The 57,671-nt window shown below is 39.6% G+C and carries 45 protein-coding genes, 1 tRNA gene and 1 riboswitch (2 of these 47 only partly in view); of the genes, 5 read left to right on the plus strand and 41 right to left on the minus strand.

The features are described from left to right. From citF to zwf, 20 genes are all read right to left on the minus strand, one after another. Positions 1–1,297 carry the 5' portion of a citrate lyase subunit alpha gene (gene citF, locus EO112_RS03335; protein WP_127162905.1) on the minus strand. The gene continues 254 nt to the left of window position 1, outside the view, so 1,297 of the gene's 1,551 nt are visible here — the first part of the coding sequence; the start codon lies at positions 1,295–1,297; its stop codon lies off the left edge, out of view. Continuing rightward, complete coding sequence (locus EO112_RS03340; protein ID WP_009352816.1) at positions 1,287–2,219, minus strand: CoA ester lyase; 933 nt, start codon at positions 2,217–2,219, stop codon at positions 1,287–1,289. The genes citF and EO112_RS03340 overlap by 11 nt, the downstream gene beginning before the upstream one ends. After that, on the minus strand, positions 2,219–2,488 hold the full coding sequence (locus EO112_RS03345) for a citrate lyase ACP (protein ID WP_009352869.1): 270 nt from the start codon (positions 2,486–2,488) through the stop codon (positions 2,219–2,221). Before EO112_RS03345 ends, EO112_RS03340 begins: the two co-directional genes overlap by 1 nt. A gap of 95 nt (positions 2,489–2,583) precedes the next feature. After that, positions 2,584–4,005: an anion permease gene (locus tag EO112_RS03350; protein WP_009352992.1), complete on the minus strand. Its 1,422-nt coding sequence runs from the start codon at positions 4,003–4,005 to the stop codon at positions 2,584–2,586. Positions 4,006–4,719: 714 nt separating this feature from the next. Beyond that, the gene (locus tag EO112_RS03355; RefSeq protein ID WP_009352904.1) at positions 4,720–5,622 is read right to left on the minus strand and encodes a LysR family transcriptional regulator; all 903 of its coding nucleotides are present in this window, start codon (positions 5,620–5,622) and stop codon (positions 4,720–4,722) included. Positions 5,623–5,746: 124 nt separating this feature from the next. Further along, on the minus strand, positions 5,747–6,445 hold the full coding sequence (locus EO112_RS03360) for a Bax inhibitor-1/YccA family protein (RefSeq protein WP_009353001.1): 699 nt from the start codon (positions 6,443–6,445) through the stop codon (positions 5,747–5,749). Positions 6,446–6,454: 9 nt separating this feature from the next. Next, positions 6,455–8,191 carry a pyruvate kinase gene (pyk, locus tag EO112_RS03365; protein WP_127162907.1) on the minus strand — a complete coding sequence of 579 codons (1,737 nt, stop codon included), beginning with the start codon at positions 8,189–8,191 and terminating at the stop codon, positions 6,455–6,457. Positions 8,192–8,201: 10 nt separating this feature from the next. Continuing rightward, positions 8,202–11,609, minus strand: coding sequence for a DNA polymerase III subunit alpha (locus EO112_RS03370; protein WP_009352982.1), 3,408 nt, complete (start codon positions 11,607–11,609; stop codon positions 8,202–8,204). Between the two features lie 165 nt (positions 11,610–11,774). Then, positions 11,775–12,386, minus strand: coding sequence for a L(+)-tartrate dehydratase subunit beta (gene ttdB, locus EO112_RS03375; protein ID WP_009352944.1), 612 nt, complete (start codon positions 12,384–12,386; stop codon positions 11,775–11,777). Beyond that, a complete protein-coding gene (gene ttdA, locus EO112_RS03380; protein ID WP_009352839.1) occupies positions 12,386–13,285 on the minus strand; it encodes a L(+)-tartrate dehydratase subunit alpha in 900 nt (299 codons plus the stop codon). The genes ttdB and ttdA overlap by 1 nt, the downstream gene beginning before the upstream one ends. A gap of 14 nt (positions 13,286–13,299) precedes the next feature. Continuing rightward, positions 13,300–14,568 (minus strand): SLC13 family permease, encoded by a 1,269-nt coding sequence (locus EO112_RS03385; RefSeq protein WP_009352853.1) that lies wholly within the window; start codon positions 14,566–14,568, stop codon positions 13,300–13,302. A 283-nt stretch (positions 14,569–14,851) separates the two neighbouring features. After that, on the minus strand, positions 14,852–15,898 hold the full coding sequence (locus tag EO112_RS03390; protein WP_127162909.1) for an AraC family transcriptional regulator: 1,047 nt from the start codon (positions 15,896–15,898) through the stop codon (positions 14,852–14,854). 43 nt (positions 15,899–15,941) lie between these two features. After that, positions 15,942–16,805 (minus strand): M48 family metallopeptidase, encoded by an 864-nt coding sequence (locus EO112_RS03395; protein WP_009352884.1) that lies wholly within the window; start codon positions 16,803–16,805, stop codon positions 15,942–15,944. 159 nt (positions 16,806–16,964) lie between these two features. Further along, on the minus strand, positions 16,965–18,776 hold the full coding sequence (typA, locus tag EO112_RS03400) for a translational GTPase TypA (RefSeq protein ID WP_009352910.1): 1,812 nt from the start codon (positions 18,774–18,776) through the stop codon (positions 16,965–16,967). Between the two features lie 209 nt (positions 18,777–18,985). Then, positions 18,986–19,924, minus strand: coding sequence for a bile acid:sodium symporter family protein (locus EO112_RS03405; RefSeq protein ID WP_009352921.1), 939 nt, complete (start codon positions 19,922–19,924; stop codon positions 18,986–18,988). Positions 19,925–20,267: 343 nt separating this feature from the next. Then, complete coding sequence (locus tag EO112_RS03410) at positions 20,268–20,708, minus strand: cupin domain-containing protein (protein ID WP_009352998.1); 441 nt, start codon at positions 20,706–20,708, stop codon at positions 20,268–20,270. 93 nt (positions 20,709–20,801) lie between these two features. After that, positions 20,802–21,107, minus strand: coding sequence for a heavy-metal-associated domain-containing protein (locus EO112_RS03415; protein ID WP_127162911.1), 306 nt, complete (start codon positions 21,105–21,107; stop codon positions 20,802–20,804). An 8-nt stretch (positions 21,108–21,115) separates the two neighbouring features. Beyond that, positions 21,116–21,340: a twin-arginine translocase TatA/TatE family subunit gene (locus tag EO112_RS03420; RefSeq protein WP_127162913.1), complete on the minus strand. Its 225-nt coding sequence runs from the start codon at positions 21,338–21,340 to the stop codon at positions 21,116–21,118. Between the two features lie 26 nt (positions 21,341–21,366). Continuing rightward, positions 21,367–22,116, minus strand: a complete 750-nt coding sequence (gene pgl, locus EO112_RS03425) for a 6-phosphogluconolactonase (protein WP_127162916.1) — start codon at positions 22,114–22,116, stop codon at positions 21,367–21,369. Beyond that, positions 22,101–23,624: a glucose-6-phosphate dehydrogenase gene (zwf, locus tag EO112_RS03430; RefSeq protein WP_062401030.1), complete on the minus strand. Its 1,524-nt coding sequence runs from the start codon at positions 23,622–23,624 to the stop codon at positions 22,101–22,103. The genes pgl and zwf overlap by 16 nt, the downstream gene beginning before the upstream one ends. Before the next feature lie 175 nt (positions 23,625–23,799). Here zwf and rpsD point away from each other — a divergent pair, with 175 nt between their 5' ends. Together rpsD and EO112_RS03440 are read left to right on the plus strand one after the other, a co-directional pair. Further along, entirely contained in the window at positions 23,800–24,387 is a 588-nt protein-coding gene (gene rpsD / locus EO112_RS03435) for a 30S ribosomal protein S4 (RefSeq protein WP_009353000.1), read from the plus strand. Positions 24,388–24,609: 222 nt separating this feature from the next. Next, positions 24,610–24,930, plus strand: coding sequence for a YnfA family protein (locus EO112_RS03440; RefSeq protein ID WP_197413469.1), 321 nt, complete (start codon positions 24,610–24,612; stop codon positions 24,928–24,930). A gap of 41 nt (positions 24,931–24,971) precedes the next feature. Here EO112_RS03440 and EO112_RS03445 read toward each other — a convergent pair whose 3' ends face one another. The 5 genes from EO112_RS03445 to tadA form a co-directional block, all read right to left on the minus strand. Further along, positions 24,972–26,954: an AlwI family type II restriction endonuclease gene (locus EO112_RS03445; RefSeq protein ID WP_127162918.1), complete on the minus strand. Its 1,983-nt coding sequence runs from the start codon at positions 26,952–26,954 to the stop codon at positions 24,972–24,974. Positions 26,955–26,966: 12 nt separating this feature from the next. Further along, positions 26,967–29,120: a Dam family site-specific DNA-(adenine-N6)-methyltransferase gene (locus EO112_RS03450; protein WP_127162920.1), complete on the minus strand. Its 2,154-nt coding sequence runs from the start codon at positions 29,118–29,120 to the stop codon at positions 26,967–26,969. Positions 29,121–29,407: 287 nt separating this feature from the next. Further along, the gene (locus EO112_RS03455) at positions 29,408–30,250 is read right to left on the minus strand and encodes a DUF362 domain-containing protein (RefSeq protein ID WP_009352922.1); all 843 of its coding nucleotides are present in this window, start codon (positions 30,248–30,250) and stop codon (positions 29,408–29,410) included. A gap of 66 nt (positions 30,251–30,316) precedes the next feature. Further along, positions 30,317–30,407: transfer RNA gene (locus EO112_RS03460), tRNA-Ser, on the minus strand. Continuing rightward, entirely contained in the window at positions 30,361–30,858 is a 498-nt protein-coding gene (gene tadA, locus EO112_RS03465) for a tRNA adenosine(34) deaminase TadA (protein WP_071814776.1), read from the minus strand. The genes EO112_RS03460 and tadA overlap by 47 nt, the downstream gene beginning before the upstream one ends. Positions 30,859–30,994: 136 nt before the next feature. Between tadA and ispE the strand changes: the two genes are divergently transcribed. Together ispE and EO112_RS03475 are read left to right on the plus strand one after the other, a co-directional pair. Further along, positions 30,995–31,879: a 4-(cytidine 5'-diphospho)-2-C-methyl-D-erythritol kinase gene (ispE, locus tag EO112_RS03470; protein ID WP_009352886.1), complete on the plus strand. Its 885-nt coding sequence runs from the start codon at positions 30,995–30,997 to the stop codon at positions 31,877–31,879. Beyond that, on the plus strand, positions 31,876–32,565 hold the full coding sequence (locus EO112_RS03475) for a GntR family transcriptional regulator (RefSeq protein ID WP_009352903.1): 690 nt from the start codon (positions 31,876–31,878) through the stop codon (positions 32,563–32,565). The genes ispE and EO112_RS03475 overlap by 4 nt, the downstream gene beginning before the upstream one ends. Positions 32,566–32,745: 180 nt before the next feature. Here the strand turns inward: EO112_RS03475 and gltB are convergent, their stop codons facing one another. From gltB to EO112_RS03520, 9 genes are all read right to left on the minus strand, one after another. Further along, positions 32,746–37,332 carry a glutamate synthase large subunit gene (gltB, locus tag EO112_RS03480; RefSeq protein WP_009352978.1) on the minus strand — a complete coding sequence of 1,529 codons (4,587 nt, stop codon included), beginning with the start codon at positions 37,330–37,332 and terminating at the stop codon, positions 32,746–32,748. A 416-nt stretch (positions 37,333–37,748) separates the two neighbouring features. Next, the gene (locus EO112_RS03485; protein ID WP_009352867.1) at positions 37,749–38,768 is read right to left on the minus strand and encodes a branched-chain amino acid aminotransferase; all 1,020 of its coding nucleotides are present in this window, start codon (positions 38,766–38,768) and stop codon (positions 37,749–37,751) included. 304 nt (positions 38,769–39,072) lie between these two features. Then, positions 39,073–40,515 carry a [FeFe] hydrogenase, group A gene (locus EO112_RS03490; RefSeq protein ID WP_127162922.1) on the minus strand — a complete coding sequence of 481 codons (1,443 nt, stop codon included), beginning with the start codon at positions 40,513–40,515 and terminating at the stop codon, positions 39,073–39,075. Between the two features lie 315 nt (positions 40,516–40,830). Then, positions 40,831–42,015 (minus strand): methylmalonyl Co-A mutase-associated GTPase MeaB, encoded by a 1,185-nt coding sequence (gene meaB / locus EO112_RS03495; RefSeq protein ID WP_127162924.1) that lies wholly within the window; start codon positions 42,013–42,015, stop codon positions 40,831–40,833. Positions 42,016–42,142: 127 nt separating this feature from the next. Then, positions 42,143–44,326: a methylmalonyl-CoA mutase gene (gene scpA / locus EO112_RS03500; RefSeq protein ID WP_062401047.1), complete on the minus strand. Its 2,184-nt coding sequence runs from the start codon at positions 44,324–44,326 to the stop codon at positions 42,143–42,145. Further along, positions 44,327–46,501: a methylmalonyl-CoA mutase family protein gene (locus EO112_RS03505; protein ID WP_127162926.1), complete on the minus strand. Its 2,175-nt coding sequence runs from the start codon at positions 46,499–46,501 to the stop codon at positions 44,327–44,329. A 309-nt stretch (positions 46,502–46,810) separates the two neighbouring features. Then, a riboswitch (cobalamin riboswitch) is annotated at positions 46,811–46,987 on the minus strand. A 451-nt stretch (positions 46,988–47,438) separates the two neighbouring features. After that, a complete protein-coding gene (locus EO112_RS03510) occupies positions 47,439–48,374 on the minus strand; it encodes a LysR family transcriptional regulator (protein ID WP_127162929.1) in 936 nt (311 codons plus the stop codon). A 257-nt stretch (positions 48,375–48,631) separates the two neighbouring features. Next, positions 48,632–49,993: a C4-dicarboxylate transporter DcuC gene (gene dcuC, locus EO112_RS03515; RefSeq protein WP_126941057.1), complete on the minus strand. Its 1,362-nt coding sequence runs from the start codon at positions 49,991–49,993 to the stop codon at positions 48,632–48,634. A gap of 34 nt (positions 49,994–50,027) precedes the next feature. Further along, on the minus strand, positions 50,028–51,188 hold the full coding sequence (locus EO112_RS03520; protein ID WP_126941056.1) for a M20 family metallopeptidase: 1,161 nt from the start codon (positions 51,186–51,188) through the stop codon (positions 50,028–50,030). A gap of 346 nt (positions 51,189–51,534) precedes the next feature. Between EO112_RS03520 and metF the strand changes: the two genes are divergently transcribed. Continuing rightward, positions 51,535–52,416, plus strand: a complete 882-nt coding sequence (gene metF / locus EO112_RS03525) for a methylenetetrahydrofolate reductase [NAD(P)H] (RefSeq protein WP_127061809.1) — start codon at positions 51,535–51,537, stop codon at positions 52,414–52,416. Between the two features lie 211 nt (positions 52,417–52,627). Here the strand turns inward: metF and alr are convergent, their stop codons facing one another. The 7 genes from alr to EO112_RS03555 form a co-directional block, all read right to left on the minus strand. Beyond that, positions 52,628–53,737: an alanine racemase gene (gene alr, locus EO112_RS03530; protein WP_126941054.1), complete on the minus strand. Its 1,110-nt coding sequence runs from the start codon at positions 53,735–53,737 to the stop codon at positions 52,628–52,630. A gap of 261 nt (positions 53,738–53,998) precedes the next feature. Further along, positions 53,999–55,294, minus strand: a complete 1,296-nt coding sequence (locus EO112_RS03535) for an SLC13 family permease (protein ID WP_127162931.1) — start codon at positions 55,292–55,294, stop codon at positions 53,999–54,001. Positions 55,295–55,345: 51 nt separating this feature from the next. Further along, complete coding sequence (locus tag EO112_RS03540; protein ID WP_127068872.1) at positions 55,346–55,609, minus strand: hypothetical protein; 264 nt, start codon at positions 55,607–55,609, stop codon at positions 55,346–55,348. Positions 55,610–55,752: 143 nt separating this feature from the next. Next, on the minus strand, positions 55,753–56,868 hold the full coding sequence (locus EO112_RS03545) for a sodium ion-translocating decarboxylase subunit beta (protein ID WP_127162933.1): 1,116 nt from the start codon (positions 56,866–56,868) through the stop codon (positions 55,753–55,755). Positions 56,869–56,924: 56 nt separating this feature from the next. Then, complete coding sequence (locus EO112_RS03550) at positions 56,925–57,308, minus strand: biotin/lipoyl-containing protein (protein WP_127162935.1); 384 nt, start codon at positions 57,306–57,308, stop codon at positions 56,925–56,927. 59 nt (positions 57,309–57,367) lie between these two features. Then, a complete protein-coding gene (locus EO112_RS08265) occupies positions 57,368–57,532 on the minus strand; it encodes a hypothetical protein (protein WP_009352831.1) in 165 nt (54 codons plus the stop codon). A gap of 16 nt (positions 57,533–57,548) precedes the next feature. Beyond that, positions 57,549–57,671: the end of an OadG family protein gene (locus tag EO112_RS03555; protein WP_062401065.1), read on the minus strand. It continues 204 nt past the right edge of the window; only the last 123 of its 327 coding nucleotides appear in the window; its start codon lies off the right edge, out of view; the stop codon is at positions 57,549–57,551.

Below are 57,671 nucleotides of genomic sequence, written 5' to 3' on the forward strand. Positions count from 1 at the left end.
TGATAACTGTTTCCACGCGTTCACGAATCATAGGCAAGCGACCACGAATCAATGGACATGTAATAACAGTTACTTTTGCGCCTGCTGCTGTATCAGAGTGACCACCGGATGCACCCATCAAGATACCGTTGGAGTCAGTCATACAGTTTACATTGAAATCTGTATCGATTTCTGTAGCGCCCAAGAATACTACATCTAAGTAGTTTGTCATGCAGTCTGTTGTAGGGTCTGCGTACATGGATGCGCTCATTTCGATATGATTTGAATTTGTATCCAAAGATGCCGCTGCTGTAGTATCGAAAGTTTGTGTATCGTAGATGGCTTTAATGTGACCTTTTTCAAGCATGCTGACTAGTACGCCTGTAGCACCGCCAACACCGAATCCACCAACAACGCCTTTTTTCTCTAATTTTTCACCGATGAATTTAGCTACTGCTAATGGAGCTCCGCCAGCGCCCAATTGGAAAGAGAAACCTTCTTGGATAATACCAGCTTCATCAAGGAATTCTGCGGCCATTTCCGCAATTTTAATTTGTACAGGATTTTTTGTGATTCCCACAGCACCAGATGCGATACCTTCTGGATCACCGATAGCCTCTACTTCTACGATGTAATCTACATCTGTTTGAGGGATGGAGATTGGGTATACATTGTCGATTAAGTTATCTGTTAATAATACAGTTTGGTCTGCATAGTGAGAGTCAACCATAGCATAACCCAACGCACCGCAAGCGGATTTACCTTTACGGCCTGTAGCATTACCACGACGATCACAAGCAGGTACGCCCATGAAAGCTACGTCAATATGAGCTTCCCCAGTGCAAACGGCACGAGCACGTCCACCATGGGAACGAATTACTACTGGGCGTTTTAATACGCCTGGGTTCAAGCTTAAGAATTTGCCCAATGCATCACGAAGACCAGATGTTTCGATGGCTGTTACTGTACCATCTTTAATCATATCGATTAAGAATTCATGGCAAGGTGCTAAGGAAGAATTAAGGATTGTAATATCTTTGATTCCTTTTGCTTGTATACGATCCATCACAAGTTGCATTACATAGTCACCATTACGTAAATGATGGTGGAAGGAAATAGACATGCCATCTTTCAGACCTACTTTTTCAATAGCTTCATCGATAGAGCCTAGCAATTTATCTTCACCTGGAGTGTGAAGTTTCACTGGTTTACCTGCACGAACTGCAGTTTCTGTCATTGCAAATTGTCCTTCATAGAGACGACGTCCTTGAAGGCATTCTAATTCCATAGGAATATCGCGACCAATTTTATTTAACATCGATTTCTGCTCCTTCCTCAAGTTCTACTTTGATACCTGCTGCACGGGCTTTATCTACCACGCGTTGTGCACGTACTACGATAGGACCGTCGATCATTTTACCATCTACGGCGATAACGCCTTTATTGTTGCGAAGTGCTTCTGCATAGGAGTTCAACACTTTTACAGAATGAGCAATTTCTTTTTCATCTGGAGTGAACACTTCATGGATAATTTTAATTTGGCTTGGGTGAATACAAGATTTTCCATCATAACCAAGAGCTTTAATGAATTCTACTTCTTCACGGAAGCCTTGTGGATCTTTCACATCGGAGAATACTGTATCAAGCACACGGATACCTGCTTCACGAGCTGCATGAAGGATGGTTTGACGAGCAAATAACAATTCATGAGCTGGTTTATGTTTGCCTGTACGAAGGTCAGCACGGTAATCTTCCGCACCAAGAGCAATCGCTACTACACGAGGACCTTGTGCAATTTCACGCACATTGTATAGACCTTTAACGGATTCAATAGCAACGATAATATTGATAGTACCTTCTTCCCAACCGTTCGCTTTTTCTACTTCTTCAATTTTCTTAGCAACGATTTCTACTTCAGATACATCTTCTGTTTTTGGAAGACGAATCAAGTCAGGTTTTGCTGGTACAATCACATCAAGGTCAGCATAACCATATGGAGTTTGTGTAGGATGGTTGATACGAACCACTGTTTCGCCTTTGAATTTTAAAGTTTTCAAAGCTTCTGCTGTCAATAAACGAGCTGTATCTTTTTCAGTGACTGCTACAGAGTCTTCAATATCAAACATGATGGAGTCTGCACCGTGGATATCAGCACTGTTAATCATTTTAGGCGTGTTACCTGGTACGAACATCATGGAACGAGATAAACGTTTTTTTGCTAATTCAGTTAATTGGCTCATTATGCTTCGCTCCCTCTTTCTAATGCACCCAATACACGGGCTTTAATAGTATAATCCCAAGCTGCTTTATCGATAGCTGTTACTTTCACGCCATCGAAGCCTGCTTCTTTTACAGTGGCTTCAATGAAAGCACGAATATGCTTACCATAAGCACGCTCAACTTTTGATTTTAATTCTACTTCGATACCAGATGCAATTGGTTCAACCGTTACCAATACATCATTTTTTTCATCAAAGCCAGCCATAGCTGCTTTCACTAGATGTTTCATAGCAAATCCTTTCTATTACATCAAAATATAGCATAAAAGTCAGGTTCTACAGAGGTATTTCCCCTGTAGACTCTGACTATACAAATTACCTTGTCCTATAGGATGCCTAGCATACCCCACCATGGATAGCCTACTACGAATGTAAGGGTTAAGCACAATACAGCGATAATACCGCCAGTAATCCACCAATCTTTTACATCATTGTAACCTGCGCCAAATACGATTGGTGCTGCTGCTCCGCCGTAGTGTGTTAATGCACCACCATAAGAGTTAGATGCACAAAGCACTAATGCTAATGCCATAGGATTTACACCTGCTGCTGGGCCTACTGCCAAGAATACAGGTAGCATTGCTACTACATAAGCAGATCCAGATGCAAATAAGTAACGAATTGCTACGGAAATAATACCGATAATAACAAGTGCTACAAATCCATTATCTCCGAAGTGAAGATGTGTTTGCATTACATCTGCTAACCATTCGAAGAATTTTGCTTTAGATAACGCATCAGATAAACCGATGATACCACCGAACCACATCAATGTGTTCCAGCCACCTTTATTGGCAACCATATCATCCCATTTAATCGCGCCTAAGCAGAAGCTAGCAACCATAGCTACAATAGCTACTGCAGTAGCATCAATTTTAAATTTAATACCAAATGCTGCTAAGATAGAAGGCAATGCCCAGCCTACTAATGCAAAGATGAAAATACCAACTAATGTTTTTTCAGCACTAGTCATAGGTCCTAATTCTGCTAAGCCTTCTGCTGCAATTTTCTTATTGTCAACTGTAGTCAACGTTGGTTTGTTTAATAAGTATGTTACATATGGAACTACTAATAACATTACTATGCCTGGTACTGACATAGCCAATGCCCATAAGCCCCAATCTAAATGTACACCTAACATTTTTGCCATGAAGTCACCTGCTAGTGCATTTGGTGCCATCGCTGTTAGGAACATTAAGGATGTAACTTTTGTTACCATGTACGTATTAACCATTAAGAAACGACCAGCTTTGTTCGCTGTTTCACCAGGTTCAGAGCCCAAGGATTTCGCTACGGAGTTCATGATTGGGAATACGATACCACCACAACGAGCAGTGTTAGATGGTGTAGCTGGGGAAATGATTCCGTCTAATAAAGCCGTTACATAGCCTAAACGAAGTACTGTACCACCAAATGCATTGATTAGATGATACGCAATACGACGGCCTAAACCAGTCTTTACAAATGCTACAGATAAAGCAAATGCAGAGAATACCAACCATGCTGTTGTTGTAGCATAACCAGAAAGAACTGCTTTTGTGTTACCTAAAAATAATGCAGAACCTGCGATAGCGGATAATACTACTACAGGAGCTGGAAATGGCTTCAAAATTAAGCCTACGATAGCTGCTAAATAGAAACCAAATAGTTTCCAAGCACCATCTGCTAATCCTTCTGGAGCTGGGCTATACCAGATCACGATTGGGATTAACAACATAATCAAAGCATTGATTACTTTTTTGTTCATCTTGTGTCTCCTTACTACATAAGATATAAATACATTGCCTATGTTGCTTGCACTCATACTTTCTATAAACGTGAAACTTAATATATATATAAATGAATGTATATAAGGGCGGTTCACCACTTACTAGAATACTAGAACGTGCAAATGTCTAGGTCTTTTTACGCTCTCATTATATCCAATCATTTCAGAAGGTAAAAATAAAAATCCTTTATAAGGCTTATAAAAATTTTATTATCATCAAAAAGCCTTCATGTATGCATTTAGAGAATACATTATAAACATAGGTATCATGCGGTTTTTATGTTATTCCTACTAAATTGTTCCTATTTTCATGATATATATCTATAATAATTGCTACTTTCATATACATTAACAGTCTGTTAATAGTATTCTAAACTAATCAAATATTAGCATTAGCAAAATCTATACATTGTAAAAGCTCAAGCATAGTAATATACAAAAGTACCAACTACAATGAAAACCACATACAAAAAGAACGCAACTCAATTAGCTGCGCTCTTTATATGTAATACTTTATACGCTTTATCAACTATGAGGCCTTGTTCGGCCAGACATGTAACCCTATCTATATACGTAGTCAGGGACGTATTTTTTGCTGACCAAATATATACAAATCCCTTTAGGTTGTATACTTATATCTATGGACAAAAATACCTGACAGTTGTAAATCCTTACCACACGCACATCAGCCTCTTAGCTTGTATATCCCGGTAATGTAACGATTTGATGATTTTCGTAATACTCTGTTACATAATCAATGAAAGTTTTCACTGCAATGAGCTTTGTACTTACTTCATCATGGAACAAATAGGTAGAACGTACCAATGGACGATTATCTTTCATCCGCAAAGGTTCTACATAAATACCATGTTCACGGCAACTACCAAGTCCTAAATATGGTAAAATAGCCCAACCTAATCCTTCTCGCACAAAGTGACGACAAGTCACCATAGAATCCAGTTCCATGGCTGGTCTCACATCCCCTACGCTATGTTCTTTCTTCCAATTTTCTACCACTGTCGCAATGGATCCATCCGTGCGATAGTTAAGCATCGGAATATCTCGTAATTCCTTGTAATCTACAGGATGTTTATAGACTAAACAATAGGGTTCATCAAAAAGACGCACACCATTCGGCACATGATTATATTCACCACGGGCAAAGGCAATCATCACCTCTCCAGAATTAAACATTTTATTCACATGGGAGCTATACCCTGTCTTTACCTCAATACGAATCTTAGGATACTGTTTTGTGAAATTATTGAGTAAATGAGGCAACTCATAGTCCGCAAAATTAATGGATGCAGCAATTTTTAAGGTACCTTGTATTTTTCCCGTCACCTTTCCAATATTTTGTCGCAATTCCTCCCGGGATCGAATCATACGTCGGCAATAATCGTAATACAACTCGCCTTCTGCAGTTAACGCAATGCCATCATTAGCACGAATTAATAAGGGCCGCCCTAAAATATCTTCTACTTGCTTTAATCGATAGCTTAATGCAGGTTGTGAAAGAAATAATTTTTCTGCTGCTTTCGTAATATTGCCTTCTTCCACCACTGTGACGAAGGTTTGCCATTCTTTTGCTTCCATATACAACCTCCTTACTTGTGTTAATCTATTATATATTATCTCATATATCGAAAGATTTGCATACTAAAAGGGAGAGCTTATAGCTCCCCCTTTTATAAATGTGCTCTCACAAATTAACGATACGTTACCGACGACCGAAAACGCGAAGTAAGTTGATGAAAATATTGATAAAATCTAGATATAAACCTAAAGCACCAATCAATTCAACTCGTTCCAGAACACTTTCATCTTCATAAGCTACTTCCATTATGGTCCGTTTAATGCGATATACATCATACATGGTAAATAAGGAAAAAATCCCTACGGCTATATAGCTGTATACTAATAATCCAAAGTCACTAGCACCGAAGAACATCATAATCAAACTAGCAATGAGTAGCGCAATCACTGCACCCATTAAAAATGTGCCTAATCCAGACAAATCTTTTTTTACCACTACTCCTAAAAAGGCAAAACTGCCAAATACTGCTACAGCCCCTGTTAAAGCATATACTACCACCTCAAAGGAATAGTGTAACGCGATAGCGGTCAAGGTCAATCCATTCATAATGGAATAGAGGAAAAACATGGCTTTCAAAAATGTGTTAGACGCCGTGTATTGACGGAAGGAAAATAAAAACACTACCCCCACTTCGGCTAACAAAATGATATTAAAGTTGGAATGGGCAAAGCGTAACCAACTGGGGTTCGTCAACGCCATAAATCCGATGATGGCTGTAGTCAATAAGCCCCACACCATCCAAAGCATAGAATTGCGCAATTTACGATTTACAATTTCTTCTACTACCACTGTATCTGCTTGTGTAGGAATATGATACTCCATAGTTACCTCCTATCTTGCGTTTGCAATACCTTCATAGACATTACCACGAATACCATCGACTGTTACTACTTGACCATTTGTCAATTGCGATTGCTCATGAGCACCTAAAATAACAGGAATACCAAATTGAATGCCTGCAATAGCTGCTGTCGATGTGTATCCTTCTTCTGCGGTAATAATAGCGCCAGCTCGTTTTGCTAGTTCCATATATTCTGGTTCTAAATCACGAACTACTAGAATACTTCCATCTGTCATAGGCTCTGTAGAATCAGCGTGATGGATTGGTCCCGTTACAGATAGTTTACCAACTCCACGACCTTTGATCAATACATTACCAGTGACATGAACACGAATCATATTAGTTGTACCAGATAAGCCAGATGGCACACCAGCAGTAACAACTACTAAATCACCAGATTGAATCAATCCTTCTCCTAAGGCGGCACTCATAGCGCAGTGTACCATTTCATCTGAATTGGAGTGGGATGGTCCTTGAATCGGTGTCACCCCCCAGTATAACTGCATACGACGTACAGCGTGTTCATGTGGTGTTACTGCAATAATTTGACAGTTTGGACGATGACGAGAAATACTCATGGCTGTAATACCCGATTCAGTACAAGTAATGATCGCACTAGCTCCCAAAGAACGTCCTACTTCAACAGTAGCAGAACAAATAGCATCTGTCGTTTTTGCTTCTTCTAACGGTACTGTATGATTACTATTCACATATAAATCAGATGTTTCTGTTACTTTTGCAATACGAGCCATAGTTGTGACCGCTTCCAATGGGTAGTCCCCCCCTGCAGTTTCCCCAGATAACATGACCGCATCAGTACCATCTAATATGGCATTCGCAACGTCACTAGCTTCTGCTCTTGTAGGTCTTGGATTGGTTACCATGGACTCTAACATCTGGGTCGCTGTAATAACAGGCTTGGAGGCGGCATTACATTTTTGAATCATCATTTTTTGCAATACAGGCACTTCTTCGGCTGGAATCTCTACACCCAAGTCACCACGAGCCACCATTAATCCATCAGACACTTCTAAAATATCATCTAAATTATTAAGACCTTCTTCATTTTCGATTTTAGAAATGATGCGAATATCTGCCCCTTTGGATTCCAAAATACGACGAATGGCCACTACATCGCTAGCCCGTTGCATGAAAGAAGCTGCTACATAGTCCACACCCATTTCACAACCAAATACCAAATCTTTTTCATCTTGTTCCGACACTGGCGGCAAGGATAAGGATACTCCTGGTACAGCCACTCGTTTGCGATTGCTCATCATACCCGTGTTCATAACAGTCGTATGAATCTCCGTGCCCTCGATAGAATCAATACGCAATGTCACTAATCCATCAGATAAGAGAATTTGTTTTGCCTCTTTCACATCTTCTGGCAATCCCGCATGATTCACGGAGCAAATCTCCTTCGTTCCTTCCACATCTCTTGTAGTCAACGTAAAAGCTTGTCCTTCTTCTAAACACACTTTGCCTTCTTTGAATAAGCCAAGGCGAATTTCAGGGCCTTTTGTATCTAGCATTAATGCCACTGGAATACCTGTTCTAGTAGAGGCTAAGCGAACGAGCTCCATACGCTTTGCTTGCTCTTCATGAGAACCATGAGAGAAGTTAAAACGTGCCACATTCATACCTGCTCGCAATAAGGATTCTACCATTTCTAAACTATCTGTACTAGGTCCCATGGTACAAACAATCTTTGTTTTTTTATTCATTTCTATCTCCTTATAGTAACTCTACTGCATTGGCCCCTAGTAAGGCTTGCACACGCCCAATAGATTCTTTTGATGGGGTGAAATAAAAACTACGGTTCACCGCTAAGCTGCGTTTTTGACGTTGCAAGAATAGAGTAACTGGTGTATCTCCTTGTAATTCTTGTAACAGCTTTTGTAATTGTTGACTCACTTGCGGTGTATCATGAGCTGTATCAATATGAATACGTATCTGTCGTACTTTATCATATTCTACTTTCAATAACTGTATGGAACTAGCAATGCATTGCACACCTTTTTCATCCGCATCAATGCGTCCCTCGATAGCTACCACACCATCTCGTTGCAATAGCATATGACTTTTTTGATACCCTTGTGGGAATACTACTACTTGTACGGTGCCTGTGAAATCTTCCAAGGTTAAGGTGCACATTTTTTCCTGTCTTGCCTTCGTTAATCGATCCACTTTTTCCGTAATCAATCCACCAATGGTAACAGTTTTTCCATCAAAATCCTCTGGATTTTCTGCTAATCTCCCTAATTGAAATAGTCCTTCCAATTCATCACGATAGGCATCTAAAGGATGCCCCGTAATATAAAAGCCTGTATATTCCTTTTCATCTTTCAGCTTTAGTTCTTTAGGCAAGTCTGGCAAGTCTGGAACATGGATACTCTCCATTTCCTCAACCTCCGCAAAGAGGCTCACCGCTCCTAAAGCATTATTTTTTTGCCCTTTAGAACCAATCCCTTGGGCTTGTTCATAAATCTGTAACAGCTGATTTCGATTTTCTTTGAAAGAATCCATAGCCCCACATCGGATTAAACTTTCCAACAAACGCTTATTGACCACGCGGTATGGTATACGTTCGCAGAAATCAACAATGGATGTAAATTGCCCATTTGTCTTACGTTCTGCTAGTAATTCTTCGATGGCATTATCACCTACATTTTTGATACCACCTAAACCAAAACGAATTTGTCCATTTTGTACGGTAAACATACGCTCTGAATGGTTGATATCTGGTCCTAATACAGCCACCTGTTTCGCTTTACACACATTGATATAATTCGTCATTTTATCCATATTACCCATAAAGCTTGTCATAGTAGCAGCCATAAACTCTGGGAAATAATGGGCTTTCAGATACGCCGTTTGATATGCAATGTAGGCATAAGCGGCAGAGTGGGATTTATTGAATCCATAACCTGCGAAATATAGCAAGAGATCAAATACTTCATTGGCTAGCTTCTCATCGATACCATTGTTCACAGAACCAGATACAAAGGAATCTCGTTGTGCTTTTAGTACAGATTCCTTTTTCTTACCCATGGCACGGCGCATTAAGTCCGCCTGCCCCAAGGAGAATCCCCCCATAGCAGAGGCAATCTGCATAACTTGTTCTTGGTATAGGATAACCCCAAATGTATCCTCTAAAATAGGCTCTAATATAGGATGTAAATAGGTCACTTCTTTTTCTTTATGACGACGCTTGATAAAATCTTCTACCATGCCCGATCCCAACGGTCCTGGACGATAGAGGGCCACTAAAGGAATTAAATCTTCAAAATGTTCTGGCTTCAAATCCATTACTAATTTTGTAATCCCTTCCGATTCTAACTGGAAGACCCCTGCTGTTTCCCCTTTACATAAGATTTCACAAGATGCCTTGTCATCTAACGGGATGGCATCCAAGTCTAGCTCAACACCATGATTTTCCTTAATGAGGCGTAGTGCCTCACCCATCACTGTCAACGTACGAAGTCCCAAAAAGTCCATCTTCAATAGGCCTAGTTCTTCGATATTATCTTTATCATATTGCGTGACAAATCCATCTTCATTGGAGTTTTGCACCGGCACATACTCATCTAATGGTGCTGCTGAAATTACGACCCCCGCCGCATGAGTAGAAGAATTACGAGCAATCCCTTCCAATCGTAAACAAAGGTCAAATAGTTCTTTTACCGATGCATCACTTTCATATAGATCTTTGAGTTCTTTTACCTCTAAAGATTTTTTCAAAGTGATACCTAGCTCATTGGGAATCATTTTTGCTAACCGATTCACCTCTGGTAAAGGCATATCTAGCACGCGACCTACATCACGAATAACAGCACGAGCCGCTTCAGTACCAAAGGTAATGATTTGCGCTACTCGTTCTTGTCCATATTTTTCTGTCACATATTCGATGACCTTATTGCGAGTTTCATAGCAGAAGTCGATATCGATATCGGGCATGCTCACCCGCTCTGGATTTAAGAACCGTTCAAAGAGCAAATCATATTTAATAGGATCTAAACCTGTAATCCCTAATAAGTAGGCTACCACTGACCCTGCGGCACTACCACGACCCGGGCCTACTAGTACCCCATGTTCACGAGCATATTTAACATAGTCCCAAACGATGAGGAAATAATCTTCAAAACCCATGCGACTAATAACACCTAACTCATAATCTAGCCGCTCTTGTAATACCGGTGTTACCTCTGGATAGAATTGAGGAATATAGGACTCACACACTTTACGCAAGTAAGAATGTGCTGTTTCCCCTTCTGGTACATCAAATTTTGGCAAATGGTGGGCATCAAAATTGAACTCTACATGGCAACGTTCCGCAATCTTCAACGTATTATCCAAAGCTTCTGGAATATGACCAAAGAGTTCTTCCATTTCATCGCCGCTTTTCATATAAAACTCATTACTGAAAAACTTCATGCGATCTACATCATTCCGCCTTGCACCCGTAGAAATACATACCTTAATATCATGAGCTTCCGCATCGTCTGCATAGACATAGTGAAAGTCATTAGAACATACAAGTCCCACACCATATTGCTCCGCCATATCTACCAATACATCTTGAACCCGTAATTCCTTAGGGTCTCCATGGTTCTGAATCTCTAAGAAAAAGTTCTCTTTTCCATAGGTCTCAAGATACCATTCTAAAGCACGATGAGCGCCCTCAATGTTGTCCTGTAATATTAGTTGCGGAATTTCTCCTGCAATACAAGCACTCAAAGCAATAATTCCTTTATTGTAGGTAGATAGCAAATCTCGATCAGCACGCGGCTTGCGGTAGAACCCTTCTGTAGAGGATTTAGATACAATTTTTACAATATTTTCGTATCCTTCCATGGTTTCTGCTAAGAGAATTAAATGCTTTAATCGTTCATAGGTCTTACCTTCAGGGCGGTCAAAACGACTGCCTTCGGTCACATACACTTCGCATCCTAAGATGGGTTTGATACCTTGTGCTATGGCCTCTTTATAAAAATATATGGCTCCATACATATTACCATGGTCCGTTAACGCTAGGGCAGACATATTGAGTTCTTTCGCACGACTCACCATTTGTGGCAATCGGCTAATGCCATCAATGAGGCTATATTCACTATGACTATGCAGATGTACAAATGGTCTCATGGGCCCTCCTTACTAACGTAACGCGATATGCTTTCATTCCCTTTATTATATCATAATTTGCATATTTCAGTGTACCGTGAAAGCGTTTGTCATCTATCAATCCATGGATGCTTACAAAATAAAAATGCCTATGTAATCTGTATAACAAACTACATAGGCTTTGCATTATTTAATAAACTTTACTTCTTGGTAGATAGATTCTAATACTTCTTCTTTTTTCGCATTATACTCTACTTTTTTCTGTTCAAACCAGTTATTACCTTCTGTATCAATGGATACAATTAAAGGACCAAACTCTTTCACACGACATGTCCAAAGCGTTTCTGGCATACCTAGCTCTCGCCAGTTAGCGCTTTCAATTTCTTCCACTTCTGTAGCCGCTAGTACAGCATTGCCCGCAGGAAATACTAGATGCAAGGCTCCAAATTCTTTACAAGCACGTTCTGTATTCGGTCCCATACCACCTTTACCAACAATAAGGCGTACACCTGTCTCTTTCACAAAATCGTACTCAAACTTTTCCATACGCATACTTGTGGTAGGTCCTACAGACACCATTTCAAATGTGTCATCTCCTAGATCTCGGACGATAGGACCCGCATGCAAAATGGCGCCATCCCGTACATCCACAGGCAATTCACGGCCTAATTCAATCAACCGACGATGCGCTACGTCACGACAGGTCGTAATATGACCTGTTAAATAAATGATGTCCCCTGCTTTAATACCTTCTAAATCTTTCCGCTGAATCGGCGTTGTTAATACTTTCTTTTCCATTAATATGTCACCCCACTATGCGATAGAATTGTACATTGTCCATCTTTATCAAATACCATATGGCCTCTGCGGTGATTCCAACATCCCACATTAACTGCAACAGAAATAACCGATGGATGACGAGCCCCATGCTCAATATTGACGCCTAGCAAGCACTTATCTCCACCCATACCTTGTGGGCCAATATGCAAGGAATTAATCCCATCTTCTAGCAATTGTTCCATTTTTGCTGCTCGTTCATTAGGTGCCACGGAACTCACGGGTCTCATTAACGCTTTTTTTGAAAGTAACGCCGCTGTATCAATAGACGTAGCCACACCTACACCAATTAACAATGGTGGACACGCATTTAATCCGTAGGATGTCATCAAATCTAAGACAAACTTTGCTACTCCTTCATAGCCTTCTCCAGGCATCAATGTTTTACCGCTACCTGGCAAGGAACAACCACCACCTGCCATGTAAGGGAAAATTTCAACATCATCTCGATCTGGCACGATATCCCATAAAATATAAGGTGCTAAAGTACCAATGTTTTTTCCAGTATTATATTCATCAAATGTTTCTACACAATTATGTCGAAGCGGAGTTTCCTGTGTTGCTTGATACGTTGCATTTCTCAAGATACTTTCCAATTCACCAAGCAATGGATAATTAGCACCTACTTTCACCCAATATTGCAATACTCCTGTATCTTGGCAGGATGGGCGACTTAACTCTTTTGCTAACTTCATGTTTTCTTTCATAGTTGCATAAATTGTTTTCGCTAGCGGATTTCGTTCATCATTCGCTAATTCTGTAATTTTTTCTTGTACATCGTCAGGTAATACTTTAGCAACATGGCCTACAAAATCACTAACGATCTTTGTCATTCGTAACACTTGTTCTTCTTTATTCATACAAACCTCCTATATTATGGGTAAAAGGGAAAGAATATTGGCAAAATAATTAATGACACGATTGTCACTATCACAATGAGAGGAACCCCTACTTTCACGTAGTCCATAAAACTATATCCTCCAATGTTGTACACCATGGTATTGGCAGGCATACCAATTGGTGTTGCATATGCACAAGATGCACCGATAACAGTAGCCATCAATACCGCTTTGGGATCTGCTCCCATAGACTGTGCTAATTGCAAACCGATAGGCACCAACAGTGCTGTAGCTGCCGTATTAGACATAAAGTTTGTTAATACAGCGGATAAGATAAAAATCACTGCCATCACAATATATGGACTTGGATTGCTACCTAATAATCCCATAATCGTATTTGCTACTACAGAACCCGCACCTGTTTTCACAAGAGCTGTAGCAATAGATAAGGAACCAACGAACAAAAATATTGTTTTCATATCAATGGATTTTACCGCCTCTGTTTCAGTCACCACATTCGTAGCCACTGAAATAAGTGCCCCAATCCATGCAGATACATACAGTTTAACACCAATTTGAGTTTCAAAAATCATTGCTAAGATAGTACCTACCAATACCAATGTCGCCATCCATTGTTTCCATTTTGGTACATGGCTATAATCTTCCACTGTATCATAGGTAGAGTCTACAGCACGACTTGGTGTGTCTGGCAGTAATTTATATCCCAATAACAAGAAGTAAATAATACCTACTAACAAAATTGGTCCACCAATTAAAGCATAATCAAAGAATCCAAAGGATAAGCCAATTTTTTCTAATCCTGCTTGTGCGATCATATTTCCTGGGGCCCCAATTAAACTAAGATTACCACCCATAGCCGATGCCAATACTAAGGGGATTAAAAATTTTGATTGGTTAAATCCTGATTTTTGTGCAATTCCAATTGCAACAGGAATCAATACCGCTGCGGTTCCCGTATTAGACAAGAAGCCAGATAATAATCCTGTAATTAGCATGACTGCAACAATGAGCATTTTTTCAGTGCTAGCCATTTTTGTAACTACACTACCTACCACTTGTGCCACACCAGTTTCAAAGAATGCTGCACCCACGATAAACATAGCCATAAATAAAAGAACATTACCATCTACAAAGCCTGCAAAGGCCTCTTTAGGAGATAAAACTCCAGATAAGACTAGACCAACTGATACTAACATCGCCGTAATCGATAAAGGTATCTTCTCCCATACAAACATAACTATGGCAAACACTAAATAACATAACGTAATACTAACTGCATCCATTCCATTCCTCCTGAATCTCTAGTACCGTATTAATATATGCCCTCATTATAGCTATTTATACATCCTCCCTTCTATCCAATATTCATCATGATACTTTTCTATAAAATAGGCATATTTATCTATATTTTTGCAATTTTAAGTCCAATATATATAAAAAAATGCTATGTTATTACATGTAATAACATAGCATTTACCAGTATTAATTAAATTCAGCCTTATTTTATTATATAAAAATATATCCATATACTTAATATTATATATATGCAAGTAAAGTATACCTAGCTTATTCTAGGGTCTGCAATAGCTGCTGTAATTCTTCTTTAACCCGTTGAACCTTACTAACAAGGCTTTGTTTCGTATATTCATTTTCCTCATACTTCACATTTTCTCTAGTCAGGTAACTTCCATACATTGTTAATATCCCCTTAATTTCTGTATCATCAGAGCTAATATATTCTTTCCAATCTTCTAACACTGTATGACGCTCAATTCTCTTTGCCCGTTCACGATAGGCAGAAGGAGTTAGTTTAAAATGTTTTTTAAACGCACTATTAAAAGCTTTTACGTCAGGGAACCCACAATAACTTGCAATATGAATAACCATATCATCCGTATTTACTAATCGTATCGCTGCCTCACGCAATCGCATACGTGACACATATTCTAAAAAAGTAATCCCCAGCTGCCGTTTAAATAGTTGAGAGGTGTAGCTTTCAGTATATCCGCCTACATCAGCAATCGTTGCTAACTCAAGACGGTCGCGAAAATGTTCATCGATAAAATGAACCATCCGTTCAAAATTTTCTTCTTGATGCAATATCTTAGTGGATAATTGATTCTCGTATCGACTAGCCAGTATAATCTCATACACATCTGACAACACTGTATATATAACACCATCTACCTTCATGGTTTCTAGCGCACTAATGCTTATTTCTGCAGTATGATGATTCATAATATACGCTAACGATTGGCGAAGCTCTTTATACCTTTCAGCAATATTTATATCTTGTGTGGAGACTGACACAAATCGATACTTCATAAAATCCTGATCATACTGCAAAAACCATTGTGGTTCTACATGAAAGACGAGAGCAATCGTATCCTCTTCTAATGCCAATGTAGCATGCCCACATTGTGATGAATATAAAATCATGTCATCTCGTTGTAATGTATAGGCCTGCCCCTCTACACACACTTCTAAAGCTCCTTTTAATACCCATAATAACTCAATATGATTATGCCAATTATAATGATAGGTGGAAATACGATATATGTGACTTTTAACTTGTAATAACCCTCTATCAATAGTGTATCTAAAATATTTCATAGGAACCTCTTAATCTCTATAATTGTACATTACCTAACCCTGCTTATGTATAATATTCCTTCATCTCCGCTTTCACTTGCTCCCAATTTGGCAACACATCGCTCATAACCTTATAAAAGCGTGACGAATGGTTCGGCTCTATAAAATGGGCAAATTCATGGACCATCACATAGTGAGCAAACTCCGTAGGCCCTAATAGCAATCGAGTATTCATAGTGATAATTTCTTTTAAAGGCATACAAGATCCCCAACGGCTCGTCATGTACCGCAAGCGCAAGGTCGGTGTCGGCACTGTATACCCCGCTTGTTGAAACTCACTATACACTTGTTGTGCTAGTGTTTCCATGAAGTCCTGACCTATGGTTTTCCAAAAGCTAAGCCACATTCGTTCTACTTTGCTAGCATCCAAGGTCTCATGATTACTTGGGTAGCGTACCAACAATATGTCGTCTACCACCGTTACTGCATAGGTAGAGGCGTTCCCTCTCGACAGTTTTCTTTGTGATCGGCTTCCTTGTGCGCCCTTCCTTTTTGATAAACTACCTTTCAATGGAGAATCTGACGGAGTATCACTTAATTGACTATCCTGCGAAGATGTTTCCAAATAGGCAGATACTGTATGAGGCTGTTCTAATATGACTCGATACATCTTACCCATCACCATGATTTCTGTATCTACAGCAGGTACCATGGGATGACCGCCTCTGCTTTTTCGGTTTTGCAGTGCTTTTTCAACGAAAGCTCGATGACGACAGATGAAGGCTTCAATCAATCCTAGGGGAACACGAGGGGAGGCAGACACTCGTACTACGCCACTGGTGGTGACACGAAGATTCATGTTCTTCACGCGTTTTCTATGCAGTTCATAAGTAATGCTACCATCTGGCAGTGTGCGAAGTTCTTTCATCCTATCTCCTGTATCTCCTATATCATTACTAATGTATTACTTATATATCTATTATAGGCTTTCAGTCCTATAAAATACAACAAAATAGAGAAAGCCATGGTATCCCACTACTTTCTCTATTTCTATGTACATAGACTATTCCTAGTCTAGTATATGTAATTATTTTGCTGCTTTTGCTGCTTTCGCACGAGCAGAACGATCCAAAATAGCTTTACGCATACGGATGTTTTCTGGTGTTACTTCTACCAATTCGTCATCGTTGATCCACTCTAGAGCTTGTTCCAAACTGAAGATACGTGGAGGTGTTAAACGAACTGCCTCATCAGAGGAGCTAGAACGCATGTTAGTAACATGTTTCTTTTTGTTAGGGTTTACGTCCATGTCATTTTCACGAGCATTTTCGCCAATAACTTGACCCGTATATACTGGTACGTTAGCACCTAAGAATAAAGTACCACGGTCTTGTACAGAGTTCAAGCCATATGGTGTTGTTTCGCCGTCTTCGAAAGCTACCAAGGCACCGCGCGTACGGCCTGGGATATCTCCTTTGTATGGTGCATAGCCATGGAATACATGGTTCATGATACCATTACCTTTTGTAGCTGTTAAGAACTGCGCACGGAAACCAATCAAGCCACGAGCAGGGACTACGAATTCCATACGTAAGTAACCAGCTAATTCAACCATGTTGATTAACTCAGCTTTACGAACACCTAAGTTTTCCATAACGGCGCCCATAAATTCTTGTGGCACATCGATAGTTAAATGCTCCAATGGTTCACATTTTTGACCATTGATATCTTTGAAAATTACACGAGGTTTACCCACTTGCAATTCGTAACCTTCACGGCGCATAGTTTCGATCAATACTGCCAAATGCAATTCGCCACGGCCAGATACTTTGAAAGAGTCCGGAGAATCTGTTTCTTCTACACGCATGGATACGTTAGTTTCTACTTCTTTGAACAAACGGTCACGTAAATGACGACTTGTTACATAGTCACCTTCACGGCCTGCGAATGGAGAGTTATTAACGGAGAACATCATGGATAATGTTGGCTCATCGATAGAGATTGTTGGTAGTGCTTCTGGATTTTCTGCATCCGCTACAGTCTCACCGATATTGATGTCATCGATACCTACGAAAGCAATGATGTCGCCCATGCCTGCTTCATCAGTTTCTACACGATTTAAACCATTGTATGTGTACACACGACCGATTTTGCCTTTACGAGTGCTTTCACCATTCATTAACACCACTTGTTGATTAGTTTTCATGCGACCACGAACGATACGACCTACTGCAATTTTTCCTACGAAATCATCATAGTCAAGGGTAGTTACCATGAATTGCAATGGACCATCGATATCACCTTGTGGAGCAGGAATTTCTTTAATCAATACATCGAATAATGCAGTCATATCTGTGGAATCATCTTCCATGGATGCTTTCGCAATGCCATCACGAGCAGAGGCATACACCACTGGGAAGTCCAATTGATCATCGTCTGCTTCCAATTCCATGAATAATTCTAATACTTCATCTTCTACTTCATGAACGCGTTGGTCAGGACGGTCAATTTTGTTGATAACCACGATTGGTTTCAAACCTTGTTCCAAAGCTTTGCGCAATACGTATTTCGTTTGTGGCATTGGACCTTCAAAAGAGTCCACCAATAACAATACGCCATCAACCATGTTCAATACACGTTCTACTTCACCACCGAAGTCAGCATGGCCCGGTGTGTCCACGATGTTAATTTTTACATCGTTATGCATAACTGCTGTATTTTTGGAAAGGATCGTAATCCCTCTTTCACGTTCTAAGTCGTTAGAGTCCATTACACGCTCAGCAACTTTTTCATTATCACGGAAAATATGGCTTTGTTTAAGCAATGCGTCTACCAATGTTGTTTTACCATGGTCAACGTGGGCGATAATCGCCACATTGCGAAGATTTTCACGAATCATTCTATGCTCCTTTATCTACTTAAGTAGGGTATTCCTAATATTTGTACAAATTGTACTACGACAGTCTATTATATACTTTATTTTAGGATTTTACAAGGAAAAAACGTCACATACTTTCATCCTATAGAAGGCTATGAAAGTATATGACGTTTCTACTAGATATTTAATTTTCTAAATGCTCTAATACCCAAAGTACATTAACTTATAGATTAATGTGTATTTTTAGAATCGTTTCTTCGGCAAATGCCCGCAAAGATAGATCCTGTAAAGTTATGGATAATGGAGAACACGGCGCCTGCTACGGCTGCTTGTGGTGTAAAATGTTTCAACGCCAAGCTAGCTGCCAAGGCAGAGTTTTGCATTGCCACTTCGATTTGCATGGCACGGCGATCTGGTACGTTAGAACCAAATAGACGGCAAATGAAATACGTCACTACATAACCGCTCACATTTTGCACTAAACAAGCTAAGAAAATCATCACACCGTGCGCTAAGATATTATCACGGCTAACGGCAGTGACGCCAGCTAGGATAATTAATACAGCTACGGCACCTACTGTTGGTAATACTTCTTTCACAGGTTCAATGCGAGAACCGATGAAATAGTTTACAATAATGCCCAACGCAATTGGGACCGCAATGATTTTCACGATGGACATGAACATCGGCCAGAATGCAATATCTACAGTTTGTCCTGCGTATAAGACGATGAAGATTGGTGTTAACACTGGTGCCAACAAAGTGGATACTGTCGTTGCAGATACGGACAATGGCACATTACCATTTGCCAAGAATGTCATTACATTGGATGCGGTACCACCTGGTGCTGCCCCTAACAAGATAAATCCTAAGGCGATTTCTGGTGGGAATCCAAACAAGGTACCTACTAACCAACCTGCTAGTGGCATCCACAAGAATTGAATCAAGGATACCAAGATCACTTGCCACGGTTGTTTAAATACGTCTAAGAATACTTTCCCTGTTAAGGTTAAGCCCATGCTGAACATAACTAATTGTAACAAAGGAACTGTTTGTTTCGCTGCCCCCATGAATAGTTCTGGCACTAAGAATGCGATAACTGCCATAGCTAACACAATCCATGCTAGGTAATCATTGAACAAGCGATTAATACTACGAATAAAATTCATATGTAACCTACTTTCTATAAAAAATGAGAACTTTTCAATTATAACAAATATTTCTCTCTAATAAAAGGGATTTATCTTAAATTTATAATATATTTGTCCATTTATGTGTTACAACTATTAGCTGTGATATGCATCGTATAGTTTTCGTCCCACTCTCATGATTATAACTAGACTCCGTTATTGTATATCAGAAAATGTTATCTACTTAATTGTATAATGCAATTTCACTTCAAAACAAAAAAGAAACATAAGTAACGATAACTCCTAACATCAATATTAGATGCCTAGATTCCTCATCACTTATATTTCTTCCTTGTGAGACAGTTGTATGTAAACTGATTAACTAGCTATTTAAAAACTCCTCGATTACAGGATTTTCCATCATCACAGCTTGTTCTTCCTCTGTGATAACTTGCACCTTATCTCGGTCCACATTAACCAAGCAGAGGAAGCCTAAATGATCGTCTTGGTTCGCACGGAATTGGTGTGCCATCAATTTAGGGATTTCAATCATATCTCCTTCTTGGACGTCTTCCACGGTGTCGCCTAGTAAACATTGGCCTTTCCCACGGAAGATCATGACCATATGCGTATGCTCATGGCGCTCCATAGTGCTATACCCACCTGGTTGTACCTCAAAATAACGGAATTGGCATGGAATATCCCAAGCTCCATCAAACAAAACTTGACGGGTCACATCTTTAAAAGGGCTATTATCTTGCTTGTATACCAACGTGTCGACTCCATCCCAGGTGTATTCTTTTTGATTAAACTTGCGTATCATACTAACTCCTATAAAAGGGCCATCTTGAAATCAATCCAGATAGCCCCTCCTTGTATTCTAATATATACCCGGCATATCACCAGATAGTACGCCTTATTTGAATATTTTCTTAATAGCGCCCAAAATGCCACCATGTTCACGAACATAGTCTTTCACAGATTCCACTTCAAAACCTGTTTCGTCGATAGCTGCACGAATTGTTGCTTCATCTATTTTTGTATGATCAAAGCGAATTCTTACTTCTTTTGTCGCTAAATCGACAACAGATTCCAACACGCCTAGTAAACCACGGACAGCTGTATTGACCGTATTTTCACAATTTTCACACATCATACCTGGAACATGAAATAATTTCGTAGTCACATTACCTGTGCTACCGCAACCGCAATCTTTACACATAAATCCTCCTAATTATTTTGTTTATGACTATTTGTAGCACCTGCTTCTACATCTATGGTCTCTGTTTTAACAGGTTCTTCTTTTGCTACCTTCTTATCACCACTGACAGCATCTTTAAATTCATTAATACTTTTACCAATGGCCTTACCAATTTCAGGTAACTTTTTAGGTCCAAAGATAACAAGGGCAATAATTAAAATAAGAAATAACTCTTGTGTACCAAAATTAAACATACCTAATACCTCGCATTTCAAATCAATTAATTTTTATGCGCAGAATCATCTACATACCATTCTACTGGTTCATGAGTTAATACCGCACCTGGTAAACAATGGTCTACTCGATCCTCCCAAGAATATTCTTCATATTCTTTACGTTGGCGAAGCACACGAGCTAAGGCCGCCTCTTTAGAAGCGCCTACCACCGTGAACCACACAGATTTCGCATTCACCAGCATTGGGAATGTCAATGTCACACGTTCCCATACTTTGCCGTCTTTCACAGCCACTACCATACGATCACGTTCATACAAAGCTTCCGATTTAGGGAATAGGGACGCTGTATGTCCATCATCACCTAAGCCTAGTAAGACTAAATCTATGGATTCCTTTTCTGTGCGCTTCAAGACCATTTGTACTTCTTGTTCATATTTATCTGCTGCTTCCTCCACAGTACCATTATTCGTTGGTACTGGATAATAGTGAGCAGCTCCCATAATATTTCCAAATAAGCGATCTTTTGCACGGCCAAAATTGTTATCTGGATTCGACTGTGGCACAAATCGTTCATCTACCCAAAGGAAGAAAATATGCTCCCAATCGATACGATTTGTATACTCATCAGAATCGAGCAATGAAAACAATGCATTTGGTGTAGTCCCTCCAGATACAGCCACCACGCAAGCGCCTGTTTCTGCAATGCATTCATTTGTATAAGTTAAAAATCGATCGGCCACTGCTTTCGCCACGTCATCTCCTGTAGGAAATGCATGAATTATATCTCTCGCCACGACCAAGATCCTCCTTCTAATAACTCTTCTGCCTCTTTTGGGCCCTCACTGAAAGCTGGATAGAAGCATAACGGTGTTTCTTCATCATTTCGTTCCCATGCCTCAATCAATGGCTTAAATAAACGCCAAGATTTTTCTACCGCATCATTGCGAACGAATAATGTTTGGTCTCCTAATAAACCATCTAAAATCAATCTTTCATAAGCATCTGGAATGTCTGCTAATTCCTTAGAATTGCTATAAGAAAAGTCCATTTCTAACGTATTGACACTTAATTTCGATCCTGGAGATTTTACCTCTAAGGACAATCCCATTCCTTCGTTTGGTTGCATACGAAGAACCAATACATTTTGGTTAAAGTCTTTCGCATGGAACGGTTTAAAAATGGAGTGCGGAATTGGTTTGAAAGTAATAGCAATTTCACTTGATTTCTTCGGCAATCGTTTCCCTGTACGTAAATAGAACGGCACATCACGCCATCTCCAATTATCAATGAACAGTTTCAATGCCACATAAGTTTCTGTCGTAGACGTGGGTGGCACATTTTCTTCCTTCCGATACTCTGGGGCTGGACGTTCTGTATTACCAGAATCTGTATATTGACCACGCACTGCAATATCGCCTAATTTTTGACGATGTAAACCACGAATAGACGAAATCAATTTAGCGATTTCATCACGGTAATCGTCGGCATTAAAACTGGCAGGTGGTTCCATAGCAATCAAAGATAATACCTGGATCATATGGTTTTGCACCATATCACGCAAAGCGCCTGCCCCATCATAATAGCCAGCACGTTTTTCTACACCTAACTCTTCAGCCACCGTAATTTCTACACGTTCAATATATTTACGATTCCAAAGCGGTTCAAATATAGCATTGGCGAAGCGAAGCATCAAGATATTTTGTACCGTTTCTTTCCCTAAATAATGATCAATACGATAGGTTTGCTCTTCTGTTATATATTGTTTTAATGATTCATCTAATGCGATAGCACTTTCTAAATCATGCCCAAAAGGTTTCTCAATGATTACTCGAGACCAAGAACCTACTTCTTCTAATAGCTTCGCCCCATGTAATTCACGGACGATAGGTTCAAATAACTCTGGTGGCATGGCTAGATAAAATAGTGCATTACCACCTGTGCAATGCGCCGTTGCCACACGCTCTAACTCTTCTCGCAACGCTACATACGTAGAAGGTTCTGTATATTGACCAGACACATAGGAAAAGCGTTCAATAAATGCTAATTCTTCTGCACTTGGTTCACGATCGCCTAATATGGATGCTTTCACTTGTTCACGAAACTCGTCGTGGCTCATGGCTGTCCGTGCTACGCCCACTACGGCTACCTTCGGTGAAAGTAAACCACGTTGAAACAAGGAATAAATAGCTGGTAATAATTTACGTTTTGTCAGGTCTCCAGAGGCCCCAAAAATAACGATGGCACCTGCACCTGGTGTATGTTCTATACATAATTCTTCTTTAACATTATAGGACACATTCATTGTGAATCTCCTCTTACATCATTTCCCAATGGAAATACTAATACTGTACCCTTTATTATAGCACATACACGGCCCTTGACAATGGTTATAACCCTTTGACTTTTTCATTTTCATAGGGTATAATAATTAAGCACGATTTGTGCAAAGTTTTATTAATCTATGAGGTGATAATCACATGGCAACGAGAAGAGAAGCACGATTTAAGTTATGCCGTCGCTTCGGTGTGAACGTTTTCGGTCACGCGAAGGCTTTAAAACGTGTAAAAAAAGACCAACGTCAAAAGAAAATGTCTGAATATGGTCTTCAATTATTAGAAAAACAAAAAGTTAAAGCATACTACAACTTGCTAGAACGCCAGTTCGTACGCTATTACGATAAAGCGAAAAAAATGCATGGTGTTACAGGCCAAAACATGTTAAAATTGTTGGAATGCCGTTTGGATAACCTTGTATATCGCATTGGCTTCGGTAACTCCATCCGTCAAGCACGTCAAATGGTAAACCATGGCCATATTCTTGTTAACGGTAAACGCGTTGACATTCCATCCTACCAATGTAAAGTTGGCGATGTAATCGAACTTCGTGAAGCTAGCCGTGACAACGAAATGTTCAAAGTGAACTTCCAAGAACTTCGTTCTTTCGAACTTCCTTACATCGAAAAAAATCTTGACGCTTTCCAAGGCACATTAACTCGCCTTCCTGAACGTGAAGAACTTCCTATCGAAGTAAACGAAACATTAATCGTCGAATTGTACTCCAAATAATAGGATACTACAGCAACCAATCTTCGGATTGGTTGCTTTTTTATGCCTTGGTGGTTGAAATTATTATGATTAGTTTATATAATGAAAATATATATCATTTACTATATATTACATACGGTCTTAGTACACGGTATATTGAAATTATAAAATTCTTGCACAACGTACCGTATGTATTTCATCCTATGAAATGCAGTTAACATAAAGGTATTTACTATGTCGCAAATTCTCTTATCAATATTTTATTTTATTCTAGCCGGTATTGCTGAAATCGGTGGCGGTTATTTAGTATGGCTTTACCTGAAAGACGATAAAAGCCCGTGGTATATGCTCGCAGGTGCTATTACACTCATCATTTATGGAATTATCCCTACCTTACAAGAAGCGCCTTTCGGTAAAGTATACGCCGCCTATGGTGGCATCTTCATTGCCCTCTCTATTTTATGGGGCTATTATGTGGACGGCATTACACCCGATCGCTATGATATCATCGGCGGCATTGTCTCCATTATTGGAGTACTGATTATTATGTACTATCCTCGATAGTATAACTCCCTAGGGTTTCACCTAGGGAGTTTTGTACTTCTTTAAGGTCCGTATTCTTTAGTTGCTTCTCGTATTAAGCCATCATGCCAATCAATATCTCCTAACTCTTTATTGTGATATACATCAAATACTTGGTACAAATGTCTATAAGAAATATTACGCTCTATAATTTTCTTTAGAGCCTGTGTATCCATAGAAATAATTTTCATACCATCAATAGTTACTTCATTTTTAGTGTATGGAATTAGCTTTCTATATCTAAAATCATACACAACATTTTTATCTAAATAAGTACTAATAAACAGACTATAATCAAACCGATTATTATAGCGAACCCTATAATCCCCTAAATGCCTCGAAACAGGTTCCATTTCCATTCTTCTCTGATTACTTCCATCTGCAAGAGTCGCTTCTAATAACAAGGAATGTTCAGGATAGTCACCACACGCTTCATACTTATAGATAATATCAGCATACCCACCAGCTGCATGAGTTTTAGGTAAAAGATTAGCTTCTAACGATAAATTCATAAACTCCAAAATATTACCTTGCCGCTCACTAACTTTATACCATATAATCCCCAATATATATTCAAATATGGTTGGAATAGTCGCTTCGTCGGTAACTAATTCTTCAATTCTCCTATCATCCCGTATTTCAAAACAATGCAATAATTCAATAAGTATATTATCGGTGAACTTCTTATCAATCAATATATTAAATCTTCTAGAACGTTCATCATTAATATATGTTGCTACTTGATCTCCACTATCAACCCTAACCCCCAAATCTTGGCTTAAAGCACTATATATTTTATTCATATCGATAGTAAATGCAAAAGATATTTCTTCTAGTTCTACATCAACTTGTAGATTGCTATCTTTTGTAAATGCCACACTATATAACTCTTCAATGATTTCTTGAAAATAATATTTAGGAAGCACATCTAATTTGATTGTGCGATCTTCAAAAATTAATACATCTGCAAGATTAAAATACCTTCTATTTAAATCAAAATAATCTGCCAACGTTGATATCGCCTTAAATACATGTAGATATTCAAAAAATACCTTTTTCAACTCCAGTTCATTTCTGCATGATAAGAATGGACAATTTTCTGATATCGATTCTTTCCCTTTTCTTCTTATAGATGAAATATTAGTAGTTTGGAATAATAAGTTTCTCCACAACGTGCCCGGTCTTTGATTAATGTTCTTCGCAGCATGTAAAAGTTCTTCATAATTATTTTTCCCTTCAAGAAATATTCCTTTTACATTTTCATATAATGCATAATAAGGTTTATCATATCTCCGGCTTTTACGATTAATCCCTATTGTACAGATTACCTCTTCATCAACTTCAGACTCCATGAATACATGTAAAGCCAACTTATAATTATCCATCTGCATCAATCTCTTATAGATAATTTCCTCGGCTTTAATTTTCCCTAATCTATAAGATTTTATATCTTTAATAATTTGCTCAGCACTTTCACCATCCTTGATTAATGGAATAAAATATGTAAACTCATCATAGGTTAAAAACTCTAGTTCAGTTAAACATTTGAGCACAGCAATAAAAGGTCTAACAATACACCCACTTACATCCACGCTTGTTTTTAACAGTTGCTTTAAATACATAAAGCTATCGCCACTAATGTTGAAATCATTATTGGCTTCAAATGCTCCTGTAGTTGTTACATCTAGCAGAGTTCTACCTGCTTCCGTAAGTATTCTGTCTGCTGTAACAAGGCCAAGTTCTACTAGCCCAGAAGTTTTTTCTCTAGCATCTTTATCTTTTAGATTTGCTTCACCTGTCACAAATCCCTTATCTTTCATAAAATTATAATATTGCTCTTGGATTGTAGAACACCATTCCCATTGTGATTTCTTGCTGATTTCACGATAAAATTCATCGAGTAGCAGTAATTGCTCCTCTATTTTTAAATTTAGTTTTGCAGTCCTAAAGCTTGTCGTCCCCACAACCCAACAAAAACTCTGATATGAGATAACTGTATTAGACATTTACCCACCTCTTTAATCAATCGAATAATTTGTAATAAGCACTTCCTTAGAGATACCATCCTTATCTTTTCTATGATAATTACTATTGGAATAACTTTTATCTAAGTAATGACAAGTATATCCATTGGCTTCAACCCAGTCATATAGAAGATGATTTTTCTCCCCCTTACTTTCTAATACATTTGACAAAGCAAAGGAAAATCCTTTTTTATTTGCATCGTCCAAAAAGTTTAGTAAATCTTTTTCATCATGTTCCGTCCACATTCCGTTTTCATTGTAGGTCGCACTAGTTATTAAATATGGTGGATCACAATATATGAATGTTCCTGCCCCAAAATCATCTAACAATATATCTCTAAAATCTTTTTCCATGAATTGAACATCTTTATTCTTCAACTCCTCAGAAAATAAAACCAATTTGCTTCTCATTTTTGAGTTAAAATCTCGTTTACCTACTGGAAGATTAAACAACCCTTTTCTATTAAACCGAATCTGATTATTAAAGGAATAAACCATCAATACATAGAGCATCACATAATCGATAGTTCCATCGATATATTTTCCATTAAAATCATCTCTCAACTTTGTGAATTTTCCTTTGTTATACTCAGATAACCCATTACTACTATTACAATTATAATAAGCATATCCATATAATGCTGTATTAGATAGACCATATTCTTCAATCACCTGATCTATAGAAGTTAATAACGCATTCGTTTCAGACGTTTTAATAAAATTCATCAGCCCAATTACACGGTCATTCAGGTCATTAAAAATAACTTTTGAAGACAATGAATTAATTCCTACATTACCTCCACCAGCAAAGATATCGAAGAATACCTCTTTTTCATCAAATAATGGCTGAATTTGATCTAATAGCTTAAACTTTCCTCCAATATAATTAAATGGACTTGCTATATTAATTTTCTTTGATGAATCGTACACTTCGCACAAAAATAACCGCTCTTTATTATCTTTGATATCTGACTTTCCTGTTGAAAAAGCTTTATGATCCGCTTCAAATATTGTCACTTTCCCTTTTTTTCTCAAAATTCTAATAATATCTTCATCTGAAATTTTAGCATTTGATCGGTCATTTCCCTTGTCTGACATATTATTGTATGAAAGTAAAATATATTTTACATTTGCTTTATCAATCAATTCTTCAAATGCTTTTGTTGCATTAATCATGCAGTAATCGCTTTTTATAGCAGACCTATCCATTTTTCGAGCAACACCATACACTTCTGGTTTTTCCCATCGTGCTACATTTTCAAGCAAATGATAGGCATCACAATATTGTCTTGAGTTATATGGTGGATCTAAATATAATAAATCCCCCTTAATCGATTTTACCAACATATTGGCATCGATATTATAACAACTATTGTTAGGGTTTATACATTTCTCTGGTAATAGCACATGTAATACCAACGATTTATCAAAGTCTAATTTTTTTCTATACGCATCATAATGCCCTACAGTATTCGCAATTTTATCCATTGCATATAATAATGCTGTAATCAAAATTGCATATTCCTTGAAGTTGATTTCTTTCGTTTTATATTTTAGCTCTATATCTTCTCTAATATATCCTATCTTGCTACAATCATCTGCAGAAAAAAATGTATCTCCAAAAGTCTCTCTCATATAGTTATTTTCTTGTGTTTCTATTTGATTATATTCATAGATAATCTCTACTATTTTTTCACTAGAATACTCTTCTGCCCCAAACCAAGCATAATTTGAAATATAATTACTATATAATAAATCATTGGTGATAAGCATTTTATCTTTAAAAGCATTCGAAACTGCACCTGTACCACTAAAAATATCTATGACAATATTAATCCCTTTGCAATTTTCTTCAACAGTCTTCCTTATAAAATTAGAAAGAGAATACTTATTTCCTAAATATCTTCTATTATTAATAAATAATTGTTTTAGACCTAATTCTGATATTAATTGTTCAATATAATCACTAGGGTTCTCATCTTCTATATTAAGTTTTGTTTTCAAAGCTTTAATAATCTCTTCATTCCAGAGATATCTTCCTGTATCGCTTTTAGGTACTACAATTTTTTCTTTCTCAATCAATTTATATAAGTATGCTTTAGAAATATCTAGCTCTTTGATAATTTCAGCAACAGTAACACTTTCCATTCTATATACCTCTTGCCACATTTTTCCTATTTAGTAGACATTATATCACAAAAATCACTATTTTTCTATTAATATCGCCCTAAAAATGGATGCTAATCGCATCTATATCTTATGCATATACAAGCTAAATTATTATATTTCTACTCCGAGTATACACACCCTACATGCAAAAATCTCTAGTCAAAGCGATGCCTTACGCACTCGCTTACACTAGAGATTTTTTATTATTCACATAACCTATCCTTCCACAGCTTATAAAAGCTACCTATTGTTCTAGTTACGTACTATTAAATTTTTTCACCATAGAAGATTAACTCTTCGTCTTTCACCAAGGCGTAGGAACGTGTACCAAGTCCCATGCGGTCCGCACGAAGTAAGATGGCTTGCCATTCGCTATTAGGAGAAATATCTTTGAAATAATCCCACGTACGTTTTTCCACTGTGCTTAATACGCCATGTTCCACTGGTGTAGCTTGGGTAATAATGTCTCCCAAAGCTTCGTCCATAGCCACCATGTCATAGGATACAACAATGCCTAAGTTACTTACGATTTCGTTAGTAGCACCAGCCTCTTTCAGCTTATCTTGGTTCACATAATCTGCTACAACGTCCATCGCTACCCCTACATGGAATCGTTGACGATTTCGAGTGGCAGCTGCTGCATATTCAGCCACCGCTTTATGATGCTCTGTACCTGTTAAAGCTACCAATTCACGACGACCTTCTAGGCTCGCAGAGTACCACCCTGTATTGTTCACAGCCCCAGAGAATCCGCTGTACTCATTCGCTTTAATGTGGTTTACAGAAATCACCACATCACTGGTAGCAATGCGTTCATCGATATAGGCTACTTTCACAGATTCACCATCAGGAATGATGACCTCACAAGAATGGTTGCTAGGCTCATCTACATAGACCACAGTGCCACCTTCGGATTCGATGCGTGCTTTCATATATGCCACTACCGTTTCATACGCCTCATAATCGCTGTGCAAATCATTGCGAAGTAGAGCCACTTTTTTGCCAGCGCAACCAATTTCATCAAAGCCGATTTTACGCAACAAAAAATCTAATCGTTTATGGATTAATTCTTGATTAACCTCTTGTAAAGGGGAGTAATATACTTCCATATCATACCTCCTATAACTACATCATTTTGTAAAAAAGGGCTGCATCTACTGACACAGCCCTTACTTTGGCGGAGAGAGGGGGATTTGAACCCCCGCGCCAGTTTCCTGACCTACCGCATTTCGAGTGCGGACTCTTCAGCCACTTGAGTACCTCTCCGTATACGACGGCGTTCTTTGAAAAAATCTTTCATAATTTGACTGCATTCTTCTTGCAATACACCCGATAACACCTGTGGTTCATGATTTAAATTCGGATGTGAAAGTACATTAAACAAAGATTCTACCGCACCGCCCTTATAATCACTACTGCCATAGACAACACGATCTATACGACTATTAATAATAGCACCAGCACACATAGGGCACGGCTCTATGGTAACATAAAGCGTACAACCGGTCAACCGCCACCTTTCAAGCATAGCATTCGCCTCACGGATGACAAGGACCTCTGCATGAGCCGTCGCATCATGGTCAATCTCGCGTCTGTTGTGATGACGACTGATAATCTTGCCTTCATGCACTAATACTGCACCAATAGGAATCTCACCCATATCATAGGCCTTACGTGCCTCTACCAAGGCTTCACGCATATACTCTTCATCAGTCATACAGTCACTTCCTTTCCAATTGCCGCTACACAATAGAATACCATACTTTCAGAGAATCGTCACTTCTTAAGCTAATTATGATATAATAAAGAGTACATGTAAACATTTTCGATGACTTCACTGAGGTGACAATCTTATGGAACAACGAGCTTTTAGTAAAATCAATGTAGGTCTTGCTATCACGGGCAAACGTGATGATGGGTACCACGATATAGATACCATTTTTCAATCTATTTTCTTAGGGGATTCCCTCTATTTCGCGCGTCACCATTCTGTGGTGTTCTCTGGCGATGCTCCTGAACTGCCTTATTATATGGCACAATTAATTCCCTATACAGAAAGTAATATTGCTATGAAAGCCCTTCGTATGGTGCAAGACTATACGGGCTGTAAACAAGGGGCTGCTATTCATTTGTTAAAACGAGTTCCCCCTTGTGCTGGTATGGGCGGTGGTAGTGGTGACGGTGCCGCTATGCTACTAGGCCTTAACAAGTTTTGGGACCTGCGCTTAACCGATGAAGAACTATTGACCATGGCTTCTAAACTCGGATCTGATGTACCATTCTTACTAAAAGGCGGCACTGCCCGTGGCACCGGTCGAGGAGAACTATTAGAAACTTTACCAACTAGTAGTGCTCAATGGCTACTGATCGTAAAACCAGAAGTGAGTATTTCCACGGCAGAAGCCTACGGAAGATTTGCAGGGACTTCTCGTGTCACTTCAGACACGATGGATACCGTTACTGCACATATGAATGCCAAAGACTTTTGTCAAGCTTTTATTAGTAGTGACAACACCTTTGAAGAATTAATATTCCCTGTCCATCCAGAACTTACAGCATGTAAGCAATTTTTCTTAGACCGTGGATTTCCCACCATCATGACAGGTAGCGGTCCTACTATGGTGGTTCTATTGGAAAAAGCACTGGATGCAATTCGATTACAAGAAGAAATCAAAAAAGCTGGTTATAACTGGCTTTCACTAATTACGAAAACACATGATGAGGAGGCCCTACGATGAATGCACCACGTTTACAACCCATCCGTTTAGACGCTTACAAACCGCTTCGTGAAATTGTTAGCGATGCTTTGCGTCAAGCCATTCGCGATGGTATTTTACCACCAGGAGAACGTCTCATGGAGATTCCTCTTGCGGAAGAACTCGGTGTGAGCCGCACCCCTATCCGTGAAGCCATCCGCATTTTAGAGCAAGAAGGACTCATTGTTATGATTCCTCGCCGTGGTACCTATGTGGCAGATATGAGTTTGAAAGATGTAACAGAAGTGTTTGAACTTCGTTCTATCTTAGAAGAATTAGCCGCAGAACTAGCTGCAGAACGTATTACGAATGAAGAAATCGAGGCCTTAGAGCAACATCTTGTAGAAATCGGCAATTACATGAACGAAAATAACTTAGACAAAGTCGTACAAGCCGATATTCTATTCCATGAAATCCTTTATAAAGCTTCTCGTAATGATCGTCTTGTTGAAATGATAAACAATCTACGGGAACAAACATTGCGGTTCCGTACATTGTCTATGAGCCAAACAGGTCGTCTTGCCAAAACTTGGGATGAACATCGTCAACTTGTGGAAGCTATCTCCGATCGCGATGTGGAACGAGCTCGCCAGATTGCTCGTATCCATATGGAAGAATCGGAGAAAACATTGTTAGAAGGTATGCAATTAAAAAGTCATGAAGGCTAATATATCTTCCACATATCATACTTCAAATTAAAAGGGTCCTCTCGGACCCTTTTTTAGTTATCAGAGTATAAATAGAGAGGAAAGTTGATGCATTTTGCTCAACTTTCCTCTTTTTTACACAACGATTCAGTTTATGGATAGAGTTCCCCCTAGATATATCGGTTACCTAAGATCTACCCTCTATTTTCCACTCATATATTTTGCTTTAAATGCTGCTAATTGTGCTTCTTCTAATGCCATGCCTTCCTCTTGGAAGTGAGCGATACTTTGCTCCATTTCTTCGTAAGCTGTTGGCACGATTTTCGTAAAGCGATCTTTGTACAATACCCAGTTTTCTAACATATGTCGACCTTGTTTAGAGTTTGTATGCAATACATGTTGTCGTATTAGCTCATGAATCCGTGCTAAATCACTTTCACTAGTTTTACGAAGTTCCACAAGTCCTGTATTACAGTAGCGTCCATCTAAATCAAGGACGTACGCATAACCACCGGACATGCCAGCCCCAAAGTTACGGCCCACACGGCCAAGGACAAGGACCTCACCACCAGTCATGTATTCGCAACCGTGGTCACCTACACCTTCTACAACGGCGGTAATACCGCTGTTACGAACGCAGAACCGTTCCCCAGCCACACCGTTGATATAGGCAGTACCAGAAGTAGCCCCATAGAATGCCACGTTACCGATTAAGATGTTTTCATGCGCCTCATAGGTAGCAGCTTTTGGTGGGTACGCAATGATAGTACCACCAGACAAGCCTTTGCCAAGATAGTCGTTGGCATCACCTTCAAGTTCCAATGTCATACCATTCGGAATGAAAGCGCCGAAGCTTTGACCTGCAGAACCAACGAAATTCAATTTGATAGTATTCTCTGGCAAGCCCGTTTCACCGTAACGACGAACCACCTCGCCACCAACTAAGGTACCTACTACACGATTCACATTGCTGATAGCCAATTTGGCACGAATTGGTTTTTGATCATCCAAGGCAGGACGGCACATACGAAGTAATTTTTTCATATCCAAGGTGCGTTCCAATTCATGGTCTTGGTCGATGCTGTGTAAATGTCCCACAGACGCATCTGTATATGGTTTGAACAAGATTCGTTTCAAGTCCACACGAGACAATTTGAAATTATCGTCCTGTGAGCGTTGGCGTACTAAGTCAATACGACCTACTAACTCACGAACACTGCGGATACCTAAACGAGCCATGATTTCACGCAATTCTTGGGCGATAAACTTCATTAAGTTTTCCACATATTCTGGTTTACCTGTAAACTTAGCACGCAATTTCTCATCTTGTGTGGCCACACCATACGGACATGTATTCATATGGCAAACCCGTGCCATACGACAGCCCACTGCCACTAATGGCAAGGTACCAAATCCGAATAATTCTGCTCCCAACAAGGCTGCGATCGCCACATCATAACCAGTCATCAGTTTACTGTCCACTTCCAGCTGTACACGGTCACGCAAACGGTTCAACATCAAGGTTTGATGCGTTTCTGAAAGGCCCAATTCCCATGGCACACCTGCATGTTTTACAGATGTACGACCTGCTGCGCCAGTACCACCATCGTAGCCGGAGATGAGGATGCTGTCTGCTTTCGCTTTGGCTACCCCTGCGGCAATGGTACCTACCCCAGCTTCTGAGGTCAATTTTACGGAAATCGCTGCACTTGGATTGACGCATTTCAAGTCGTAAATCAACTCTGCCAAGTCTTCGATGGAGTAAATATCGTGATGTGGTGGCGGAGATACCAGTTCTACACCTGGTGTGGAGTGACGAGCTTTGGCAATCTCTGGATATACCTTTTTACCCGGTAATTGACCGCCCTCACCTGGTTTCGCTCCTTGGGCACATTTGATTTGTAATTCTTTCGCATGTACCAAGTAATTCGTTGTTACCCCAAAGCGACCTGATGCAATTTGTTTTACTTCACTATTGCGATTATCTCTATTGGCATCGAGAACAAAGCGACTTGTATCTTCGCCGCCTTCCCCAGAGTTCGATGTAGATCCTAAACGGTTCATAGCGATGGCAATAGTTTCGTGGGCCTCTTTACTGATAGCACCGTAACTCATAGCGCCAGCTTTAAAGCGTTTCACAATGTCTTCCACTGGTTCTACTTCTTCCACAGGAATACCGCCACCTACAGGGAAGTTCAATTCCATCAAGCTCCGTAAGGTCACATGGTAATCATTTCGAATCATTTTGGAATATTCTTTGTATCTATTGTAATCCCCTTCGATTAAGGATGTTTGTAATAACTTAATCGTATCTGGATTGAATAAATGCTCTTCCCCATCTTTCATAGGTCCGTACCAACCACCTGGTTCAAGGACTTTCACATCTTCTTTGAAAGCCCGTTGGAATCGTTCCAATGTTTCATGAGCTACGCCACCTAAGCCGATACCACCAATGCGTGTCGGTGTGTTCGGGAAGTAGGTACTAATAAAGTTCGTATTCAATCCCAATGCCTCAAAGATTTGTGCCCCATGGTAGCTACGTACAGTGGAAATACCCATTTTCGACATCACTTTCATAATGCCCGACACAGAGGCCTTGATGTAGTTTGCTTCTGCTTCCTCTGGTGTAAGGTCTCCCAATCGGTTGGTGGCTTGTAAGTCACGTACTGTTGCTAATGCCACATATGGATTGATGGCCGTTACGCCATAGCCTAAGAGTGTACAGAAATGATGCACTTCACGAGGTTCCCCAGATTCTAAGATTAAGCCCATTTCCGTGCGTAATACAGTGTTAATTAAATGATTGTGCACCGCTGCCACTGCCAATAAAGCTGGAATCGGCGCATGGTGTTCGTCCACGCCACGGTCAGACAAGATCAACACATTTTGGTCTGTGCGAGCTGCTTCCTCTGCATCCTTGCACAAACGGTCTAAGGCTTCTTTCATACCCTCAGCACCTTTGGCTGGGTCAAACAAGATGGACAAGGTCACGGATTTCATGCGACGGCAGTCCAATTGTTTAATACTTGCCAATTCTTGATTCGTCATGATAGGTGTCCGCATGGATACTGCATAGGTGCCCACTTTGTTAGGGTCCGTCAAGTTACCGCTATTTCCGAGCATCACTCGTGTGGATGTCACCATTTCTTCGCGGATAGCATCGATTGGGGGATTTGTCACCTGTGCAAAAAGCTGTTTAAAATAGGAGTATAACATTTGTGGTTTGTCCGACAAGATTGCTAGCGGCGCATCAGCCCCCATAGATCCTACAGGATCTTTCCCATCTTTTGCCATAGGGATAATCATGCGTACCAAATCTTCTTGGGTATAGCCGAATACTTGTTGTTGCATGAACAAGTCCCCTACCTCAGGGATACTCTCTTCCGTAGCTTGTTGAATCTCCGACAAGTGGATCACATGTTCTTTCACCCACTCATTGTAAGGAAGTTCTGTAGCCACACGGTGTTTGATTTCTTCATCAGAAATGATGCGACCTTCTTCTGTGTCGATTAATAGCATTTTACCTGGTTCTAAACGGCCTTTGGCACGAATCATATCATCTGCTTCATTTACAACGCCCACTTCGGATGCCATAATCACACGGTCATCTGCTGTCACATAGTAACGAGCTGGACGCAAGCCATTTCTGTCTAAGACACCACCGATCACAGTCCCATCAGTAAAGCCCATTGCCGCTGGACCATCCCATGGTTCCATCATGAAACTATTAAATTCATAGAAGTCGTGTTTTTCTTGGCTCATCAAGGTATTGCGTTCCCATGGTTCTGGAATCATCATCATAATCGCATGAGGTAAGCTACGGCCTGTCATATGCAAGAACTCAAGAGTATTGTCGAACATGGCAGAGTCAGATCCTGTATCATCAACAACAGGGAACACTTTTTTAATATCCGGGAACAATGGCGACTCTGCTTTTCCTTCACGAGCATTGATCCAGTTCACATTACCACGAATGGTGTTGATTTCCCCATTATGTACTAAATAACGGTTAGGATGGGCCCGTGCCCAACTTGGAAATGTATTCGTACTGAAACGAGAATGAACCATCGCCAAGGCAGAGGTGAAATCTAAATCGTTCAAATCTAGGTAAAAGTTTCGTAATTGCACTGGTGTCAACATACCTTTGTAGACGATCGTTTTAGAAGACAAAGAGGCAATGTAGAAATCGCTACTCATTTCTTTGCTCAATGGGACGATGCGTTTTTCTGCAATTTTACGAATCATATATAATTTGCGTTCAAACTCCGCTTGGTTTGTCACATCTTGACCTTTACCGATAAGAATTTGGATCATCCAAGGACGAATTAATGCCGCCTCATGACCAACTGCTGTAGAGTCTACCGGAACTTCCCGCCAGCCCAATACAATTTGACCTTCTTCACGAACTACTTCTTCTAAGATTTGCTTTTGCTCATTCCGTAATGTTTCATACTTATGAGCAAAGACCATACCCACCCCGTAGTCACCAGCAGGTGGTAAATGGATACCTAACACTTCGCACTCACGGCGGAAAAAATCATGTGGAATTTGCACTAAGATGCCCGCTCCATCGCCAGTATCCTTATCGGCGCCAGCACCACCACGGTGCTCCAATCGCTCAAGAATACGCAAGCCGTCGTCGATAATATCATGGGATTTTTTACCTTTAATATTCACCACAAATCCCATGCCGCACGCATCTTTTTCAAATTGGGAACTATACAAACCATTTGCTTCCAAATGTCGCTGCTCCTCATGTTGTTTTGCAATGGTACTCATTTCCATCATAACCCTCTCCTCCTTTAGGCTCTCTATCACTATACTAGCGTACTTAACACTAGGCATACATATACTGAAAGTTCTAATTCACCTATGCTTTTTGACTATACGTATAGCTGTCTAACTATAAACCGGATGAGTATGTACCTTTTTGATCTTTCTTCTGTAAGAATTAGATTCTTATCTTAATACATAACTTCAGTGTATATCAGTTATATATAATAGTTATTATTCTATAGAATATAGAACTGTATATTATACTAGCAAAAATTATTGTATATTTCAATACACATTACTTATGTATACATGTATTCTTAAATTTGGACCATCTCATACTACTTTCATATCTCCCTATATAGGAATATACAAAAACGCATAGCTACCCCAAGGTAACCATGCGTTTACGTCATTGTAAAAGTATTCTATTATACGATGCGAACAATCCAGCCTTCTGGTGCTTCGATTTCACCATGTTGAATGCCAAGTAATGTTTCGCGCAATTTTGTTAATGTTGGTCCCATTTCATCCATGCCGCTTGGGAAGAAGATATCTTCTTCTTTTGTATGCACCATGCCAACAGGAGAAATAACAGCCGCTGTACCGCAAAGACCACATTCAGCAAAGTCTTTCAATTCTTCTTTATACACTTCACGATGTTCTACGGTCATGCCCAAATAATGTTCAGCTACATACATCAAGGAACGACGTGTAATCGATGGAAGAATACTATCGGATTTAGGCGTTACTAATTTGCCATCTTTCGTGATGAAAATAAAGTTCGCTCCACCAGTTTCTTCTACTTTTGTACGAGTTTGTGGATCCAAATACATATTCTCTGCATACCCTGCTTCATGGGCTGCTTCTAGAGCATGCAAGCTCATAGCATAGTTCAAACCCGCTTTAATATGACCTGTACCATGTGGTGCTGCACGGTCAAAATCGGAAATTTGGATTTTTAATGGCTTCACACCGCCTTTGAAATAATCCCCTACTGGAGTACCAAAAATACGGAATTGGAACTCATCTGCCGGTTTAACACCGATAACACTGTTCGTACCCATCAAGAATGGACGAAGATACAAACTACCACCCGTGCTGTATGGAGGAACAAAGTCTTGGTTCGCTTTTACTACTTCTTTCACAGCCTCGATAAAACGATCCGTTGGAAATGGTTGCATCACAAGATATTTTGCAGAATCATGCAAACGCTGTGCATTTAAATCTGGACGGAAACACACAATATGACCATCCTTCGTGTAATACGCTTTCAAACCTTCAAAAATTGTTTGCGCATATTGGAATACACCAGCACATTCATTGAGGACAATATTCGCCTCATCCGTCAAACCGCCTTCATCCCATTGACCATCCTTGAAATTAGACACATAACGGAATGGCGTTTCTTTATAACTAAAATCTAAATTATTCATATCAATCTTTGCCATACTGTCCTCCTACTATTTCATACCTGTGAAAGCCGTGAAAGTATACGTATATCTATCCTTCTAGCCCTTCACATTATATGAATACTCACTGATTTGTATTTTAGATAAAAACTATTATACACCCAACACGGAAAATGTACAAGAGTATATATAGAATAGAAAAGACTCTTACGGGATGATCCCCATAAGAGTCTTTTCGTCTTGCAGTATGTTGTCATGCTTAGATGACTATATAATAACTTCGTTCAGCAGCAAACCAACTTACACATTCGCTGACTCACCGGAGTTGAAGTTACTAACTAAATTATTCCGGCTTTTTAAATTTTGGAGATGTTGGACATGTTTCAGGAGTCACGTCTTTACGAGCGCCTAAATCACCGCTGCGATCTACATAGGTAGTATGTAACAACTCATGAGCAATATGCCCTAATGGTTTTTCCAAGAAATTAGCGTAGGCATCTTTAATTTCAGGGTTTTCATAAGAAGAACGAAGCTTCATGTTGGAGTCCCAATTATAAAGACCTTCAATACGTTCACCTTTTACTTTATTAGCCACTGGTAATTTAGCACGTGGTTGTCCACCACCGCCGATACAGCCGCCTGGGCATGCCATCATTTCAATGAAATCATATGTTTTACCAGATGCTTTCAATTCGTTCAAGAATTCACGGATGTTTTTACCACCATGACACACAGCCACGTTGATGGTATGTCCACCGATTTCTACGCTTGCTTCTTTCACACCGTCCATACCACGCACATCTGTTAAGTTAAGAAGTGGAGCTGGAGATGGTTCATCACCAGTGATGAATTTGTAGGATGCACGCATCGCTGCTTCCATAACACCACCAGTATTACCGAAGATAACACCGCCACCAGTAGCAGCACCGATGAATTTATCGTATGCAGAGTCTTCTACTGCAGCAAAATCTAATTCTGCTTCACGAATCCATTGTGCAAACTCACGTGTAGTGATACAGATATCTGTATCTGGGCCTAAGTCTTCGCCAGTGTAACGAGACGCATTGTTTTGCTCAGGACGACGAATTTCCGCTTTTTTAGCAGTACAAGGAGCGACAGACACGGATACAATTTTCTTAGGATCAATGTTCATATTTTTTGCAAAATATGTTTTTACCATAGCAGATTCCATAGCAATACAACTACGAGCGGAAGAAATATGAGGTACATATTCTGGGAAGAATGTTTCACAGAATTTTACCCATGCTGGACAACAGCTAGTAAATTGTGGCAATGGACCTGTACCATGTAATTTACGTTCTAATAGTTCGTTTGCTTCTTCCATGATAGTTAAGTCCGCACCGAAGTTAGTATCAACTACATAGTCAGCACCTAACGCACGAAGAGCACCTACCATTTTGCCTTCTTGGTATGTACCAGGCTCAAATCCAAATTCTTCACCGATAGACACACGAACAGCTGGCGCTGTTTGGATAACTACGATTTTCTCTGGATCTGCAATAGCTTCTTTTACTTTATCTAATTCTGTACGTTCGTACATTGCACCAAATGGGCAAATTACCGCACATTGACCACATTGGATACAAATAGGATTATCTCCTGTTGCTTCTAAATCATAATAGTCAAGTACGCTCATAGTGTCAGCACATGCTTTACGACATAGAGTACAGTTCTTACATTTTTCTAAATCATGAATAATCGCCACATTATCCTCAGCAATAGGGGCACGGCGATCAAGATGTTGGAATCGACTTTCGAAACTCATTATTATGCACCTCACATAGTGTAAACAATACTAGTTATGTATTCATTAACTTTCCGTCATATTATAACAAATATTCAGACTTGTGAAAATAAATAAATATGCCATTTATTTTCCTATTCTTTTAAGTTCTAGTAAAATTTTACGCATCCACTTAGAATATACATTTATGTCATTTTTATGTTACTTTTGTCACACATGTAGATTTTTATTATATATTTTTCATATTATATCTTTCAAAATCCATATACCCAAAAAACTACTAGGATTTTGACCACAATAGCAGAAAACAGGAGAGTTTCCCCTCCTGTTTCTATGTTATTTCAGTTCAAATAACGGAACATTTTTAGCTTGTTCTCCCAAGGCTGTTTGTGTGAAAGTAGTAATGAACTGTTGTACTGCTAACGTCGGTGTCAAACGACCTTCTACAACGGCGTCTTCAATGCCACCTCGACACGCCACAATCTCTGGAGCTCGATAGAACAAGTTTTGCAAATGTTCTTCCACCATGGAGTATACCCACGATAAGGTTTGGTCACGGCGACGTGCTTGTAGCACTCCATTACCTTTACATTGTTCCATGAATGTTTCAATCACACCTTGCCACAATTCCATAATACCGTCTCCTGTATAGGCAGAGCACGTGTACGCATGAGTTGTCCACTGTTCCGTGGCATCACGAATAAACCATAAAATACGTTCGTATTCTTGACGAGTCACTTTAGCCCGTTGCAAGTTATCTCCATCGGCTTTATTCACCACAATAGCATCGGCTAATTCCATAACACCTTTTTTCATGCCTTGCAATTCATCTCCAGCACCAGTCAATACAACGAGTAAGAAGAAGTCGACCATGGAGCGTACTGTGGTTTCACTTTGACCAACCCCTACGGTTTCTACTAAAATCGTATCATACCCAGCGGCCTCACATAATAGCAAGGTTTCTCTACTTTTACGGGTTAAACCGCCCAGTGTCCCTCCTGATGGGGATGGACGAATGAATGCATTCGGCTCTCGTGAAAGTTGTTCCATCCGCGTTTTATCCCCTAGGATAGAACCGCCGGTCACTGTACTCGATGGATCCACAGCAAGAACCGCTACTTTATGACCGTTTTGGCATAGTTTTGTGCCTAGCGCTTCAATTAAGGTCGATTTACCAGCCCCAGGCACCCCTGTAATTCCTACACGGGTGGATTTGCCTGTGTATGGTAACAAGCGTTGGATAACTTGTTGTGCCATTTCAAAATGAGCTGCTGCGTTACTTTCAATTAATGTGATGGCACGGGATAAAATCATACGATTACCTGCCAGTACGCCTTCCACATAGTCATCGACGGTCAATTTTTTCCGTTTGACCACCTTAGGGGCTACCGGTTTTTGCGGTGCATTCGTATGTTCATCCATACCATCATGACCACCATCTACGCCACGCATGACACGGCATGCAAATTTATCATCTTTCTCCTCAGGAACCCAAGAAGGCTTATAGGTATCATCACTCATAAGACACCCTCCTTTCACCGATTCGAATATGACAAACACGCAATCAGTAGCCAGCTACAAAGTAGCACGAGGCACTGACTACGTGTCATGTCTTACTTATATGCGAGTATAGAATCGTCTAATTAGATTATTCTTCCTCTTCTAAGCGTTCTTCTAATAATTCGAGAACTTTTTTAGCACATACTGGAATGATTGTACCAGGTCCAAAGATTGCTGCGGCACCATGCTCATAGAGATAATCGTAATCTTGAGCTGGAATAACGCCACCGATAACTACCATAATATCTTCACGGCCTAATTTTTTAAGTTCTTCACATAATTGAGGCATCAATGTTTTATGACCTGCTGCTAAGGAACTCATACCTACGATATGTACGTCATTATCTACGGCATCTTTCGCTGCTTCTTCTGGAGTTTGGAATAAAGGTCCGATATCTACGTCATAGCCCATATCTGCGAAGGCTGTAGAAATTACCTTAGCTCCGCGGTCATGACCATCTTGACCCATTTTCGCTACGAAAATACGAGGACGGCGACCATGTTTTTCTTCAAATTTTTCAGTCATGCTACGCACTTCTGTGATCACATCGTCATCGCTGAATTCGCTGCTGTATACACCAGAAATAGAGCGAATAATCGCTTTATGACGGCCACATACTTTTTCTACTGCATCAGAGATTTCACCTTTAGAGGCACGAGCACGAGCTGCTTCTACGGCTAATTCAAGCAAGTTTCCTTCTCCTGTTTCCATCGCTTTTGTAATGGCATCCAAACAGCTGCGTACTTTATCGTTATCACGATTAGCACGCAATGTTTTCAATCGTTCGATCTGTGCTAAACGTACAGCTGTATTATCAACTTCTAAGATATCTAGTGGATCTTCTTTATCGAGACGCAAGTAGTTAACACCGACAATTTTTTCACTGCCAGAGTCAATGTGCGCTTGGCGACGAGCTGCCGCTTCTTCGATACGCATTTTTGGAAGACCTGTATCAATCGCTTTAGACATACCACCCAAAGCTTCAACTTCTTGGATATGAGCCCAAGCTTTACGGATCAATTGGTTAGTCAAGAATTCTACATAGTAAGAACCGCCCCATGGGTCAATAACTTTACATACATTCGTTTCATCTTGGATATACAATTGCGTATTACGAGCAATACGAGCGGAGAAGTCTGTAGGCAATGCAATCGCTTCGTCAAGAGCGTTCGTATGCAAGGATTGCGTATGCCCCAAGGCTGCTGCCATCGCTTCGATACATGTACGAGTGATGTTATTGAATGGATCTTGTTCTGTTAAAGACCAACCAGATGTTTGGGAGTGCGTACGCAATGCCATAGATTTAACATTTTTCGGACCAAAGGATTTAACAATTTTAGCCCATAACATACGGCCTGCACGCATTTTAGCAATTTCCATGAAATAGTTTTTACCCATCGCCCAGAAGAAAGATAAGCGCGGTGCGAATTGGTCAACTGTAAGACCCGCTGCTACACCAGTACGCAAGTATTCTAATCCGTCAGCCAATGTGTAACCTAATTCGATATCCGCTGTAGCACCTGCTTCTTGCATATGGTAACCAGAAATGGAAATACTATTGAATTTAGGCATGTATTTAGATGTGTAGGCAAAGATATCACCAATAATACGCATGGAAGCTGCTGGTGGATAAATGTAAGTATTACGCACCATGAACTCTTTCAAAATATCATTTTGGATCGTACCTGCCATAACAGATTTATCTACGCCTTGCTCTTCACCAGCTAAGATATAGAAGGCCATAACTGGTAATACGGCGCCGTTCATTGTCATAGATACAGACATTTGGTCCAATGGGATACCAGAGAACAAGATTTCCATATCTAGAATGGAGTCTACCGCAACGCCGGCTTTACCAACGTCACCGACTACACGAGGGTGGTCAGAGTCATAACCACGGTGAGTGGCCAAGTCGAAGGCGATAGACAAACCTTTTTGACCAGCCGCTAAGTTACGACGGTAAAAGGCATTGGATTCTTCCGCTGTGGAGAAACCTGCATACTGACGTACTGTCCAAGGACGTTGTACATACATTGTGCCATATGGTCCACGAAGATACGGAGGAATACCCGCTACATATTGTAAATGGTTACATTGATCATAAATGGAGGCATCATACACAGGACCCACATCGATTTGTTCCATAGTACGAATGAAGTTGTCATCATAGGACTTGCCAGTTTCAGCTTGTAATTGCTCTTTCCATGCATCGAAATCGGATGCTTTTGGGCTAGCAGCTGTAAAAGGAATATTTCTAAAATCCGGAATCATCTACATCATTCCTTTCTCGCGTTGCATTGCTAATAATGTTTGATAGCAATTGGAGCGTACACTAATATAATCATCCATGCCTGCTGCATCGCAAAGTTCTTTCAACTCTGGAGATGGAGCCCCTGCCAAGAATACTTTCATAGCTGGGCGAGCGGCTTTGATTGCTTTTGTCACTGCTGGTGCCAATTCTGGGTATGTATCGTCAGTGGAACATACGATTGTCACATCTGCATTCGATGCTAAGGCAGCTGCTACCGCTTCGTCTACAGTTGGGAATCCATCATTTGTAAGCACATCAAATTCAGCTACTTGCATGAAAGAAGTAACGAAATCGGCTCTCGCTTTATGTTGAGGAATTGGACCCATGTTAGCCAAGAAGATTTTAACATTGTCCCCATTATGTGTTTCTTTGAAGTTTTCAGTGCGCATACGCAATTCTTCGTATTGTTCTGTCCAACGATGAGATAGAATTGCTTTCACAGTGATACCTTCACTGCCATCTGCTAAGGCTTCAAAAACTTGTCCAAAGCTAGCGCCCGCTACTAATGCAGTATACGCAGCACTTACCAAAGAACCAATTTCACTGAAGTCGGATTCTTGTAGTTTTTTTAGAGCTAATTCAGCTGCATCAGTTGTACCCACATTAGCTAATGCTGCTACACGAGCTTGGCGTAAGCCCTCAAAATCTACCACTGGTACTTCTAGTAATTCTTCCGTCATATTTGGATACATGTTACTACCAACGGCACGATCTTTACGAGTTGCCAAGTTTTTAAAGCGGCTTTGTAAAATAGCATCCACGGCTTCTTGCGTTTCACCAGATACTAATGTTTCTAAGATGCCACCTTTACCTTCTAATTCTTGGAACAATGCCCAAGATTTTTCAGTCAATTCTTGTGTTAATGGTTCTAAGTACCAGCTACCACCGGCAGGGTCAACTGGTTGAATGAAGTTGAACTCTTGTTGCTCCATGATTTGAATATTACGGGCAATACGGCGAGAGAATTCATCACTTGGACGAATGCAGCCATCAAGAGGTCTTACAAACATACCATCCATACCACCTACTACTGCGGAGAAGGATTGAGAACCAGCACGCAATAAGTTTACATACGGGTCAAATACAGTTTGTGTGAAGTGAGATGTACTTACGAACAAGTTAATTTTCTTCGCTTCTTCATCACCACCGCAATGTTCAACAATTTGAGCCCATACCATTTTTATAGCACGTAGTTTCGCAATTTCCATGAAGAAATTAGCGCCTACGCTGACATGGAAACGGATTTGTTTCGCAAATGTATTCACGTCGATACCACGGCGTTCCATCTCACGCAAATATGTGACAGCCGTAGACATAGCAAAGCCTAATTCTTGTACATCATTGCCACCGCCATTATGGTACACATCTGTGTCTACCAACACTGTGCGTAATTGTGGTGCATGTGCAGATGCCCAAGCAATGGTATGTGCCATATCGTCAAAATATTCATCCATAGGGCGTGGTAAATGACCGTCTTGTGCCAAAGTACCAATTGGATCTGCCCCAATCATACCGGACAAGGATTTCACATCCACCCCTCGGGATTCGCAAAGTGCATGTAAAGCAGCCGCCCAACATACGCTACTAGCACCTGTACGAATATCTAATTCTTTTGTAGTTAAGTCCATGCCTTTTAATAAAGCTTCCACTTCTTCTACAGTGGACAAGGATACCCCTACATCAGCCACATCCTTAGCTTCAGCTTTCGTAGCATCTTGTCCTTTCCGTGTAGCACTATCTAGCGTGAAACTGATAGCTGTGCTACCTTTATCTAATTCAAATTGTAACATGTCATGCATGTCAGCAATTGTTTTTCCGTCACAACGTTGTGCAATTGTCCAAGGTGTATGGATATATCCACTAGCTTTCGCCCCCCGTAAATTGCTATCACGACCAGGATATGTCAAGTTTTGAGTCAATCCTTCTTGGTCGCTCAACCAATACATTGGTTGTAAAGTAATTCCTTCGTATGTTTTTGTATACATACTTTTTTGGAAATCTTTCCCTTTTAAGATACCTTCTACCGTCGTTTTCCACTCCTCGTAGGTAGGGATAGAAAACTCATCAAACGATACGTCTGGTAGCTCAAACTGTTCTTCGTGAACTTGTGGTTCATGATGCTTGTCTTGTCCCATAGTCTAGCTTCCTTTCTCTGACCACATAGGCATACGTTCCCTTACTCAAACCACTTTTCTAGTGAGATTTACCTCATTATAGAGATTCTAATAGCTTATGTAATCGTTGCAGCTCTCATAAAAATAAAATAAACAATTAGAAAATGGGTATACCCTACCCAACCCTATAACTCATCACCCTACCTAGTCTTTTACTGAAAGATATAACTACCATTCATAAAAGAAAAACCGTTTTCGATGGAAAACGGTAGGTTATGATTTAGCGTATGCACTTAGCGCAAAACCATCTCTACCCGTCTCTCGCGGATCTAACGACATGCTTCTTACGGCAGTTCTTCTGACTCAGGATCTTCGCTACGCTTCGCCTTCCCAGTTTCCCAGTGACGTTACATGAAGTTTCGCTCCCCTTTACAGCGGCGGGACCGTGTTGGCTTTTCACCAAGCTTCCCTATTAAGCCTTGCGGCACCAGTAAGGCGAATATAAAGTTATACCTTGATTATAAACTGTTTTCTGAAAGAATAGAACGTCATTTACAGACTATAACAACATTTCACGTTTACATAATTTTCAGTTATCATAAGATACTTATAACGCATTTTACAGTCTTACTAACGCAATAGTTAGCATCCATCTCATAATAGACCACCTTTTCATTACTAATAGTTATTTAATATATAATCTACTTTTATTCTCAATAGACTCGTTACATTCTAACATATGCACATCTCTCTATATCCCTACGTCTCTCTACACACTGTCTACTAACTCGCCTCTCTTTCGTCATCTTACAGTCCTTCACTCTTCTAGTATCTACCATCACTCACTCCTTTTTCAAAAGAACCATTCTATGCAATAGCACCTACTAGACATGTAAAAACAGAGATACGCCTACAATAGCATACCTCTGTTCTATCACTTATATTCTATTACAAAAGCTTATTTCTTTTTCCATTCCATGACTTCAAAACCATAGTTACGAATATGTTCTTTCAAGAGTTTTAAATATTTTTTCGCAATGGGACTTGGCTCTAGCATATGTGGCATTAAGTAACCCATAGTCATCGTATCTTCTACATCTAGAGGAATGGCGATGATCTTATCATCATTTAATTCACGGCTCAAAATACCAGAACTAATAGTATATCCATTCAAACCAACCATTAAATTAAAAATTGTGGCACGGTCAGATACTTTGATAGTCATTTTTCTATCTAAAGTACTTAAAATTTCTTCTGAAAAATAGAAGGAGTTATCTTCCCCTTGGTCATAACTTAAGTATGGGAAATCTTCTAATTCTTCTAGTGTAATTTTATCTTGTTTCGCTAATGGATGTTCACGACACAAAAATACATGCGGTTCCGCTTCAAATAATGGGTAGAATGTCAATTTATACTCTTTAAATAACTTTTCCATCACTTGACGATTAAAACTATTCAAATACAAAATACCCAATTCGCTTTTAAAAGTAGCTAAATCTTCAAAAATATTTTGTGTTTCTGTTTCCCGCAAACCAAATTGATATTCATCAGTATCTACACTTTTTATAAGCTCTACGAAAGCATGCACCACAAAGGCATAATGCTGAGCCGAAATAAAGAAATGTTCTTTTCGTTTGGTATTCGATTTATATCGCTCTTCTAATAATTGAATTTGATCTAGTACTTGTCGAGCATAAATCATAAATTCGCGTCCATCATGGGTTAAGGTTACCCCTGACTTAGTACGCAACAATAGTTGAACACCCATTTCGTGTTCTAGTTCTTTTACCGCATTGGATAAGCTAGGTTGGGATAAATATAATTCCTTAGCCGCTTCATTAATAGATCCTTTTTCTGCAATTTTTTCTAAATATTGTAATTGTTGTATTCTCATCTGTTTTGGCCTTTTCTATATCTATCATGAAGTACACCCTTTTGTCATTACTTTCATAGGAATGAAAAACCTAACGAGTAAGCTACAAATACTTACACGTTAGGTACTTCATGTTGTTAACGATTCCATTATTCACCCTCAGGGGGTAATAGTCTTGTACAACTATAATACATAAAAGACCACTCATCGTCAACATTTAATTTCTATCAAATCCTTAGGAATTATAATCAATCCCTATCTTATGCCTCTTTCACTCATTAATGGAAAATTAAAATACAAATCGTAGAGGTAATGAATGTAATCAATACTGGCACTGCAGTTCGTTTTACTAAATCAAAACTAGAAATATTTGCCACACCAGCTACTGCAATCATAACCGCACTAATTGGGCTCAACAAACGTCCAACAGAGGCCGCATTTTGCATACCTAGTAGCATGGTAATCGCATTACCACCTAATTCTTTAGCAAAATTTGGCACTAATGGTGAGAATGCAAACATAGATGCTACACCAGAGCCCATAACAATGCTCAATACTAAGATAATCACAGATACGATAACACCCACCATATCTGCTTGGATAGAGAAGGTTTTAATGAATGCTACAAACTCATTCACAATCCCTAAGGATGTCAAACCGAATGCAAAGGTTTCCCCTGCTACAATCAACGTTACCGTATTGGTAAATTGGTCCCCCATACCTTTAAAGAAAGTTTGAATAGACGCAGCTACTTTTCGGAAATCACGCAAGCGAATCAATTCAAATATCATGGCGATGAATAAGCTTAGGAACATAGCCAAGTTAACATTCATCTTAATGCCTGCAATACCATATTTACTAAATCCTAACATAAATACAAGTGGCAAGAATGGCAATATTAAATACGCAAGAGGTCCTACTGCTACTTCTTCTTGTAGTTCTGTATGTACAACTTCGGAAGGAACATGACCGGATTTTTTATCCATGTATTGTTGCCATATGTAATGCGCAATAGCTGTCACAATACCACAAATAATGTATACTTTCAATTGATAGCCTACGAAGTATTCTTCTACTCCTAAGCCCACTGTTTTAGACACTAATAAGCTTGTAGCAGAGGCTGGTCCAATGTCCAACAAATGGCCAGTAGCTACCGCTGCCGCTGCCCCTACTGGGCTTACGCCTAAACGCACCAAAATAGGGAAGATGGTCACCATCATCAACATAGCTAGACCAGATGCGCTTGGGATTACCAAGGACATGAACATATTTAATAAGAATGTTAAAGATAATACTACATAAGGAGCTTTCATCGCTTGCAAAGGTTTTATCGCAGTTGTAACCAAGCGAGAGCTAGCACCAATGTGATCCATGTATTTAGCAAAGCCAGTACATGTCATAATCATGAGACCCAACCCTGCTGCATCCTTTGCAGTAGTATTATTAATCCACTCAAAAGCATCAAAGAACATCACACCTGTTCCTTTTTTCGCATCTACAAACTCCGTTGTATAGCCAAGGAAATACGCCCCTAGCATCATGATTAAACCGCCTAACAGCAATACTGTTTGTGCTTTAAACTTTTTAATCACCAATGTACCTGCGCCTAAAATTACGATAGCGCACAACAATAAATTCATAACTACTTCTCCTTTACCTATGAAGATAGGCTAATTAATAATTTGCTTTCGACCGTTGAAAGTCTTCTTGAATCTGAGCCAATAAGCCCGGTGTGGTGAGAATTTCCTCTACTGTAAGAGCAATCCCCTTGGCTCCGTACATAATAGCATCCTCTGCTAATTGAGTTTTCCCATTATCTAACCATTCTTGAGAATGACTAGTCACACCTCTACCTACAAATTTAACCCGTAAACAAGCTCCTGGTACGCGGAACGTAACACTGGAAAAGTCAGTAGAACCAGTTACCTTTCTCGGTTCTGAAATATCTGGAGCACCTACGATTTCCGCATTCTTTAAGAGTAAATCATTTAAGCTTTGCACATTGACCTTGTTATCATAGGCTTTTACTTCATCCCATTCCATAGTAGCTCCCACTTGCAAGGCTGCCCCTTGAGCCACTTGTTTCACGCGCTCCACCACTTCATCTAAACGAATGCGACTAGAGGAACGAATATACCACTGTGTACACGCATAATCTGGCACGATATTCGCTGCCTTACCACCATCTGTAATAATCCCATGCATACGTACTTCTGTAGGCACATGTTCTCGAAGATATTCCATGCCATTAAAGAATAACAACACTGCATCCAAAGCACTGATGCCTTTTTCTGGAGCAATCGCTGCATGAGCCGATTTGCCATGGAATTTAATATTTACCAAGTTAAGCGCTAAGGACTTGCCATCTACCGTGGTAGAATCACTGCCGTGCATCATGAAAGCCACGTCTAAATCGTCAAAAACGCCTTCTTTTGCCATCACCAATTTACCAGATGCCGTTTCCTCTGCTGGTGTCCCATACACCACCAATGTAGCTGGCACTTGCAAGGTACGACGTAAACCAATAGCTGCTGCACAGATGGAAGGCCCTTGCAGATTATGCCCACAAGCATGACCCAAACCTTCTAAGGCATCATATTCGCAGAGAAGCCCAATTTTCGGTCCTCCTCCTTGCACATGGTACACAGCACGAAATGCGGTTTGTAAACCACTCACTTCACGGTCTACAGTAAACCCTTCACTTTCCAGTAAATCTGTTAATTTACCATGGGCTAAAAACTCTTCATTCCCTAGTTCTGGATGGTCGAAGAAAAAATCATTTAATGTTTTCATGGATCCTCGCAAGGATTCAATTTCTTCTAGTAATTGACTCATCACTTTCTCCTTTCTTGCACAATAGACATGCACAACTCTATGACTACAGGAATTACATTCCCTCATTTTTCTCTTCTTCTGAAAGTCCTACTATAACTAACTAGCAATAGCAGTATTCCGAATACTACTATTATATAGATTTCTAATGAAAGTTCCAATACATATAGCATACGATTCTCCTGTTTTCTCTATGCTAATTTCATATGTATATCCCTAGATTCTAATTTTCATTACATTTCATTCTATAGCTTTTACCTATAACAAACTATATATATTAAGAATTGGTCTATATAGAAAAAAATTGGTATCATAAGAACATGTTTTACTGATATGAAAGGAACCAGCCATGAGCGAAACTATACAACAAAAACGACCAACATTATCTTACGAAATATTCCCTCCTAACACACAAGTAGGCGATGAAAAAATCATTACGGTCTTAGACGAATTAAAAAGTTTAAAACCAGAGTTCATCTCTGTTACCTGCAGTAATAAACAACGCAATATTGAAGAAACAACTATCAAGTTATCCAACTATGTGCAAAATACATTGCATATCCCTACAAAAGCTCATTTACCAGCTATTTATTTATCTAAAGAGCAAGTGCGCTCCGTTATTGATCAATTAGATCAACTAGGTATCCATAAGCTACTGGCACTTCGTGGTGATATTTTAGAAGACCTACCACCAGTAGGAGACTTCAAATATGCTTCAGAACTCGTACATTTTATAAAAGACTATGCTCCGCATTTTCAAATTTCTGGCGCTTGCTATCCAGAAGTACATCCAGACTCACCCAATCAATTACAGGACATTAAATTTCTAAAAGAAAAAGTAGATGCCGGCTGTGAACTATTAGTCACACAATTTTTCTTAGATAACAATGTATTCTACGATTTCCAAGAAAAATGCGCCTTAGCAGGTATTGATGTACCAATCTTAGCCGGAGTAATGCCTATCATCAACCGCAACCAAGCTTTGCGTCTATTAACAAGTAATGCTACCTCTATTCCACGCAAATTTAAAGCTATTTTAGACAAATATGAGCATGATCCAATCGCCCTTCGTGATGCTGGCCTTGCTTACGCCTTAAATCAAATCGTAGACCTTGTAACAGAAGGCGTATCTGGTATTCATCTATACACAATGAACCAATCTAATACAGCCTTATATATCGAAAATGCAGCACGTTCTTTATTTAGCTCTCCCATATATGAAAACCAATAAATAAGAAACTCTATATAGCCTACAATACGTATAGTATACATACAAATTACAATAAAAATGCTCTACCTAGTACCTCTCTCAAAGAGAACCTAAGTAGAGCATTCTTTTTATTCATCTTAATCTTATCATTGTAGTTACATTTATAGTTATATTGCTCAAAGGAGAGTGTAACAACATATCTCTAGTAAAAGGGGGTGTAACAAGATAGCCTCTAAATATAATGTCTTGGCACCCGTTCTGAGAAATTACAGAATATTTCATAAGGAATGGTCCCAACCAAATAAGCCAATTCAAGCGCTGTAATACTCTCTTGTCCTTGTTGTCCTAATAGCACAACAGCATCTCCTGGAGCTACGGTAATATGACTTGGTACTTTCACCATAAATTGGTCCATACAGATACGCCCTACTATAGGACAGCGTGTACCATGGATAAGCACAGAGCCTTTATTAGACAACGCTCTAGGATATCCATCGGCATAACCCACAGGTATAGTAGCGATCGTTTCCTCAGCCATCGTTGTATAGGTACTTCCATAACCGATAGATGACCCTTTGGGTAAATGTTGTACATGTACTACCTTACTATATAAACTCAAAGCTGGTTTCAATCCCAATCGATTAGGCACATCCATGGAAGGCATAATGCCATATTGAATAATACCTGGTCGAGCATCGTTAAATAAACTATCTCTTACTGCCAACAATCCAGCACTATTGGCTAAAGAAAAGCGATAATCCTCAGTACGATTGGCACGAATTAACTCCACCACATCTCGAAATTGTTGTACTTGTTGATTGGCATGAGTTTGATCCGCAGCATCGCCATTGGCTAGGTGTGTAAAAAATCCATCTACTCGCAAATATTCATAAGATTCTACAGTTTCTAAAAATGCTAATACATCCTCTGGCTTACTACCGATACGATGCATACCTGTATCTACAGCAATAGCGCACTCTACAATTGTTTCATGTCGACGAGCACATTCATTCAACGCTTCTAAATCTGTGGATTCACAAATAGCAGGTCTAGAATGCCCTTCTATCACTAAATCAAAGGATTGGGGCAACGTCAGACCTAATAGATAAATAGGTACCGTTATACCTGCCTCGCGCAAAGGAATCGCCTCTTCTGGAAAAGCTACGGCTAGCGACTCATACCCTTCCTCTACGGCAATACGTCCTACCATAACACTACCATGTCCATACGCATTTGCTTTCACCACCGCAGTACTCGTGCACCACTCTGGTAAACAATCCTTAATTTTTCGTAAATTACTTCGTATTTGTGCTGTATCAATTTCTACATATGTAGGTCTCACACATTCACCTTCTTATTAGTATATAAAACCTAGTATTAACTACTATTTATTAAACTATTATAATAGCTCCTAACTATTCTAAATGATTATTTGCATTACTAATGTACCATGCTATAAAAGTATATGCAATCCTTTTAGAATATTTCTTTTAATACCTTTCATAAAAAGGACTGACTACAAAATCTTACAAACAAGATTCCGAGTCAGTCCTTATTTATTATCTATTTATTTTTACATTATACCTAAACGACGTACGTTACATTATGGCATATTGAAAGGCCATACCATTGGAATGATGATAAGACTTACAATAAAGCATACTACGATTAATGGAGTACCTGCTTTCACATAATCCATAAATTTGTAATTACCAGGTGTTAATACGATTGTATTAGGTGGTGTACCTACAGGTGTGGCGAATGCACAAGATGCGGCAACGCCAATCGCCATAAGTACTGCATGAGGGCTTGCACCCATCGCTTGGGCAATGGAGATACCAATTGGTGCTAACAATGCACAAGATGCTGTATTGGACATAAATTGTGTTAATACACAAGACAAGATAAATAATACAGCTGTTGCAAAGTAAGGACTTGGATTATCACCCATGATACCTACTACTGCATTGGCAATCATTTTACCAGCACCAGAATCATTCATAGCAGCTGCTACTGGCATCATACCTGCAAATAGGAAAATAGTTACCCAATCTATAGATTGATATGCTTGTTTCTCTTTCAAGCAACCTGCTAAAACGGCTAAAATAGCACCTACGATAGCAGCTAAATGAAGAGGAACATTAATACCAATACTTTTTAATGGATCAGACAATGCCATAAATAATACAACGCCTAATAAGATGATACCAGAGTACCACATTTTTTTAGGGTCGTTAGAAATTTCACTAGCATCCACTTCTTGTTCTACTTCAGCATCTGCATTACCATCATGTTTAGGTAAGAAATGTTTACCAATCGTTACCATGTAGATCATAAATGCAACTGTTAAAGGAATACCAATCCATGCAAATTCAAAGAAACCGAATTGAGGTAGTTTAGCTTGGCCTAATGCACCATTGATGATGATATTAGGAGGTGTACCTACTAATGTGATGATACCACCAATCCCAGCAGCAAATGCCATAGGCATTAATTGACGGGATGCTGGAATTTTAGCAGATGCACAAATACCAATAACTACTGGCAATAACGCTGCTGCCGTACCTGTGTTAGAAAGCACAGAGGACATACCTGCTGTTACAAGCATTAAAGCAATCATAAGACCGTTTTCACTTTTACCTGCTTTGTTAACAACGGAAATACCAATTTTTTGTGCTAAACCAGTATGGAATAATGCAGCACCAATAATAAACATACCTGCAAATAAAACTACTGTACTATCGGATAAACCACTAAATACTTGTTTCATTGGAATAACACCTAATAAACCAAGTGCCATAGCACCACCGATAGAAGTAATTGCGAGTGGAATAATTTCTGTTACAAATAATAACGCCATTACACCAAGGACAATTAAGGTTTGTACAGCCGGATCCATAAGAATCAACTCCTCCCTAAGGGATACATTCCTTATTAGCCGCAAAACGCTCTAAAAACAAGCGCATATAATATAGGAAGATAGGCCAATAAGAAATAACATAATCGCCGCTACTCCATACCCTTCTACTGTACAAGGGTATCCAAAATGTAGCCACTCTCCAAGTAGGCCACGGCGTAGAAAAAAGCTATATGTTTTTCGTTTTTGAAACCATTTAGATTTTCGCTCTTCACCTAATAGGAGTGCGGTGATGATAAAAATAAAAAGCGCAATACAAATACAAGCAAAAACCTTTCCTTCGTCTGATAATATCATAGGCGTCACCTCATACATAATAAAAAGTGAAAAAAGTCTGAGTATTTCTAAAGCGCTGTAAGACAAACTAAATAGTTTATCATAAAAAGTATCTGTAATAGCCTAGGCAACCCTTAGGCGGATTGCCTAGACACTGTTACAAATTATTTCATCATAGCAAGCATCGTACCAGCTGCTACAGCTGTACCGATAACACCTGCCACATTTGGTCCCATCGCATGCATCAATAGGAAGTTCGCTGGGTTTGCCTGTGAACCAACTACTTGCGATACGCGGGCCGCCATTGGTACGGCAGATACACCTGCGGAGCCGATCAATGGATTTGTTTTACCACCATCTACCCAGCACATTAATTTACCGAAGATAACACCACCTGCGGTGCCACCGATGAAGGCGATTAAGCCTAATACGATAATTTTAATGGTTTCTAAATTTAAGAAACTGTCTGCTGTCATTGTAAGACCAGTACCAGTAGCTAAGAAGATTGTTACTGTGTTAATCAAAGCGTTTTCAGAAGTATCTGCCAAACGAGCTGTTACACCAGATTCACGGAATAAATTACCAAGCATCAACATGCCTAATAAAGAAGTGATTGGTGGTAACAACAAGGAAATGGAAATTGTCGCTACTACCGGGAAAACAACTTTTTCAAAACGAGTTACTTCACGCAATTGTTCCATTACAATCTCACGGTCTTTTTTAGTCGTAAATAACTTCATAACCGGAGGTTGAATTAATGGTACGAGGGACATATAGGAATATGCCGCTACTGCGATAGCACCTAATAACTCAGGAGCTAATTTTGAAGCTAAGTAGATGGATGTAGGACCGTCAGCGCCACCGATAATACCGATAGCTGCTGCTTGTTTGGCAGTAAATCCAACCATCATCGCTCCACCAAGAGCTACGAATACGCCGATTTGAGCTGCTGCACCTAATAATAATGTTTTAGGATTTGCAATGAGTGGACCGAAGTCAGTCATAGCACCTACCCCTAGGAAGATAAGAGGTGGGAAAATTTCATATTTAATCCCTAAACCAATCAAGTTCATAACACCTTCATGGAAACCATTATTAGGAATATTAGCCAAAATACATCCAAATGCGATTGGACTCAACAATAGAGGTTCAAAGCCTTTCGCAAAAGCTAAATACAATAAGATAATTCCTACAAGGATCATGATACCATGACCCATTGTGAAACCAATAAAACCACTATCCACCCAAACAGAGTTGAGTGCAACAAGAAAAGCGTCCATATGGAGTTCCTCCTTTAGTAATAGAAGGGTTTAGTTTAAGCAGTATAAAGTTATGATTAGCCTAAAACAACTAAAGCGTCGCCAGTTGCTACAGTTTGGTTAGCTGCTACACGAACTTCAGCTACTGTTGCATCATGTGGAGCATAGATTTCGTTTTGCATTTTCATAGCTTCTAAGATGCAAAGAAGATCGCCTTTTTTAACTGCTTGACCAGCTGTAACTGCTACGGATAAGATTTTACCTGGCATTGGGCATTTTACTGTTTCTGCGCCTGCTGGTACTGGATCTGCTGCCGCTGCTGGAGCTGGAGCTGCTACTGGAGCTGCTTTAGGTGCTGGAGCTGCTGCTTTAGGAGCTGCTGCTACTGGAGCTGCGCCGCCAACTTCATTTACTTCTACTTCATAAACTGTACCGTTTACTGTAACATTGAACTTTTTCATTATAACTTCCTCCTGAATTACCTATTTGTAATGAAACTTTTTCATAAGCTTAGATTAGCTTATAGGGCCTGTAAACGACTAGCTAGTCGCCAAGAATTAGACACTACTGGGCGAATGGATGCAATTTGATTTTGCGAATAGCCCATAGCAACGATAGCACTGACAATAGCTGCTACAACTTCTGTTTCTTTGTTTGCAGCTTGTGCGTTGGTAGTCTTATTCATTAAGTTCTCCTCCAAACTATCTGGTTACATTCCTACCTAGCAGTCTACCGTCCAATTTCCAACCTGTGCTCACAATCGGTCTTACGGAAGCAATTTGTGATTTGGAATATCCCATCGCACATACTGCTGCCACAATGGC

Origin of the sequence: Veillonella sp. VA141, from assembly GCF_003992175.1 — a bacterium.
Lineage (GTDB): Bacteria > Bacillota > Negativicutes > Veillonellales > Veillonellaceae > F0422.

Coding starts and splice junctions, on each gene's coding strand:
- EO112_RS03450 (WP_127162920.1), bottom strand. CDS start 29,120: ATGGAAAGTGTTACTGTTGCTGAAATTATCAAAGAGCTAGATATTTCT.
- tadA (WP_071814776.1), bottom strand. CDS start 30,858: ATGACTGATGAAGAGTATATGCGTGAAGCCTTGGTAGAGGCACGTAAG.
- EO112_RS03350 (WP_009352992.1), bottom strand. CDS start 4,005: ATGAACAAAAAAGTAATCAATGCTTTGATTATGTTGTTAATCCCAATC.
- EO112_RS03385 (WP_009352853.1), bottom strand. CDS start 14,568: ATGGATGCAGTTAGTATTACGTTATGTTATTTAGTGTTTGCCATAGTT.
- EO112_RS03475 (WP_009352903.1), top strand. CDS start 31,876: ATGAATGCACCACGTTTACAACCCATCCGTTTAGACGCTTACAAACCG.
- meaB (WP_127162924.1), bottom strand. CDS start 42,015: ATGAGTGATGATACCTATAAGCCTTCTTGGGTTCCTGAGGAGAAAGAT.
- EO112_RS03410 (WP_009352998.1), bottom strand. CDS start 20,708: ATGATACGCAAGTTTAATCAAAAAGAATACACCTGGGATGGAGTCGAC.
- ttdA (WP_009352839.1), bottom strand. CDS start 13,285: ATGAATAAAGAAGAACAAGTGTTACGAATGACAAAGATCGTTAGTGAT.
- EO112_RS03360 (WP_009353001.1), bottom strand. CDS start 6,445: ATGGAGTATCATATTCCTACACAAGCAGATACAGTGGTAGTAGAAGAA.
- EO112_RS03540 (WP_127068872.1), bottom strand. CDS start 55,609: ATGATATTATCAGACGAAGGAAAGGTTTTTGCTTGTATTTGTATTGCG.
- ispE (WP_009352886.1), top strand. CDS start 30,995: ATGGAACAACGAGCTTTTAGTAAAATCAATGTAGGTCTTGCTATCACG.
- EO112_RS08265 (WP_009352831.1), bottom strand. CDS start 57,532: ATGAATAAGACTACCAACGCACAAGCTGCAAACAAAGAAACAGAAGTT.
- EO112_RS03395 (WP_009352884.1), bottom strand. CDS start 16,805: ATGAAAGAACTTCGCACACTGCCAGATGGTAGCATTACTTATGAACTG.
- EO112_RS03535 (WP_127162931.1), bottom strand. CDS start 55,294: ATGGATCCGGCTGTACAAACCTTAATTGTCCTTGGTGTAATGGCGTTA.
- ttdB (WP_009352944.1), bottom strand. CDS start 12,386: ATGGAAAAGAAAGTATTAACAACGCCGATTCAGCGGAAAGATTTAGAA.
- EO112_RS03370 (WP_009352982.1), bottom strand. CDS start 11,609: ATGAGACCATTTGTACATCTGCATAGTCATAGTGAATATAGCCTCATT.
- EO112_RS03415 (WP_127162911.1), bottom strand. CDS start 21,107: ATGTGTAAAGATTGCGGTTGCGGTAGCACAGGTAATGTGACTACGAAA.
- EO112_RS03550 (WP_127162935.1), bottom strand. CDS start 57,308: ATGAAAAAGTTCAATGTTACAGTAAACGGTACAGTTTATGAAGTAGAA.
- EO112_RS03455 (WP_009352922.1), bottom strand. CDS start 30,250: ATGGAAGTATATTACTCCCCTTTACAAGAGGTTAATCAAGAATTAATC.
- EO112_RS03355 (WP_009352904.1), bottom strand. CDS start 5,622: ATGGAAGCAAAAGAATGGCAAACCTTCGTCACAGTGGTGGAAGAAGGC.
- gltB (WP_009352978.1), bottom strand. CDS start 37,332: ATGATGGAAATGAGTACCATTGCAAAACAACATGAGGAGCAGCGACAT.
- zwf (WP_062401030.1), bottom strand. CDS start 23,624: ATGAATGTGTCCTATAATGTTAAAGAAGAATTATGTATAGAACATACA.
- dcuC (WP_126941057.1), bottom strand. CDS start 49,993: ATGAATTTATTGTTGTGCGCTATCGTAATTTTAGGCGCAGGTACATTG.
- EO112_RS03345 (WP_009352869.1), bottom strand. CDS start 2,488: ATGAAACATCTAGTGAAAGCAGCTATGGCTGGCTTTGATGAAAAAAAT.
- EO112_RS03485 (WP_009352867.1), bottom strand. CDS start 38,768: ATGGCAAAGATTGATATGAATAATTTAGATTTTAGTTATAAAGAAACG.
- scpA (WP_062401047.1), bottom strand. CDS start 44,326: ATGATTCCGGATTTTAGAAATATTCCTTTTACAGCTGCTAGCCCAAAA.
- EO112_RS03520 (WP_126941056.1), bottom strand. CDS start 51,188: ATGAGTCAATTACTAGAAGAAATTGAATCCTTGCGAGGATCCATGAAA.
- metF (WP_127061809.1), top strand. CDS start 51,535: ATGAGCGAAACTATACAACAAAAACGACCAACATTATCTTACGAAATA.
- EO112_RS03545 (WP_127162933.1), bottom strand. CDS start 56,868: ATGGACGCTTTTCTTGTTGCACTCAACTCTGTTTGGGTGGATAGTGGT.
- rpsD (WP_009353000.1), top strand. CDS start 23,800: ATGGCAACGAGAAGAGAAGCACGATTTAAGTTATGCCGTCGCTTCGGT.
- EO112_RS03390 (WP_127162909.1), bottom strand. CDS start 15,898: ATGAAATATTTTAGATACACTATTGATAGAGGGTTATTACAAGTTAAA.
- typA (WP_009352910.1), bottom strand. CDS start 18,776: ATGATTCGTGAAAATCTTCGCAATGTGGCGATTATCGCCCACGTTGAC.
- EO112_RS03510 (WP_127162929.1), bottom strand. CDS start 48,374: ATGAGAATACAACAATTACAATATTTAGAAAAAATTGCAGAAAAAGGA.
- EO112_RS03490 (WP_127162922.1), bottom strand. CDS start 40,515: ATGAGTTTCGAAAGTCGATTCCAACATCTTGATCGCCGTGCCCCTATT.
- EO112_RS03405 (WP_009352921.1), bottom strand. CDS start 19,924: ATGAATTTTATTCGTAGTATTAATCGCTTGTTCAATGATTACCTAGCA.
- EO112_RS03420 (WP_127162913.1), bottom strand. CDS start 21,340: ATGTTTAATTTTGGTACACAAGAGTTATTTCTTATTTTAATTATTGCC.
- EO112_RS03445 (WP_127162918.1), bottom strand. CDS start 26,954: ATGTCTAATACAGTTATCTCATATCAGAGTTTTTGTTGGGTTGTGGGG.
- EO112_RS03505 (WP_127162926.1), bottom strand. CDS start 46,501: ATGGGACAAGACAAGCATCATGAACCACAAGTTCACGAAGAACAGTTT.
- pyk (WP_127162907.1), bottom strand. CDS start 8,191: ATGAATAAAAAAACAAAGATTGTTTGTACCATGGGACCTAGTACAGAT.
- EO112_RS03340 (WP_009352816.1), bottom strand. CDS start 2,219: ATGAGCCAATTAACTGAATTAGCAAAAAAACGTTTATCTCGTTCCATG.